This window comes from Mycolicibacterium neoaurum ATCC 25795 (assembly GCF_000691525.1).
GTDB classification, from domain to species: domain Bacteria; phylum Actinomycetota; class Actinomycetes; order Mycobacteriales; family Mycobacteriaceae; genus Mycobacterium; species Mycobacterium neoaurum.
Window position 1 is genome coordinate 114,580 of the sequence record NZ_JMDW01000009.1, and the last position, 56,277, is coordinate 170,856.

The following is a 56,277-nucleotide window of genomic DNA, read 5'->3' on the forward strand; positions in this document are numbered from 1 at the left end:
GGTCAAGGACGCCAAGGGTGATCTGCACGGGGCGGCGCGATTGATGGCAGACACCGGCATCGCGTACTACTCCGGGGACGATTCGCTGAACCTGCCCTGGCTGGCAGTGGGTGCGGCCGGGTTCATCAGCGTGTGGGGGCATGTGGCCGCCGGTCAGTTGCGCGACATGCTGGTCGCGTTCAACTCCGGCGACGTCGCCACCGCCCGCAAGATCAACACCACGCTGGCACCGCTGAACGACGCCCAGAACCGGATGGGCGGCGTGACGATGTCCAAGGAAGCGTTGCGGCTGATCGGCCTCGATGCCGGTGAGCCTCGGCTACCCCAGGTACCGGCCGAGCAATCCGAGATCGATGCGCTGGCCGCCGATATGCGCGCCGCCGGCGTCTTGCGATGAAGGGCATCGTGCGATGAACACTGTCGCCGGCGGACCGGCACCCACGACCGAGCCGACGCTGAACGCGCCGGGGCCGTTGGCGCCGGGTGGGCTGCGCATCACTGCGCTGGGCGGTATCGGCGAAATCGGCCGCAACATGACCGTTTTCGAGCATCTCGGTCGGTTACTCATCATCGACTGCGGTGTGCTGTTCCCCAACCACGACGAGCCCGGCGTCGACCTGATCCTGCCGGATCTGCGCCACGTGGAGAATCGGCTCGACGATGTCGAGGCATTGGTGCTCACGCACGCACATGAGGATCACATCGGGGCGATCCCGCATCTGCTGAAACTACGCGGCGATATTCCGGTCGTCGGTTCGAAGTTCACGCTGGCGCTGGTGGTCGAGAAGTGCCGCGAGCACCGCATCAAGCCCAAGATCATCGAGGTCGCCGAGGGGCAGCGCAGCACCCACGGGGTGTTCGAATGTCAGTACTTCGCGGTCAATCATTCGATCCCGGATGCGCTGGCCATCGCCGTGCACACCGGCGCGGGCACCATCCTGCACACCGGCGATATCAAACTCGACCAGCTCCCACCGGACGGGCGGCCCACCGATCTGCCCGGCATGTCGCGCCTCGGGGATGCCGGCGTGGATCTGTTCCTGTGTGACTCGACCAATGCCGAGCATCCCGGGGTGAGCCCGTCCGAGAGCGAGGTCGGCCCCACCCTGCACCGGCTGATCCGCGGCGCCGAGGGCCGCGTGATCGTGGCCTGCTTCGCCTCCAACGTCGATCGTGTCCAGCAGATCATCGACGCCGCAGTCGCGTTGGGCCGGCGGGTGTCCTTCGTCGGCCGGTCCATGGTGCGCAACATGGGCATCGCCCGCGAGCTCGGCTTCCTGCGGGTGGCAGATGAGGACATCCTCGATATCGCGGCCGCCGAGATGATGCCGCCCGAACGGGTCGTGCTGATCACCACCGGCACCCAGGGTGAGCCGATGGCAGCACTGTCGCGGATGTCGCGTGGCGAGCACCGCAGCATCACGCTCACCGCCGGTGATCTGGTCATCCTGTCCTCGTCGCTGATCCCCGGCAACGAGGAGGCGGTGTTCGGAGTCATCGATGCGTTGGCCAAGGTCGGAACCCGGGTGGTCACCAATGCCCAAGCGCGGGTGCACGTTTCGGGTCACGCCTACTCAGGTGAACTGCTGTTCCTCTACAACGGCGTGCGTCCGCGCAATGTGATGCCGGTGCACGGCACCTGGCGGCACCTGCGGGCCAATGCCGCGTTGGCCGTGAGCACCGGTGTACCGGCCGAGAACGTCATGTTGGCCGAGAACGGGGTGAGTGTCGACCTGGTCAACGGTGTCGCCTCCATCGCGGGCGCGGTGCCGGTGGGCAAGCGGTTCGTCGACGGTCTGGTCACCGGTGACGTGGGGGAGTCGACCCTCGGCGAAAGGTTGACCCTGTCTTCGGGTTTCGTCGCCGTCACGGTGGTGGTGCATCGCGGCACCGGGCGTGCCGCAGGGCCCGCACACCTTCATTCGAGGGGATTTTCCGAGGACCCCAAGGCGCTCGATCCGGTCGCCGAGAAGGTGGCCCAGGAGTTGGAGCGGCTTGCCGGTGATCAGGTGACCGATCCCGTTCGCATCGCTCAAGCGGTGCGGCGCACCGTCGGCAAGTGGGTGGGGGAGACCTACCGGCGCCAGCCGATGATCGTGCCGACCGTCATCGAGATCTAGTCGCTACGCACGGCCAGTGCCGTCCATTCGATCGGCGACGCGCTCAGCGGTCGACCGGTAGGACGGATGTAGATGTCCCGGTAGTAGCTCGGCCCGGCCTGCTCGATCAGTCGCCAGCCGTAGCCACGCAGCATCTCCTCCAGCTGCTCGGGAGCAAAACCGGATTTCCACAATCGTGGGACGAACCGGCGGTACACCGCATCGCTCTCGTATCTCTCGATGCCGTCGACGAAATCGGCGCGAACGTAGGTGAAGACCAGTCTGCTGCCGGCGGTCGCCTGGCGGAGTTGTGCGAACAGGTCGTGCACCGCAGCGGGGGACAGGTACTGGGTGAGCCCTTCGGCGATGTAGAGGGTGCGGCCGGTATCGCGAAAATTGTTGCTGTGCAGCGCGTTCATCAGCCGCTCGCGTTCGAGGTCCAGGCCGATCAACTGCACGGAGGCAGGCACCGCGCCGAGCGCGCGCTCGACAGTTGTTCTTTTCCGGTCGATGCTTGCTTGCTGATCGACCTCGAACACCGGCAGATCGCTGTAGCGGGCGATCCGATACGGCCGAGTGTCCAGACCGGACCCGAGGATGACGACGGCGTCGGTCTCGCTGGCCGGATCGGAAACCTTGTCATCGATATAGCGCTTGCGACAGGCGATCCCGGCCCAAAGACCCGGGCCGGACCGATCCGAGGCCGCGATCAATGCACGGCGCAGCCAGCCCGCGCGCGCCATCCTGGCCAGTGCCCGATAGCCCCGCGGCAGGAAGGAGGCCGCCAGGTCATCGTCGATCAGCCGGCGTTGCGGCGGCTCCAGCGCCTCGATGGCCGACAGCAACATCGGTCCGATGGCGGTGCGGGCGGCCGGATTCGACCGCACTAGCGCTTGTTCACGAATCCGGCATCCAGTGGCAGCGTGACACCGGTGACGTACCGGGCGGCATCGGATACCAGCCAGAGCACCGCATTGGCGATGTCATCGGCATCCAAGGTCTGCACCGGCAGCGCGTTGGACATATCCGGTCCGCGCTGCTCCTGCTGGGCCATGCCCTGCAACCAACTGCGGATGAAGTCGTTGTCGATCATGGGAGTGTCGACAGCGGCCGGATGGATGGAGTTGACCCGGATGTTGAACTGCGCCAATACGTTCGCATACACCCGCATCAGGCCGACGATGCCGTGCTTGGCGGCGGCGTAGCCGACCGATCCGGCCAGTGGCGAGCCGATGCCGACCAGTCCGGCCACCGAGGACGTCAACACGATCGACCCCCCGTTGCCGAACTTGACCATCGGTTTCATCGCGACGTCGACGGTGTTGTAGACCCCGGTGAGGTTGACGTCGATCACGTCCTGCCAGGCGTCCTCACCTGCCATGGGCGCGATGCCCGCGTTGGCGATGACGATGTCGAGTCGGTCGCCGAGCGCTTCGGTGCCGGCCCGCAGTGCCGACTTCACCGCGTCCCGGTCCCGCACATCGGCTTCGGCGGCGTAGATCCGCGCCCCCGCCTCCTCGACGAGCTTGACCGTCGCCGTCAGGTCGTCGGGGGTTGCCAACGGGTAGGGCACCGAGGCGATCTGATCGCACAGGTCCACTGCGATGATGTCAGCGCCCTCACCGGCGAGCTTGACCGCGTGCGCACGGCCCTGGCCGCGCGCCGCGCCGGTGATGAAGGCGACCTTCCCCGATAGTGATCCCATGACGCCGCCTAACCGCGGAGCTGACCCTTGGCCGGATCACCGGCAACGATCGGTGTCAGCATCTTGATATCCGGTGCACCGGCGAGGTGGTCACCTATCGCACCGAAGAGCTTCCCGATCGCCGGCGCGGTGCCGTGCTTCTGCAATGCATCGGCGTCGGCCCACTGTTCGACGAAGACGAAGGTCCCATCGGCCTCGTGCAGTGAATAGAGCTCGCAGCCCGGCTCGTCGTGCACCTCGGCGATGGCCTCGGTGCATGCCGCGCGAACGGTATCCACGGATTCAGGTTTGGCGGTCATGGTGGCGACGACGACAACAGGCATGGTGCTCCTCAACTCCGAGTGGCTTGCCGACCCACCCTACTTGGGTGTGGCCGGCGTCACCGGAACAGCGTCCTGGTCGATGGCGGTGATGGAGTCGGCACCCACGAGATACAACCGTGCGGTGGGCAGGTCGAGGAACAGCCCGACCACGGTCACCGTTCCGGCAGCCAGATGTTCGGCGACCTGCGGGTGTCGTTGCGCAGCCTGCACCTGAATGGCGACGTTGACCACGCTGAGCTGGTCGGCACCGGTGAACCCGGCGTCGGCGGCAGCGGCTGCGACCGGGTGATAGGCGCGGAACGCGGCCAGTGCCTCGGCGCCGTGGCCCAGCCACTTCTCGACAGCACCGTCGGCATCCTCGTGCATCAGATCGTGCATCGCATCGCAGCCGGAGTGGCCGCAGATGGCGATGGTGCGCACCGACAGACGACCCACCGCGTAACTGAGGGCGGACTCGACCGACAGGTCTGCCCCTACGAGATTGCCGACGTTGCGCACGTTGAGCAGCTCGCCGGGCGCGGAATCGGTGATGAGGTTGGGCAGGATCCGGGCGTCGGCGCAGGAGATCAGCATGGTGTGCGGATCATGCTGGGCGCCGGCCGATTCCATCCGGGCACGCAGCAGTGGCGCCAGGCCGTTGCTGAAGCGGTCGACACCGCCGGCGAAGTGCGGCGGCCAGATCATCCGCAGCGCGCTGATCACCCGGCGGCCCTCGGTGTCGCGGCGCGGAATCCGGGTGTGGGCGAACTCCATCCGCGCGGTACCGGTCTCGGTGACGGTGACTTCGCCGCCACGTCCGCGGCGCTGCTCGATCCATTCCTGCAGCGTGTCCAGCGCCGCATGGTCGAGGTAGTCGACGTTCAGGTCGATCGATACCTCGGCGCCGTCCGGGATCTCGGCCAGCGCGGCGGTCAGCCGCGGCAGAGCCAGGAAGCTGCACGAGCCGGTGATGGCGACGTGCCAGCGGGGCGGGCCGTCCGCACCGATGCGTCCGGTCAGGTCCTCGGTCACGATCGAGACCCGCACGATCCGCCAGGCGGCGATGGCGATGGCAAGGACCAGACCGATGAGCACCCCTTCGAGCAGGTTGAGGAACACCACGCAGACCAGCGTCACCCCGTATATCAACAGTTCACCGGTACGGCGGGCCAGATGGATGTGCGCCAGCTTCACCAGCTGGATACCGATGACGATGAGCAGGCCGGCGAGGGCGGCCATCGGGATCATTTCGACCACGTTGACCAGCAGCACCGAGAACAGCAGCAGCCACACGCCGTGCAGAGCGGCCGAGGCCCGGGTCTTGGCGCCGGCGCCGACGTTGGCGGTGCTGCGCACGATGACGCCGGTGACCGGTAGGCCGCCGAGCAGACCCGAGGACATGTTGGCGGTGCCCTGGCCGACGAGTTCGCGGTTGAAGTCGGTGCGGGCGCCGTCGTGCATCTTGTCCACGGCGGTGGCCGACAACAGACTCTCCACACTGGCGATCAGGGCGACGGTCAACACCGCGAGTGCGATGGCACTCCAGGTGCCCTGCGGCATCTCCGGCAGCCCAACCGCGTCGATGACGGATTCGTCGAGGGCGATCCGGTCGGTGACCAGGCCGGGCAGGTAGCTGACCGCGGTGGCCAAGACCACCGCGACCAGCGCGCCCGGCACGGCACGTGCCGCCGCCGGGGCATACCGCCAGGTCAGCATGACGACGATGACCAGGCCGCCGATCAGGATCTCGGTCCAGCCCGGGTGGGCCAACTGGCCTGGCAGCGAGGTGAGGTTCTCCCAGGCATTACTGCGCGGACCCCCGCCCAACAACACATGCACCTGCTGCAGGGCGATGGTGATGCCGATACCGGCCAGCATCGCGTGCACCACGATCGGCGCGATCGCCAATGCGGCGCGGGCTATGCGGCTGAGTCCAAGCAGGATCTGCACCACGCCTGCCGCAGCGGTGATGGCGCAGGTGGCCTTCCAACCGAATTGCGCCACCAGTTCGGCGACCACCACGGTCAACCCGGCCGCGGGTCCACTGACCTGCAGCGGGGATCCGCCGACCAGCGCGCAGACGATCCCGCCGACGATCGCGGCGATCAGGCCGGCCACGACCGGAGCACCGGATGCGACCGCGATACCTATGGACAATGGCAGTGCGACGAGAAAGACGACCAGCGAGGCTGGTATGTCATAGCGAAAGATATTGTGTAACAAAGGGTTAACATTGTCCTGTGATTTTGTCCGCGTCACCTCCCCGACTGTAGCGCCGCCTTCGGAATCCGTCGTCTCGTGGCTGGGTGACGATGCGCACGTTTGGTTAATCGCTGTTTGGAGCCCACTTCGCGGCCTACGAATTCCGTAGCGAGCCGGTCGCGGCGGGTTGTATGACATACCCGGTCCGAATCAGCCGCTTCGAGACCAATTTGTGACTGGTGTGGCTGATGGTGAAAGAGAGGCCTCTGCGACTAGGCTGGCAGCCATGGCCAACAAGACCGCCGCCCGGTCCCGAGCCCGTTCCAGCACGTCAAAGGGCAGTTCGGGAACCAAGTCGCGGGCAGCAAGTAAACCGGCGAAGCGTCCTGCCCCGCCTCGGCGTAAGCCTGCGCCACGCCGTTCGCCGTCGCGCTTTGCCGCTGCCGGCGCGGCCGTCGGCCGGGGAACCCGGGCCGGCTGGCTGATGGTTGCCAAGGGTGCAGGGTCCACCGCGCGTTCGGTCGGCCGGGCTCGTGACCTCGAGCCCGGCCACCGTCGCGACGGGATCGCGCTGGCGCTGCTGGGACTCGCGGTCGTCGCCGCCGCCAGCTCCTGGTTCGATGCCGCCCGACCCGTAGGCGGATGGATCGACATCGTGCTGCGCACCATCGTCGGCGGTGCCGTCGTGTTGGTGCCGATCGTGCTCGGCGTCATTGCCGTCGTCCTGATGCGCACTGAGCCGAACCTCGACGCGCGACCCCGCCTGATCCTCGGCTCGGTCATGATCGCGCTGCCGGTGTTGGGGCTGTGGCACGTGTGGGCCGGTGCGCCACTGGATTCGATCGCACGCCGCGACGCCGCGGGCTTCATCGGTTTCGTCATCGGCGGACCGCTCTCAGACGGGCTGACGGTGTGGATAGCGACGCCGCTATTGGTGATCGGCGTGCTGTTCGGGGTGTTACTGCTGACCGGCACGACGATCCGCGAGTTGCCCGACACCTTGCGGGACATGTTCAGCACACGCGGCTTCGACGACCGCTTCGACGACGAGTACGACGAAGACGACTACTACGACGATGATGCCGAGGCCGTCACCGACGACTTCTCCGATGCCTATTACGACCGTGAAGACGACCTCGGTGCTGCTGACGCCCAGCAGTGGCCGACTGCCGAGTTGCCTGCCGGGACGCCGATGGACAACTACCCACTGCCGGTCGAAGAGGCCCCCACCGCGCCGGAACCGGTCGCGGCCAAACCCCGCCGGCCCAAGCCGGAACCGAAGAAGCCGAAGAAGGACGACGACACCCTGGTGGTCGACCGGGTCGTCGAGGGGCCCTACACCCTGCCGTCGCTGGATCTGTTGATCGCCGGCGACCCGCCCAAGCTGCGCACCGCCGCCAACGATCAGATGGAAGCCGCCATCACCTCGGTGCTCGAACAGTTCAAGGTGGACGCCGCGGTCACCGGATGCACCCGCGGCCCGACGGTCACCCGTTACGAGGTGGAACTGGGCCCCGGTGTGAAGGTCGAGAAGATCACCGCATTGCACCGCAACATCGCCTACGCGGTGGCCACCGAGAGCGTGCGCATGCTGGCGCCCATCCCGGGCAAGTCCGCCGTCGGCATCGAGGTGCCCAACACCGACCGCGAGATGGTGCGACTGTCCGACGTGCTGACCGCGCCGTCCACCCGGCGCGATCACCACCCCTTGGTGATCGGCCTGGGCAAGGACATCGAGGGTGACTTCATCTCGGCCAACCTGGCCAAGATGCCGCACCTGCTGGTGGCCGGTTCCACCGGCTCGGGTAAGTCCAGCTTCGTCAACTCGATGCTGGTCTCGCTGCTGGCACGGGCCACCCCGGAGGAGGTCAGGATGATCCTGATCGACCCCAAGATGGTGGAACTGACGCCGTATGAGGGCATTCCGCACCTGATCACGCCGATCATCACCCAGCCCAAGAAGGCCGCCGCCGCGCTGGCCTGGCTGGTCGAGGAGATGGAACAGCGCTACCAGGACATGCAGGCCTCCCGGGTGCGCCACATCGACGTGTTCAACGAGAAGGTGCGCACCGGCGAGATCAGCACCCCGCTGGGCAGCGAGCGGGTCTACAAGCCCTACCCCTACATCCTGGCCATCGTCGACGAGCTCGCCGACCTGATGATGACCGCGCCGCGCGATGTCGAAGAGGCCATCGTGCGCATCACCCAGAAGGCCCGTGCCGCCGGCATCCACCTGGTGCTGGCCACCCAGCGCCCGTCCGTCGACGTGGTCACCGGTCTGATCAAGACCAACGTGCCCTCCCGGCTGGCGTTCGCCACCTCATCGCTGACCGACAGCCGCGTCATCCTGGACCAGCCGGGTGCCGAGAAGCTGATCGGTATGGGCGACGGGCTGTTCCTGCCGATGGGCGCCAACAAGCCCATTCGTATGCAGGGCGCCTTCATCAGCGATGAGGAGATCCACGCCGTCGTCGAGGCCACCAAGGCTCAGGCCGAGCCCGAGTTCGTCGAGGGCGTCACCAAGGCCAAGCCGGCCGGCGGCGAACGCGGCGATGTCGACCCCGACATCGGTGATGACATGGACGTCTTCCTGCAGGCCGTCGAGCTGGTGGTGTCCAGCCAGTTCGGCTCGACCTCGATGCTGCAGCGCAAGCTGCGGGTCGGCTTCGCCAAGGCAGGCCGCCTGATGGACCTGATGGAGACCCGCAACATCGTCGGCCCGTCCGAGGGATCCAAGGCGCGCGAGGTGCTGGTCAAGCCCGACGAGCTGGCCGGCACGCTGGCGCTGATCCGGGGCGGCTCGGACGCCGACGGCGGCGACGACGAGGACGAGGACGAGCCCGACTTCTAACGCGATTCGAGGAGCGTGAGCCGTGACCATTGCGGCTCACGCTCCACAAGTCGCTAAAGGGTGAGCAGCATGCGGGTATTGCCGAGGATGTTCGGCTTCACATAGGAGAGGTCGAGGAACTCGGCCATGCCGGTATCGAAGGACCGGCACATCTCCTCGTAGACCTCGGCGGTCACCGGGGTGCCCTCGATCTCGGTGAAACCATGCCTGCCGAAGAAGTCGGTCTCGAAGGTGAGCACGAAGATGCGCTGCAGGTGTAGTTCACGTGCCACATCGAGCAGTTGGGCGACCACCCGGTGCCCGACTCCCTTGCCGCGGACCTTGGGATGCACCGCGACGGTGCGCACCTCGCCGAGGTCGGCCCACAGCACGTGCAGGGCACCGCAGCCCACGATCTCACCGTCGGCCTCGGCGACCCAGAACTCCTGCACCGCCTCGTAGAGGTTGACCAGGTTCTTCTCCAGCAGGATCTTGCCTGCATAGATGTCCACGAGATCCTTGATCGCCGGCACATCGGAGGTACGGGCCCGGCGTACCACAAGGGCATCTGGGACTTGATCGACCGCCTCGCTCACAGCAGCGAGAGTATCGGCATGGGCAACCGATATTCTGTTTCGGTGCCGGGCCAACCAGATACCGATCCAGTGGTTCCCCGTGCGTCCGTCGCCAACGTCGCCAATCTGCTGACCGGTGTCCGATTCGTTCTCGTCCCGGTCTTCCTGGCCGCCCTCTTCGCCGGTGATGGTCATGAGACGTCCTGGCGAACAATCGCTTTCATCGTGTTCACGACGGCGGTCATCACCGACCACCTGGATGGCGCGCTGGCCCGCGCCTACGGCATGGTCACCGAATTCGGCAAGCTGGCCGATCCGATCGCCGACAAGTTGCTGATCGGCTCGGCGCTGATCGGGTTGTCGATGCTGGGCGACCTGCCCTGGTGGATAACCATCGTCATCATGGTCAGGGAGATCGGTGTCACAGTGCTGCGACTGGCGGTGCTGCGCCACGGTGTCATCCCGGCAAGCCGCGGTGGCAAGGTGAAGACACTGGTCCAGGCCGTCGCGATCGGACTGTTCATCCTGCCGATCTCCGGGCTGTGGTTGACCACCGCCACCGCGATCATGTGGCTGGCCGTTCTGCTGACGGTCTTGACGGGTGCCGACTATGTGGTGTCGGCGGTGCGCGACTCCCGGGCCCGGCCGGCCACCTGACGAGCGCGCCATCCGCCGGGGAACCAACGGGCCGCCGAGGGCGTTGACCCATGTATGACGACACTGCTGCGTGAGGTGATCGGCGACGTGCTGCGTGGCGCACGGACCGGGCAGGGGCGGACGCTGCGTGAGGTGTCCGACGCGGCCCGGGTCAGTCTCGGTTATCTGTCCGAGGTCGAGCGGGGCCGCAAGGAAGCTTCCAGCGAGCTGCTCAGCGCCATCTGCGATGCCCTGGAGATCCCGATGTCGCGGGTGCTCTTCGACGCCGGTGAGCAGCTGGCCCGCCAGGAGCATGCCGCCGGCGGCGTGACGGGCATCGACGCCGCCACCAAGGTCGTGATCCCGCAGGTTGTGTCCATGGCGGTGGCTTGATCGGGTGCTGAAACGATAGGTTGACCCCAAGACGTTGCGCACCTCCGAACTACGAAGGCGGGAAACTTCATGGCCAATCCGTTCGTCAAGGCGTGGAAGTACCTCATGGCGCTGTTCAGCTCCAAGGTCGACGAGTATGCCGATCCGAAGGTGCAGATCCAGCAGGCGATCGAGGACGCTCAACGCCAGCATCAGGCCCTGACCCAGCAGGCCGCACAGGTCATCGGCAACCAGCGTCAGTTGGAGATGCGGCTCAATCGGCAGTTGGCCGATATCGAGAAGCTGCAGGCCAACGTCCGCCAGGCGCTGACGCTCGCCGATCAGGCCACCGCGGCCGGTGACGCCGCCAAGGCCACCGAGTACACCAATGCCGCCGAGGCGTTCGCCGCTCAGCTGGTGACCGCCGAACAGAGCGTCGAGGACCTCAAGGCGCTGCACGACCAGTCGCTGCAGGCCGCCGGCCAGGCCAAGAAGGCCGTCGAGCAGAACGCGATGGTGCTGCAGCAGAAGATCGCCGAGCGCACCAAGCTGTTGAGCCAGCTGGAGCAAGCCAAGATGCAGGAGCAGGTCAGCGCCTCGCTGCGGTCCATGAGCGAGATCTCCGCACCGGGCACCACCCCGAACCTCGACGAGGTGCGCGAGAAGATCGAGCGTCGGTACGCCAATGCGATGGGTGCCACCGAGCTTGCCCAGAACTCGGTCCAGGGCCGGATGATGGAGGTCCAGCAGGCCAGCGTGCAGATGGCTGGTCACTCCCGTCTCGAGCAGATCCGCGCCTCCATGCGCGGCGAGGCATTGCCGTCGGGTGACGCCTCCGCGCCGACGGCCAATCCGGCCGCCAATCCGCCGGCTGCCGCGCCGGAAAACCCACTATCGCAATAGTTCTGGAGGAGATATGGCCGCGGGACCGCGATCGGGCCGCCGAGGGGGATGGCGCGCTGTGGCCGCGCGGGGCCTCCAGGGCGGGATAGACACCGCCGCCGAATTCTCCGGTCTGCTGGCGAGCAAGCTCGCCGCCATGTCCGACCCACGGGCCAAGCTGCTGCGCAAACGCCGATGGGCGCTGCGTCTCGGTCTGTTCTTCGGTCTCAGCAGTGGCTTCTGGATTCTGGTGACCGCGCTGCTCGCGGTCTGGAGCACGCCGGTGTGGGCGTTGATCGTCACCGGTGTGATCGCCGCGGGTGCCGCGTTCCCGGCCACCTTGTTCTTCCTGCGCTACCGCTGGTTGCGTGCCGAACCGTTGCCCGCCGGTCCCACCGCCAGGCGGATGCCGCCGTGGGGTTCGGCGGCTCGCAAGCCGATGGCCGACCTGGGGTCCTCCGAGCGCGGGCTGTACTCGTTGCTCGGGGTGCTACAGCGTAGCCGGATGCTGCCCGAGTCCGACCTGCGCGATATCGAGATCGCCGCCGGACAGACCGCGGTCACCATGGCCGCGACCGCCGACGAGGTGGTCGCCATGGAACGCACCGCTGCCGCCTCGCCGCGCTCGCGCGCGCATCTCGCGCCGACCATTGCATCGTTCACCGGGCAACTGCAGCGCGGCGCCCAACAGTACGACGAAATGGTCACTGCGGCAGCACAATTGGTGTCCTCTCTGAACGCTGGTCCGGTATCGCAATCGCCGATGGCCCAGCAGCGTTACCGTGACGAACTGGTCCATGCCACCGACCGGCTGCAGGGGTGGGCGCAGGCCTACAGCGATCTCCGCGACATCGGAGTCCGGCGCGGCGCCTGATCAGATGTCGTGCGTGCCCAGTTCGGCGGAATCCGGCCGCGGGCCGAACCGGTCGATATAGGACTGGTGTTTGGCGGCGTCGCGCTGCCGGGCCAGCGCGTCGACCAGCGCCGGGTTCAGGCCGTGCACGCGCAGCATGTGCCGACGCCAGATCTTGTTCAGCGCGTGGGAGAAGTAGATGAACGGGATCAGGATGGGGACCGTCATCGACAGGTGCACATACAGCGTGGTGGGAATGAGCCAGAACGGTGCGAGCACCAGCACCGCCGGGACCAGCACGCGCAGCATCAAGCGCCGGGTCGCACCCGGTCCGGCGAGATCGTTGCGGACCCAGTCCAGCATGGAATCGGGGAGCCGACGGCCCAGACAGTAACCGACCAGCTGGACCAGATTAGGCTTCGACCTGGTCATCGCCGCCCCGTCATCGCAGCCGGGGCCGCAGCGCCGGGATCGCCGCTCCGGCCAATCCACGCACCAGCGCCTTGGTCATGTCGAACATGTCGAAATAGTCGCGCCAGAGCGTGATCCGACCGTCGCGCACCTCGAATACGCCGCATACCCAGAACTGCAGCCGCACCGGGCCGATCATCAGGACGTCGGTGCGCTCATTGAGCACGACACCACCATCGGAAGCGGTCCGGTGGATGGCCACGTCGAACCCGAAGGCAGGCCGGTCCAGACCCCGGAACACGGCAAGGACGCGACGACTCCCGCGCACGGTCGGAAAACCGACGTTCTGGTAGACGATATCGTCGGCGATCAGCGCGGCCGCGGTGTCGAGGTCGGGCCCGCGCAGCGAGAACAGGAACTTCTCCACCGTCGCGATATCGGCCGCGTCGGTGCTGGTCTGGGATGCCTGGTCGGTCATGGAACTCAGCGTATGTGACAGGGTGTGCGGTGTGCGCGTAGCTGTGGTGGCCGGACCGGATCCCGGGCATGCCTTCCCCGCGATCGCGCTGTGCCTGCGGTTGCGCGCCGCCGGTGATGTACCTGTCCTGTTCACGGGTGCGCAGTGGCTGGACACCGCCCGGTCGGTGGGATTGCAGGCCGAGCTCTTGGCGGGTCTTGACCCCGATGACACCGATGACGACGGTGACGCGGGTGCCAAGATTCATCGTCGGGCTGCGCGGATGGCGGTGCTCAATGTGCCCGGGATACGTTCGGCCGCAATTGATCTGGTGATCTCCGATGTCATCACAGCGTGCGGCGGGATGGCCGCCGAGCTGCTCGGTGTGCCCTGGATCGAGCTGAACCCGCATCCGCTGTACCTGCCGTCGAAGGGTCTGCCGCCGATCGGCAGCGGTCTCGCGCCCGGCGTGGGCGTGCGGGGGAGACTGCGCGACACGGTGATGCGTGCGCTGACCGCGCGTTCCATCCGCGCGGGCCATCGGCACCGGGAGCAGGCCAGGACGGCTATCGGATTACCCGCCCGCGACCCGGGACCGCTCCGACGACTGATCGCGACGTTGCCCGCGCTTGAGGTGCCGCGACCGGACTGGCCGGCCGAGGCCGTCGTCGTCGGCCCTTTGCATTTCGAGCCCACCGATGCGGTGCTGGCGACTCCGCCGGGTGACGGCCCGCTGGTGATGGTGGCGCCCTCGACCGCCGTGACCGGGACCGCTGGACTTGCCGAACTGGCGTTGTCCGCCCTGCGGCCGGGCCGCGAACTACCGGCCGGGACGCGGGTGGCCATATCGCGCCTCGGCGGCCCCGATCTGGCGATGCCGGAGTGGGCCGTGGCCGGGCTGGGGCGCCAGGACGAGTTGTTGGCCCAGGCCGACGTGCTGGTCTGCGGTGGTGGTCACGGCATCGTCGCCAAGGCGCTGTTGCACGGGGTGCCGCTGGTGACCGTCCCGGGTGGCGGTGACCAATGGGAGATCGCCAATCGGGTGGTGCGGCAGGGAGCGGGACGTCTCATCCGGCCGCTGACCGCGGAGTCACTGTCTGCTGCCGTGGCCGCGGTGCTGGCTGATCCAGGGTATCGGGGTGCCGCCGAGCGGGCCAGATCCAATGCCGGCGCGGTGGCCGATCCGGTACAGGTGTGCCATGACGCGCTGGCTCCGAACCGCTGACGGTCGGTAGGTTGGCGGCGTGCGTCTCACCGAGTTCAACGATCGTGTCACCGGCCTATTCGGTGCCGCCTACGGGGCGTCGGTGCTCGTGGACCATGTCCTGAGCGCGCTGGGCGGACGGACGGCTGCCGAGGCCATCGAGGCCGGGGTGGAGCCGCGGGATGTGTGGCGGGCGCTGTGCGCGGATTTCGATGTGCCGCGCGATCAGTGGTGACCGGTCAGGCCTGCCGGTGGGCGAGCACCCTATCCAGGAATTCCACCTGATCGATACGGACCTGCGGGTCCAGGTAGATGTCGAAGTGGCCGTACGGATAGCGGCGAAGCTCACCGCGGGGGGGCGCGCTCGGCGGTGGTGACGGTCGATCCCGGCGGCGCGGTGGTATCGCTGTCACACACGCACACCAGCACCGGCATGGTCAGCCGCCGGGCCGTGCGCACCGGTCGGTAGAAGGGGAAGCGCAGCATGAGGCGCGCGGCGAACTCGTTGCGCCACAGCGATTCCGGACCGACGATGGCGGCCAGGCCCGGTTGGGCGTCCGGCGCGGTCATCGCGGCCACCGTGCCTGGTGCGCCGACGGCGGGTATCAGCAGCGGCGGACCGCCCCGCCAGGCCCGGATCTGATCTCGGATCGCGGCGATCGTGATGCGTGCCGAGGTCAATGGCGCGACCTTGGCCAGGGTGGGTAGCGCGTCGGTGAACGGGGCCTGGGAGACCACGGCCGCGATGGACGGGTCGTCGGCGGCGATGGCGAGCACGTGGCCGCCGCTGAACGAGGATCCCCACAGCACGATGCGGTTCGGGTCGATGCCGTCGAGTCCGCGGGCCCACTCGACGACGGCCCGGTAGTCCGCGTGCTGGGCGGCGATGTCGATCAGCTGGCGGGGTTGACCGGTCGACGCGCCGAAACCGCGGTAGTCGAACAGGGCGACGGCGTAGCCGGCCGCGCAGAATGCCTCGGCATAAGGGGGTAGGCCGTCGTCCCGGGTGCCTGCGAACCCGTGGGCCATCACGACGCAGGGCGTGTCGGTACCGGGTGTGTTGCCGGTATCGGGCCGGTAGAGGTAGACCGCGATGTTTTCACCGGCGAAGGGAACCCGCAGGTCCGCACGCTGAGTCATCGCACGAGAGTACCGGCCTGCGATACCCGTGCTCATGGTGCGCGGCGTGTCACCTTGCCTTCGAACACCTGTTCGCTACTGTGGTGATCATTCGGCCGGAGTCACTTGTCGGTGGTGCGTTCTAGTCTCGCAGCCAACCGACCGGAACCCCGGTCAACCGCACGACTACGGAGAGGTACTCCCATGGCGCCACAGGCTCCCGATCGCGAAAAAGCACTCGAACTGGCGATGGCCCAGATCGAGAAGAACTACGGCAAGGGTTCGGTGATGCGCCTCGGTGAAGAGGTCCGCCAGCCCATCTCGGTCATCCCCACCGGCTCCATCTCGCTGGACGTGGCGCTGGGTATCGGCGGTCTGCCGCGGGGCCGCGTCGTCGAGATCTACGGCCCGGAATCTTCGGGTAAGACCACCGTCGCGCTGCACGCGGTGGCCAACGCCCAGGCCGCCGGCGGCATCGCGGCGTTCATCGACGCCGAGCACGCGCTCGATCCCGAGTACGCCAAGAAGCTCGGGGTGGATACCGACGCCCTGCTGGTGTCCCAGCCCGATACCGGTGAGCAGGCGCTGGAGATCGCCGACATGCTGGTGCGGTCCGGGGCCATCGACCTGATCGTCATCGACTCGGTTGCCGCTCTGGTCCCGCGCGCCGAGATCGAGGGTGAGATGGGTGACAGCCATGTCGGTCTGCAGGCCCGCCTGATGAGCCAGGCGCTGCGCAAGATGACCGGCGCGCTGAACAACTCGGGCACCACCGCCATCTTCATCAACCAGTTGCGCGAGAAGATCGGTGTGATGTTCGGTTCGCCCGAGACCACGACCGGTGGTAAGGCGTTGAAGTTCTACGCCTCGGTGCGCCTGGACGTGCGTCGCATCGAGACGCTCAAGGACGGCACCGACGCCGTCGGTAACCGCACCCGCGTCAAGGTCGTCAAGAACAAGGTGTCTCCGCCGTTCAAGCAGGCGGAGTTCGACATCCTATACGGCCATGGCATCAGCCGCGAGGGCTCGCTCATCGATATGGGTGTCGAGCACGGCTTCATCCGCAAGTCCGGTTCGTGGTTCACCTACGAGGGTGAGCAGCTGGGACAGGGCAAGGAGAATGCCCGTAAGTTCTTGTTGGAGAACGTCGATGTGGCCAACGAGATCGAGAAGAAGATCAAGGAGAAGCTCGGCATCGGAGCCGTGCTGACCGATGATGACGTTCTGCCCGCCCCCGTCGACTTCTGAGAAGCCGGCCGGTCCCAAACGGGAAGAGCAGGCGCGGGACGTATGCCTTCGCCTGCTCACCGTCCGGGCCCGCACCCGGGCCGAGCTGGAAACCGCGCTCACCAAACGCGGCTACCCTGATGATGTCAGCGCTCGGGTGCTCGACCGGCTGGTCGAGGTGGGGTTGCTCGATGACGCGGCATTTGCCCAGGAGTGGGTGCGCAGCCGTCGGGCCAATTCGGGAAAAGGTAAGCGCGCGTTGGCCGCCGAGTTGCGTACCAAGGGTGTCGATGCCGAATTGATCGCCGAGACGCTCGACAGCGTCGACGCGGGGGAGTGGCGGGTCCAAGCCGAGCGCCTGGTCGCCGACAAGTTGCGTCGGGAACGCCTCGATGACGAGCTGAAGGTGACCCGCAGATTGGTCGCGATGTTGGCTCGCCGCGGGTACAACCAGGGCATGGCCTATGACGTGGTCAGCACGCAGCTCGCGCAGGAACGCCAGCGCCGGGCGGTTTAGATCAGCACGTCGAGCACCTGCGGCAGCGTTGTCACGCCGTCGGAGCCGAGGAAATGCCCGGCTCCCGGGACTACGACGGTGGTGGTGCCCAGCGACGCGGCGAGGCGGTCGGTGTGTTCGATCGGGACGTAATCATCTGCATCGGAACGGAACAACGCCAGCCGGTCGATACGTTCTGCCAGCCCGTTCACGGGGCAGCCGCCGCTGATGTAGTCGTCGAGGTTCGGTAGGGCCGGGCACGGATCGACGAAACCGGCAACCAGGACCAGCGCGCCGAGTCGCCACGGTGTGCGAAGTGCGGCCAAGTATCTCAGCACGGTGAGGCAGCCGAGACTGTGTGCCACCACGGTGGTCTGCTCGTCAGGGACGCCGATGGCGTCACCCGCGGTACGCAACCACGGGCCGGGCTCTGGCGCCTCTGGAGTGGGCATGGCCGGTACCGCGGTGGCTATCCCGAGGGTGCCGAGCTCCTCGGCCAGCCAGCCGAACCAATGATCCTGTGGGGTGGCCGAGTATCCGTGGATGATCACGGCACGCCGTGCGGTTGTCGATGTCATGCACCCGACGTTAAAGATTGACGCCAGCGTGAATGTCAAGACCGAGTCCGGAATCCGCCGACGTGCTGATCGGTGAGCTCGCCGCGGCGGCCGGTGTCAGCACCCGCGCGCTACGTCACTACGAGGACCGGGGATTGCTGGTTCCGGGCCGCACGGCCAATGGTTACCGACGGTACGGCCGCCAGGACGTCACCCGCGTGCTGCAGATCCAGCTGATGATCGGCGCCGGACTCGGCACGTCGACCATTCGGCAGTACCTCGACTGTGCCCGCACCGATGAACGGGGGACATTCCTGCACATGTGTCCCGACCTGCGGGCCGCTCTCGACGAGGTGGCGGGCCGTCTCGACGAGCGTCAGGCCCAGCTCGACGAGACCCGGTTCCGGTTGCGGATGTTGGCTGCGGGAGCGACTACCTCAGATCAAGAACCCGCCGTCGACGTTCAAGTTGATGCCGGTGATGTAGCCGGAGTCGGGGGCGGCCAGAAAAGCCACGGCGCTGGCGACATCGCCGGTCTGCCCATAATGGCCGACGGCCAGTAGCGGGGTCATCTGGTCGGCGAGCGGGCCCTCGGCGGGATTCATATCGGTCGCGATCGGCCCCGGCTGGATGTTGTTGACGGTGATACCGCGCGGCCCGAGCTCGCGGGCCAGCCCGCGGGTGAACCCCGCGACCGCGGCCTTGGACAACGCATACACCGAAAAGGCCGGTACCGGAACGCGCTCGGCATTCACACTGCCGATGTTGATGATGCGCCCGCCCGTGCCGAGGTGCGGTACGGCGGCCTTGGTGGCCACGAAAACACCGCGCACGTTGATGTCCACGATGCGGTCGAATTCCTCGAGGTCGAAGTCCTCGATGAGTGCGCCGGAGGCGACACCGGCATTGTTCACCAGGATGTCCAGACCGCCGAGTTCGGCGGCGGCGGACTCGACGGAGGCCGTGACCGCCTGCGCGTCGGCGGAATCGGCCGCAATGGCCACCACCTTGCCGCCCGTGGTGGTCAGTTCGTCGACCAGCTGTTGTGCCGGGGTCGGCGAGGAGTTGTAGGTGAAGGCGACCGACGCTCCGTCGGCGACGAGGCGGCGCACGATCTGAGCGCCGATACCGCGCGATGCGCCGGTCACCAAGGCGCGGCGGCCTGCCAGGGGTGCGTTACGTGTGTTATCGGTCATGACGTCCTCCGAGAGCTGGAACGGTTCGTGCGAACCGATCGGTTGTTGACCCTGTTGAGATAACAGTGCACACCGTGCTTCATTCCCGGCGTGATTCGGCGCGTCCGAACATGGCTACTGCAGCCCGCGTTCCAGCGCGGCCAGCAAGCGCAGCGTCGCGGGAAGATCGCGGTGGTCGTCGAGGGCGCCGCCGATGGCCTCACCGATGACAGATGCCCATACGGCGCGGATTCGGGCGAGATCTTCGGCGGCCAGTTGTGTTGTACGGAGCAGGAATTGGCGATTGTCGGCGGGATCCGGCGATCGTTCGACCAAACCCTTGCGTTCCAGGTCGCGCAGTGCCCGGCTCAGGTTGCTGCGCTGCAGGTCTGTTCCGGCGGCGACCGCGCTGGGGCCGATACCGGGGTGGTGGTCGATATACCGCAGCACTGTCACCTCGGTCGTGGAGAGGTCGAGTACGGACGGATCTGCCGTGGTGCGGGCCCGGATCGCACGGGACACCGCCATCAGGAGGTCGGCCAGGTCGGCGAGCTGCTCGGTGTGCGGGGGTCGAGCTTGCATGATCGCCACCCTACCTGATAGTTATAGATATATAACTATCATTTGATAACCAATTTGGAGATGCTGCATGACCACCTCTGTCGACACCCCGCGCGCGGACGCGGCACCACGAATCACCGTCGGCCTACTCGTCACTCTCGCGCTGTTGTCGGCGGTGGCCCCGTTCGCCACCGATCTCTATCTGCCCGCCTTCCCCGAGATGGTCGACGATCTGCATACCTCGCCGACCACCGTGCAGCTGACCCTGACCACGTTTCTGATCGGCCTGGCGCTGGGACAGTTGATCTTCGGCCCGCTCTCCGATCGCTACGGGCGGGTGAAGCCGCTGTGGATCGGTGCCGCGATCTGTGTGGGTGCCAGTGCGATTGCGGTGTTCGCGCCCACCATCGAGGTGCTCATCGCCGCCCGGCTGGCTCAGGGCTTGACGGGTGCGGCGGGCATGGTGATCGGCCGCGCCATCATCTCCGACCTGGCCACCGGCCGTGCCGCCGCCCGGGCGTTCAGCCTCATGATGATCGTCGGCGGCGTCGCTCCGATCATTGCTCCGCTGGCCGGCGGTTTCCTCGTCGGTCCGTTGGGTTGGCGCGGCGCACTGGCGATCATCCTGGTGCTGGTCGCGCTGATGCTCATCACCGCGCTCATCGTCATCCGCGAGACGCACACCGAGGAGCGTCGCACCGCGCTGCGCGCCGAGAAAGCCACCGCGGGCTCGCCATTGCGTCAGTTGCTCGGGCGTCGATACATCGGCAACGTCGTCGCATTCGGCTTCGCCTTCGCGGTGCTGATGGCTTACATCTCGGCCTCACCGTTCGTCTACCAGACGATGATGGGCCTGAGCGCCGCCCAGTACGGCGCGGTGTTCGGTGTCAATGCTCTCGGCCTGCTGCTGGTCAGCGCGCTGAGCGCCCGCCTGTCGGCCCGCACCGAACCGCATGTACTGGCCGCCGCCGGACTGGCCGTCATCACCGTCGCCGGCGTCGTCGTGCTGGCGCTGGCCTACACCGACCTCGCGGCGGGCTGGCTGGCGCTGCCGCTGTTCGCCGCCGACGCCGGCATGGGTCTGATCTTCGGCACCACGACCGCGCTGGCACTGTCGGCCGCGCCGCGGGCGGCAGGTAGCGCCTCGTCTGTGCTGGGTGCCATCCAGTTCCTGTTGGCCGCAGCCGTCTCGCCTCTGGTGAGTCTGGCCGGGGAGCACACCGCGGGCCCGCTGGGCATCGTGATGGTGTCCTGCTCGGTGATCGCCTGCGCCGGTCTGGCGCTGGCCCGCAATCACACTGCCGGACCGTCCTGATCCAACGGTTTGGCGGCCAACGGTTCCGGGCCCTTCTTGGACCGGCGCAGTCGCGCTTCCAGCCGTGTCGCGAAGGCCGAGAGGGCGAAATTCAGCCCGATCATCAGCACGGCGATGACCATCAGTGCCGGGATGTAGTTGCTGTAGGCAGAGCCGACACTCTGGGCCTGGCGCACCATCTCCACGAACGTGATCTGATAACCGATCGCGGTGTCCTTGAGCACGACGACCATCTGGGACACCAGGACCGGCAACATCGAGGTGATGGCCTGCGGGAGCTGCACACTGGCCATCGTCTGCGTCCACGTCATACCCAGCGCCGAGGCGGCCTCGGCCTGGCCGCGGGGCAGCGCGTGCACACCGGTGCGCACGATCTCGGCGATGACGGCCGCGTTGTACAACGTCAGGCCGGTGATCACCCCGGCCAGGGCCAGGTACTCCGAGGCGAACACCCCGTACATCGCGAACAGCGCGTAGGAGAACAGCATCATGATCAGCACCGGGACCGCGCGGAAGAACTCCACGAACACGCCGCAGCCCCAGCTGATGGCACGCACCGGCGAGAGCCGGCCGATCCCGAGCAGGCAGCCCAGCACCAGGGCCAGCACGATCGACACCGCAGCGGCGGTCAGCGTGCCCTCGATACCGGGCAGCACATAGGTGGTCCAGAGATCAGCGGTGAAGAACGGCTCCCACTTGGCGGCATCGAACTGCCCGGCGGCGGCGAATTTCCACCCCACCCATCCCAGTACCGCGGCGAAGACCAGGACCGTCAGCACGGCCAGGATCTGGTTGATCTTGCGCGCGCGGGGACCGGGCGCATCGAACAAAACGGACGAGCCCGTCATCAGTGCTCTCCGTTCTTCGCGCAAGCGCTCACGCGGTATCTGTTCTTCGCGCAGGCGCTCACGCGGTATCTGTTCTTCGCGCAGGCGCTCACGTGTTGTCTGTTCTTCGCGCAAGCGCTCATCACCGAAGCACCGCCCAGCGCTTGCCCAGCCACCCGAACAGCAAGCCCATCGGCAGGGTCAGGATGACGAACCCGATGGCGAAGATGCCACCGACCACCAGCAGTGCCGAGGTGTTCTCCACCATTTCCTTCATCAGCAGTGCCGCCTCGGCGACGCCGATCGCCGAGGCGATGGTGGTGTTCTTCGTCAACGCGATCAGCACCGAACCAAGTGGGATGATGACCGCTCGAAAAGCCTGCGGCAGCAGGATGATCCGGAGATTCTGCGAGAAGGTCAGGCCGAGCGAGCGCGCCGCCTCGGCCTGACCCATCGGCACGGTGTTCACCCCGGAGCGGATGGCCTCACATACGAACGCCGCGGTGTAGACCGTCATTCCGAGCACCGCCAGGCGGAAGTTGCTGTCGACGATCGACGTCGGCGACGTCGGGTCGGTCAGCGTGATGTGCAGCGTGTTGGCCAGGCCCAATGAGCAGAACACCAGGATCAGGGTCAGCGGGGTGTTGCGCACCACGTTGACGTAGCTGGTGCCCACCGCCCGCATCACCGGTACCGGTGAGAGCCGCATCGCGGCCAGCACGGTGCCCAGCACCAGTGCACCGATCCCCGCGTACACGGTCAGCTCGATGGTGACCAGGAACGCAGCGAAGATCCGGTCCTGATACTCGCTGAAAACTTCCACCCGGTGGGATCCGCTACTTCGTGACGGCGGGCGGCTGGGGTGTGGCGATACCGGCGGGGCCCAAGTTCTTCTCGAACGCCGCGGCCCACTTGCCCTCGGTCTCCATCTTGGTGATGGCGTCGTTGATCTTGGTCTGCAGCTCGGCGTCGTCCTTCTTCAGCCCGATGCCGTAGTTCTCCTCCGAGAACGGTTCGCCGACGAGCTTGAAGGTGCCCGGCTGTTGGGCGGCGTACCCGGCCAGGATCACCTCATCGGTGGTCACCGCATCGATCGCGCCGCTCTTGAGCGCCTCCACGCAGGCCGAGTAGGTGTCGTACTGCTGTAGCTGAACGCCGGGGTACTTGTCCTTGATGCGCTGGGCCGGGGTCGAGCCGGTGACCGAGCACAGCTTCTTGTTGTTCTCCAGCGATTCGGCGCCGACGATGTCGGAATTGTCCGCCCGCACCAACAGGCTCTGGCCGGTCACCAGATAGGGACCGGCGAAGCTGACCTTCTCCTTACGTGCATCCGTGATCGAGTAGGTGGCGGCGATGAAGTCGACCTGTCCGTTCTGGATCAGCGTCTCGCGCTGGCCGGACGGGGCTTCCTTCCACTCGATCTGGTCGGGGGTGTAGCCCAGCTGCTCGGCCACATAGGTCGCCACGTCGACGTCGAACCCGCTCATCGACCCGTCGGGGTTCTTCAGCCCGAGGCCCGGCTGGTCGAACTTGGTACCGATGACCACCTTGTTCTCGTCACCACCCGATCCGCCACCACAGGCGGCCAGCGTCAGCGGCAAAGCTGCGGCCAGTACGGCGGCAGCGGCCACCCGAACTCGAAATGACATCACGTGCTCCTTCGATTCAGTGATTGAGAATCTTGCCGAGGAAGTCCTTGGCACGGTCGGATTTCGGATTGCCGAAGAACTCCTCGGGCTCGGCGTCCTCGACGATCGCGCCGTCGGCCATGAAGATCACCCGCTGCGAGGCGCGCCGCGCAAAGCCCATCTCGTGGGTGACGACCAGCATCGTCATCCCCTCGGTGGCCAGATCGGTCATGACGGCCAGCACCTCGTTGATCATCTCGGGGTCCAGCGCGCTGGTCGGCTCGTCGAACAGCATCACCTTCGGATTCATCGCCAACGACCTGGCGATGGCGACCCGCTGCTGCTGCCCACCGGAGAGCTGCGCGGGGTACTTGTCGGCCTGATTGGCAATACCGACCCGATCCAGCAGCTTCATCCCCTCGGCGCGCGCCGCGTCCTTGGCGATCTTGCGCACCTTGATCGGGGCCAGCATGACGTTCTCGATGATCGTCTTGTGGGCGAACAGGTTGAACGACTGGAACACCATGCCGACGTCGGAGCGTAACTGGGCCAGCTTGCGGCCCTCGGCGGGCAACACCTCACCGTCGATGGTTATGGTCCCCGCATCGATCGGCTCAAGCCGATTGATGGTGCGGCACAAAGTGGATTTGCCCGAACCCGACGGACCGAGCACCACGACGACCTGACCGCGCGGGACGTCGAGATTGATGTCCTTGAGCACGTGGAGATCGCCGAAATGCTTGTCGACAGCCTGCATCGAGATCATCGGGACCGAAGCCGCGGTGGTCATGGGCTCTGACCCTACCCAGGGAACGCTCAGGATGGGCGGTATCGACACCCCCGTAACATGAACGTCGTGAGTTCCATGGTTGCTGCCGACGCACAGGCGGATCCTGCGGCACCGGCCGAGACCGACGTGCGCACCTATCAGGTGCGCACCTACGGCTGCCAGATGAACGTGCACGATTCCGAACGGCTGTCAGGGCTGCTCGAGGCCGCCGGTTACGCGCGCGCCGCCGAGGGCGCCGACGCCGACATCGTGGTGTTCAACACCTGCGCGGTGCGCGAGAACGCCGATAACAAGCTCTACGGCAATCTCAGTCACCTCGCGCCGCGCAAGGCGGCCGATCCGAACATGCAGATCGCGGTCGGCGGGTGTCTGGCCCAGAAGGACCGGGACACCGTCCTGAAGAAGGCCCCGTGGGTGGATGTCGTGTTCGGTACCCACAACATCGGGTCGCTGCCGGTCTTGTTGGAGCGGGCCCGACATCAGCGGGTGGCTCAGGTCGAGATCGCCGAGGCCTTGCAGGAGTTTCCGTCGGCTCTGCCCGCCGCTCGCGAATCAGCCTATGCCGCTTGGGTTTCCATCTCGGTCGGCTGCAACAACACCTGTACGTTCTGCATCGTGCCCGCGTTGCGCGGCAAGGAGGTCGATCGCCGTCCCGGTGAGATCCTGGCCGAGGTGCAGACGCTGGTCGACCAGGGTGTGCTCGAAGTCACGTTGCTCGGCCAGAACGTCAACGCATACGGCGTCTCCTACGCCGATCCGACGATCCCGCGTAACCGGGGCGCCTTCGCGGAGTTGTTGCGCGCCTGCGGAACCATCGACGGGCTGGAACGGGTGCGGTTCACCTCACCGCATCCGGCCGAGTTCACCGACGATGTGATCGAGGCGATGGCCGCCACGCCGAATGTCTGTCCGACGCTGCACATGCCGTTGCAGTCCGGATCCGACCGCATCCTCAAGGCGATGCGCCGCTCCTACCGAGCCGAGAAGTTCCTCGGCATCATCGACCGCGTCCGGTCCGCCATCCCGCATGCGGCCATCACCACCGACATCATCGTCGGGTTCCCCGGCGAGACCGAAGAGGATTTTGAGGCCACCCTCGACGTGGTGGCCCGGGCGAGGTTCGCCAGTGCCTTCACCTTCCAGTACTCCAAACGGCCAGGCACCCCCGCCGCGACGCTGCCCGACCAGCTACCCAAAGAGGTTGTCAGCCAACGGTATCAACGGCTCATCGATCTCCAGGAACAGATCTCGTGGTCGGAGAACAAGGCCCAGGTCGGGCGTGAGGTCGAGTTGTTGGTCGCCGCGGGGGAGGGCCGCAAGGACGCTGCGACCGCACGCCTGTCCGGCCGAGCACGTGACGGCCGGCTGGTGCACTTCGACGCCGGCGGCGCCGACATCCGCCCCGGCGACATCGTCACCACCACGGTGACCCGGGCTGCCCCGCACTTCCTGGTCGCCGACGGCCCGGTGCACACCCATCGCCGCACCCGTGCCGGCGATGCGCACGCCGCCGGCCTGCGGCCGGTGACCGGCGTCGGCCTGGGCATACCGGGCATCGGCGCGCCACCTGCAGCCACCTCCACCGATTGTTCGACGTCTGGATGCGCATTGTGAGTGAGAAGAACCCACCGGAGTTCGAGGACTTCAAGGATGACCTGGAAGCGGCCGAACGTCGCGTCGCCGCCGAGATCGACCCCGGTGCCCGTGCGATGGTGGTGGCGGTCTGCGTCTTCGTGCTGCTCGGCACCTTCGTGCTGCCGCACACCGGTTCGGCGCGCGGACTCGACATCCTGGTGGCCAGCGATGTCGCGCACAGCACCGGCCTGTCGTTGCCCTCACGCGTATTCGTCTGGTTGGCGCTGGTCTTCGGTGTCGGGTTCTCGATCCTGGCGCTGCTGACCCGGCGCTGGACGCTGGCCTGGATCGCACTTGCCGGCACCACCGTCGCCTGTCCGGCGGGCATGCTCGCGGTGTGGTCCCGGCAGACCGCAGGCGGTGATCTGCCCGGTCCAGGGATCGGCCTGATCATCGCCTGGATCGCGGTGCTGGTGCTGGCCTTCCACTGGGCACGCGTGGTGTGGACGCGTACCGCGGTGCATCTGAGTGCCGAGGAAGAGCGACGCGCGGCGATCGCCGCCCAGCAGCGTAAGTCGCTGCTGGACGACGAGGGCTAACGCTTCTTGGTGACGGCCTCGGCGGCCGTACCCGCCCACTCGCGCCACTGCGCGGCACTGGCCCGGGCCTTCTCGGCATCCTTGGTCTTACCGGCCGCCTCGGCCTTCTCCGCCTGGCGCTCGAACTGCTCGGCCCGTTCCCGGAACTGGTCGGCACGGGCCTTGGCCTCGGCATCGGTGTGATCGACGGTCTGCGCGTCGCGGACCTTCTTCTCCACCGCCCGCAACCGGCGTTCCAGATCCGCCGAACGCTCGCGGGGTACCTTGCCGATGGCATCCCACTTGTCGCCGATGTTGCGCAGCGCCGACAGCGCGGCCTTGGGGTCGGAGATGTCGATGCGCTCGGCCTCGGCCAGCAGCTTCTCCTTGGCGTCGGCATTGGCGCTGAACTCGGCGTCCCGCTCGGCGTGTACGGCGTTGCGGGCGGCGAAGAAGGTGTCCTGGGCGGCCTTGAAACGTGCCCACAGCGCATCGTCGACATCCTTGGCCGCACGCCCGGCCGCCTTCCACTGGGCGAGCAGATCGCGGAAGGTCGCCGCGGTGGCGGCCCAGTCGGTGGAGTCGCTGAGCTTCTCGGCCTTCTCACACAAGGCCTCCTTCGCCTGGCGCGCACCGACGCGTTCACGGTCGAGCTCGGCGAAGTGTGAACCACGGCGCCGGTTGAACGTCTCGCGCGCCGCCGAGTAGCGCTTCCACAGCGCGTCATCGGTCTTGCGGTCCAGCCCGGTGATGGTGCGCCATTCGTCAAGGATGGCGCGGAGCCGGTCGCCGGCGGCCTTCCACTGGCCGGTGGCGTTGGCGATCTCCTCGGCCTCGGCGGCCAGGGCTTCCTTGCGTGCGGTCTGCGCCGCACGGTGCTCATCGCGGCGTGCGCGTTCCTCGGCGGCGGCCCCGTCGGCGTGTTCGAGAATGCTGTTCAACCGGGCCTGCACGGAGTCGACATCGCCGAGAACCGCGGCCGTGGGCAGCGTCTCCAGTAGCGCCGTGGCGGCGGACTTGATCTTGCGGGCATCACCGCTGCCGGAGGCCAGCCGGGTTTCCAGCAGCACGACCTCGGTATTGAGGTCATCGAAGCGGCGACCGAAATGGGCGTAGGCCGCCTCGGCGTCACCGGCCTGCCAGGACCCGATGACACGCTCACCGGCCGAGGTGATCAGCACGACCGTGCCATCGTCCTCGACACGGCCGAAGCGGTGCGGGTCCACCGACGGCGGCACGACCGGTGCCGCGGCGGCCGCCGGCCGGGGATGGGGTGCGGGCCGCGGTCCGGGCCGTGGGATCGGTTTCGGTGTGGGTTTGGGTGCCGACGTGTCGGCGGTCTCGCCCGGCCCTGAATCGCTGGTTGTCATCTCTTCCTCGCACTCCCGCGCGGTTTGACCCGCGCACCTGCCGCGCGACGCGGCGCCCGATGCTTCCGCACGTTATTCAAGCAGGTCGGTCCAGTCCGTGCGCACAGCTTCGCGATGCGTGCGCGATCTGCGGTTGCGATCCGAACCGCTTTACGGGCAACCTCAGGACCCAAACCCTTCAGGAGGCCGCGTTGGACAAGGCGGATATCGCCGCACTGCTGGCGCTCGGTGCCGCCCTGTTCATCGCCATCGGCGATGTCATCCACCAGCGCTCTGCCCACGAGGTGACCGACGAGGACGTCAGCCACCTCGCGCTGTTCCTGCGACTGCTGCGCGACCGGGCCTGGTGGGTCGGCAGCCTGGTCTCGGCGGTCGGGTTCGGTTTGCAGGCCGCGGCACTGGGATTCGGATCGGTGCTTCTGGTGCAGGCGCTGTTGGTGACCTCCTTGCTCTTCGCGCTGCCCCTCAATGCGCGGGCCTACCGGCGCCGGGTGACCCGTTTCGAATGGACGTGGGCGGTGCTGCTGGCGATCTCGGTGGCGGTGATCGTGACCGTCGGGAACCCCACGGAGGGCCAGGCCCGCGCCGGGACGGAGGCCTGGCTGGCCGTCATCGCCGTGCTGGGCCCGCTGCTGGTGCTGTGTGTGGCCGGAGCGCGGATCTGGTCGGGCAAGCCGATCGGCGCGATCCTGCTTGCGGTGGTGTCGGGCGCGCTGTGGGGGATCTTCGCGATCCTCACCAAGGCGGTGGTGGACCGACTGGGCGACGGGTTCGCAGAGCTGCTGCGCACTCCGGAGCTGTATGCGTGGGCGCTGGTCGCGGTGGCGGGCACCGCCTATCAACAAGCGGCCTTCCGAGCGGGCGCGATCACGGCGTCGCTACCGACGATGACGGTGACCGAACCGGTCGTCGCGTCTGCTCTCGGCGTGGTGGTGTTGGGGGAGACCTTGCGTCCCGGAGAGGCGGGGTGGATCACCCTGGTGGCTGCGGTGGTGGTGATGGTCGTGGCGACCGCTGCGCTGGCGCGTGGCGAGGCGGGCTGGGCCGACGAGGAGGTTTCGCCCGCGCGCTAGCGTGAAGGCGTGTTGGCGGCCATTGCACTGATTCCATCCGCGCCGATCCTGGTGCCGGAGTTGGCCGGAGCGGCGGCCGAGGAGGTGGCCGATCTGCGGGCGGCCGTACTGACGGTCGGCGCCCAGCTGCCGTCACGCTGGGTCGCCGTGGCCGCGGGTCAGGGCTCTGCCGTCGTGGGCCCGCAGGCGGTCGGAACCTTCGCCGGTTACGGTGCCGACATCGTCGTGAGGTTGTCGCCGGGGTCGGACGGCGCGGTGACCGACCTGCCGCTGGCCGCGTTGATCACCGGCTGGGTGCGCGCCAACGCCGCGCCCGACGCCGTGGCCGAAGTGCACATCGTCGGACCGGACACCGATACCCGATCCCTGCGTGCGGTCCTGGACGCCACCGGTGACCCGATCGGCGTGCTGGTGGTCGCCGACGGCGCAAATACCCTGACCCCCACCGCGCCGGGTGGGTTCGATCCCGATTCGGCGCAAGGGCAGCGCCGGCTCGACGATGCGCTGGCCGCCGGTGACACCGCGAACCTGGCCGACGTGGCCGTCGGTGCGGTGGGGCGCGATGCCTATCGGGTGGTGGCCGACCTGGTCGGTGCGACACCGGTGGTGGCGCATGAGCTCTACCGCGGCGCCCCGTACGGGGTCGGCTACTTCGTCGGGACGTGGCGGCTGTGACCCCAGCGCTGCGGCCGGTCGCCGTGATCGGCCCGACCGGCACCGGGAAGTCCGCGCTCGCGCTGGCACTGGCCCACCGACTGGGTGGCGAGATCGTCAACGCCGACGCCATGCAGCTCTACCGCGGTATGGACATCGGCACCGCCAAACTGCCGCCCGAGCAGCGCGAAGGCATCGTCCACCACCAGCTCGATGTCCTCGACGTCACCGAGAACGCCTCGGTCGCGCGGTATCAGCACAGTGCGGCCGCCGATATCGAGGCCATCCTGGCGCGTGCAGCTGTGCCGGTGATCGTGGGCGGCTCGATGCTCTACATCCAGTCCCTGCTCGACCAGTGGTCGTTTCCCGATACCGATCCCACGGTGCGGGCCAAATGGGAGGCCCGGCTGGCCGAGGACGGGGTGGCCGCACTGCACGGCGAACTGGCGCGCGTCGATCCCGCCGCGGCGGCGGCAATTCTGGACACCGACGCCCGCCGCATCGTGCGGGCGCTGGAAGTCGTCGAGTTGACCGGTGAACCGTTCGCCGCGTCCGCGCCACGGATCGGCAATCCGCGGTGGGGCACCCAGATCATCGGATTGGACTGGGAGACAGGCGCGCTCGATACCCGCTTGCGCGCGCGCACCGAGGCCATGTTCGCCGACGGACTGGTCGGAGAGGTCGGCGGCCTGATCGAGCGCGGCCTGCGCGACGGGGTGACCGCCGCCCGCGCGATCGGCTACGCCCAGGTGCTCGCGGCGCTGGATGCCGGCGATGATCCCGATTTCGCCGGGGCGCGCGAAGCCACCTTCGTGGGCACCCGACGGTATGTGCGGCGGCAGCGGTCATGGTTCCGGCGTGATCATCGGGTCCGGTGGCTGGACGGTTCGCGCGATGACCTGGTCGAGGCCGCGCTGAGTATCCTGGACGGGTGATACTGGGCATCCCCTTCGTCAAGGGACACGGAACGCAGAACGACTTCGTCGTGCTGCCCGACCTGGATGCCGAACTCGAACTGCACGCCGACTGGGTGGCCACCCTGTGCGACCGGCGCCGCGGCCTCGGCGCCGACGGGGTGCTGCGGGTGACGACCGCCGCCGCGGCCCGGGCGGCCGGGGCGTTCGCCGTGCTGCCCGAGGGGGTGGCCGGCGACGACTGGTACATGGACTACCGCAACGCCGACGGCTCGATCGCCCAGATGTGCGGTAACGGGGTGCGAGTGTTCGCGCACTATCTGCGTGCCGCCGGTCTGGAGCACCGTGACGAGTTCGTGGTGGGCTCGTTGGCCGGGCCACGACCGGTGGTCGTGCGGATCGACGCCGGCGAGCGCGCGCGGGCCGAGGTCACCGTGGACATGGGCAAGGCCGTCCTGCTGGGGACCGGTTCGGCCGTGGTCGGCGGGCAGAGCTTCACCGGGCTCGGCGTGGATGTCGGCAATCCGCATCTGGCCTGCGTCAGCGATCTCAGCGCCGCGCAGCTTGCCGCCCTCGACGTGGCAGCCCCGGTGTCCTTCGATACCGGTCAGTTCCCCGAGGGTGTCAACATCGAGGTGCTCACCCGCCCTGAGTCGGGCGCGGTCAGCATGCGGGTCCATGAACGCGGAGTCGGCGAAACACGTTCCTGCGGAACAGGAACCGTTGCGGCGGCGTTGGCTGCCCTGGTGGACGGCGGCGATGACACCGGGACCTTACGGGTCCGTATCCCCGGCGGCGAGGTCACCGTCACCATCACCGAGGCCACCAGCTACCTGCATGGTCCGTCGGCCCTGGTGGCCCGCGGTGACTATGCGGGCGATTAATCACATGCGTGCAGCCCGGGCGGCATGTCACCATCGAAAGCACATATGACTGAATTTTCTCCGAACAATCCCGTACCCAGTACCGGTGAACTCGCCCTGGAAGACCGGGCGGCCCTGCGCAGGGTCGCCGGACTGTCCACCGAGCTCGCCGATATCTCCGAAGTCGAGTATCGCCAGCTGCGTCTGGAGCGCGTGGTCCTGGTGGGGGTGTGGACCGAGGGCAGCGCGGCCGATGTCGACGCGAGCATGGCCGAACTGGCCGCGCTCGCCGAGACCGCAGGCTCGGAGGTCCTCGAGGGTCTGGTGCAACGCCGCGACAAGCCCGACGCCTCGACCTATATCGGTTCCGGCAAGGCCATCGAGCTGCGTGAGATCGTCGAGGCCACCGGTGCGGACACCGTCATCTGCGACGGCGAGCTCAGCCCCGCCCAGCTCAACGCCCTGGAGAAGGCCGTCAAGGTCAAGGTGATCGACCGCACCGCCCTGATCCTGGACATCTTCGCCCAGCACGCGACGAGCCGGGAGGGCAAGGCGCAGGTGTCGCTGGCCCAGATGGAGTACATGCTGCCGCGACTGCGCGGTTGGGGTGAATCGATGTCCCGGCAGGCCGGTGGCCGGGCCGGTGGTGCCGGTGGCGGTGTGGGTACTCGCGGCCCTGGTGAGACCAAGATCGAGACCGACCGGCGCCGCATCCGCGAGCGGATGTCCAAACTGCGCCGCGAGATCAAGGATATGAAGAAGATCCGCGACACCCAGCGCGGCAGCCGTCGGCGCAGCGATGCCGCCGCACTGGCGATCGTCGGCTACACCAACGCCGGCAAGTCCAGCCTGCTCAACGCGCTCACCGGGGCCGGCGTCCTCGTCGAGAATGCGCTGTTCGCCACGCTGGAGCCGACCACCCGGCGTGGGGAGTTCGAGGATGGTCGCGCGTTCGTGCTCACCGACACCGTCGGGTTCGTCCGCCACCTGCCAACCCAGCTGGTGGAGGCGTTCCGGTCCACCCTGGAGGAGGTGGCCGACGCGGAGTTGCTCATCCACGTGGTCGACGGCTCCGATGCCACCCCGCTGGCCCAGATCCAGGCGGTGCGTACGGTGATCAACGATGTCGTCACCGAATACGGCATCGCCCCACCGCCGGAACTGTTGGTGGTCAACAAGATCGACGCGGCGGGTGATCTCGCGCTGGCACAGCTGCGGCGTGCGCTGCCGGACGCGGTGTTCGTCTCGGCGCACACCGGGGAAGGCCTGGCGCAGTTACGTACCCGGATGGCGGATCTGGTCGAGCCGACCGACGCGTTCGTCGACGTGACGTTGCCCTACGAGCGCGGCGACCTGGTGGCCCGCGTCCACGCCGAGGGGCGCATCGAATCGACGGAACACACCGACAAGGGAACCAAAATCGCTGCCCGCGTGCCGGTTCCGCTCGCGGCAGCACTCGGGGAGTTCAGTAACTGGTAGTCGACACGGGCAGGCGCACCGTTCATCGGATCCCCCGAGGTCCCGGTGATGGGCGCCTGCCCGCGGGTCAGGCGGCCGCCGCGTCGCCGGCGGGCGAGGGATCCGAATCGGTTTCGGTCGTCGTATCGTCGCGTGTCACGATCGATGTCGCGACGCCCGAATCCTCGGTCGTCGCACCATCTGGGTGCAGCACCTCGACCGTCGGTGCTCGGTCTTCGTCCTGATCGTCCAGGCCCTCGTCGCGCACATCCTCGACCAGGTCCTCGCGGGAAAGATCCTCTTGACGCTGTTCCACGTCGTCGTTGCCGCGCACATCCTCGCTGCTCGGGTCTTTGAGCAGGTCTTCGGTATCGCCGGACTCGTCGTCTGTCGTGGCGGTGTCGAGCGAGTGGGAAAGCGGCAGCACGTCCGCACCGTCGGTGTCGGGCGGCGTCGTCAGGCGGGTGCGCTGCTCGTCTGGCACGATCGCCGCCGGCGGCGCCGGTGCCGGGACGGGCTTCGGGCCGAAGGCGGCCTGGAAGCCCTCGCCGATCGCGGCCGCGACATCCTGGACGAAGGTGACCGGATTGATCCTGGGAATCAAGCGGAACGGTGCGGGCACACCGTAACTGAGGGTGCGGTCGTAACCGGTCTCGATGAGCACCCGCAAGAGCGGGGAGACGAAGTCCACGATCGGGGTGATCAGGAACCCGGTGCCGGTGAAGGCGGCGAATTCGAGGAACGGCCGCACGATCGGCAGGGTGCGGGTCGGGACGGTGACGTAGCGGGTATCGCCGTGCTCCTCCCAGTTGTCCTGATCGGCCAGTTCGACGGCCAGTTCTTCCGGGGTGTAGTCGTCGGGCAGTTCGCCGACGTCTTTCTGGTTGGGGGCCAGGTAGGTGCCGTGCACGTACCAGAAGCCCGCGATCGCGTTCAGCACGGCGAGCGCGTTGACGGGGTAGATCGGGAAGTCGGAGACGCCGTCGTACTGGAAGGCGATATCGGTGGCGCAGATGTGGTCGCAGGTGTCGGTGGGTGCGGGCAGCCCGAACGTGGCATCCAGGATGGGCACGTGCCCCAGGAAGGCCAGTCGCTCGAACAGGCCGCCGTTGGGGCGGTTCGTGTTTCCGATCATGACGAAGGACAGGTAGTTCTGGTTCTTGGGAAGTCCGGCGAGATTGCGCTTTTCCCGGCTGACGATGTTGGCGCCCTGGGAGTAGCCCATCAGGATCACCGGGGTGTTCGGCGGGTTCTGCGCCAGGGTGTCGACCAGCGTGCCGTTGAGCGTGGAGAGTCCCGCTCCGGTCGACACATCCCATTTGTCGCCGGTCAGGCCGCCCCATCCGGGTAGCGGGATGGGCCAGAACTGTGCCGGGTAGTTGATGCCTTCCAGCGTGCAGTCGTTGTCTGCGGTGCAGGACGGGTTGAACGGCGCGATGTAGTAGTCCCTGGCGTTCTCCAGATACCCGTCGATCCCGTTCGCGTCGGGGGTGCCCGTGCCGGGGACGATCAGCGCGGTGGCGGCCAGCGCGGCGGCCAGGGTCAGCGTCGAGGCGACCGACACCGCGATCGCGAGGAGCACCGTGATCACTGTTGTGATGGCGCGCCGTGCAAAGCCCATCGGTTCCCCCTCGTCGTGGTTTTCGGCCGGCTCTTCGGATCGTTGCACTCGAGCGGGCTGACGGGAGCGTAAACCGCATATTGAAAATAGAATCTCATTCTAATATCGTCGGTCCGTCCGGATTCGTGGAGGGAGTGTCCGTTGGGTTTGCGTGGTGACGCAGCGATTGTCGGGTTCCACGAGCTACCGGCGACGCGAAAGCCGACCGGGGCCGCGGAATTCACGATCGAACAATGGGCGCGGCTGGCAGCCGCGGCGGTGGCCGATGCCGGCTTGTCGGTGCAGCAGGTCGATGGGCTGGTGACCTGCGGGGTCATGGAGTCCCAGCTGTTCGTGCCGTCCACGGTCGCCGAGTACCTGGGTCTTGCGGTGAACTTCGCCGAGATCGTCGATCTCGGCGGTGCCTCGGGCGCGGCCATGGTGTGGCGCGCGGCGGCGGCCATCGAACTCGGGCTCTGCCAGGCGGTGCTGTGTGCCATCCCGGCCAACTATCTGACGCCGATGTCGGCGGAGCGTCCCTACGATCCCGGCGATGCGCTGTTCTACGGGGCCTCCAGCTTCCGGTACGGCTCGCCGCAGGCCGAGTTCGAGATCCCCTACGGCTACCTCGGCCAGAACGGGCCTTACGCACAGGTCGCCCAGATGTATTCGGCGGCATACGGATACGACGAGAAAGCGATGGCCAAGATCGTCGTCGACCAACGGGTGAACGCCAACCACACACCCGGTGCGGTGTTCCGGGACAAATCGGTGACCATCGCCGACGTCCTGGACAGCCCGATCATCGCCTCCCCGCTGCACATGCTGGAAATCGTCATGCCGTGCATGGGGGGATCGGCAGTGCTGGTCACCAATGCCGAACTGGCCCGCACAACCCGGCACCGGCCGGTCTGGATCAGGGGATTCGGCGAACGGGTGCCGTACAAATCCCCGGTCTATGCCGCCGACCCGCTCCAGACACCCATGGTGAAGGTCGCCGAATCCGCCTTCGGGATGGCCGGTCTGTCCCCGGCAGACATGGACATGGTGTCGATATACGACTGCTACACCATCACCGCGCTGTTGACGTTGGAGGACGCGGGCTTCTGCGCCAAAGGCGCGGGTATGCAGTTCGTCACCGACCACGACCTGACCTTCCGCGGTGACTTCCCCATGAACACCGCAGGCGGCCAGCTCGGCTACGGCCAGCCAGGAAATGCCGGTGGTATGCACCATGTCTGCGATGCCACGCGCCAGCTCATGGGACGTGCCGGGGAAACTCAGGTCGCCGACTGTCACCGTGCCTTCGTCTCGGGCAACGGTGGAGTGCTCAGCGAGCAAGAAGCTCTCGTCCTGGAGGGGGACTGATGACCGACCCGATGGTGCGGCCGCTACCGCTGCCCACGCCTACCTCGGCACCGTACTGGGACGGTCTGCGGCGGCACGAGGTGTGGGTGCAGTACTCACCGTCATCGGATGCCTACGTGTTCTATCCGCGCATACTGGCACCCGGCACCCTGGCCGACGATCTGCAATGGCGTCAGATCTCCGGTGACGCGACCCTGGTCAGCTTCGCCGTCGCGCGGCGTCCGGTCGCCCCGCAATTCGCCGATGCCGTTCCGCACCTGCTCGGTGTGGTGCAGTGGACCGAGGGGCCGCGACTGGCCACCGAGATCGTCGGCGTCGATCCGGCTCGGCTGCGGATCGGTATGGCGATGACACCGGTCTTCACCGAACCCGACGGCGCAGATATCACCCTCTTGCATTACACCGCGGCCGAATAGGGGAGACATGGCGCTGGCCCTCACCGACGAACAGGTACAGCTGACCGAGGCGATGGCGGGTTTCGCCCGCAGGCACGGTGGACTGGAACTGACACGATCGCAGTTCGATGCCCTGGCGGCCGGGGGACGTCCGGCGTTCTGGACGGCCCTGGTGTCACACGCTCTGCATGCTGTCCAGTTACCCGAGCAGGGTGGCGGTTTCGCCGATGCCGCCTGCGTCGTCGACGCCGCGGGCTATGGCCTGCTGCCCGGGCCGCTGCTGCCCACGATGATCGCCGCTGCCATCACCGCCGACCTGCCGGAACAACCGGCGGTGCGAGCCGTGCGCGAAGCTCTTGCGGCGGGTGGCCCGATGGCGGTGATGTTGCCGACAGACGGCGTGCTGCGAGCCGAACCAGACGGCGCAGGGTGGCGGCTGACCGGCACGGCCGGACCGCAACTCGGTATCGCCGCCGCCGAACACGTGATCGTCGCTGCCGATACCGATGCAGCGCAACGACTCTGGTTCCTGATCGGGGTCTCGGCCGAGGGAGTCTCGGTGCAGGCAGACACTCCGACCGATCTGACCCGAGATGTGGGCACCCTGTCGTGCGCCGCTGCGCCCGTGACGGCCGACGCCGTGCTGGCCGGTGTCGACCCGATGCGGGCGCGGTGCCATGTGATCGGCCTGATGGCCGCCGAGGCGGCAGGAATCGCACGCTGGTGTGTGGACACTGTGGTCGCCTATCTCAAGGTGCGTGAACAGTTCGGCCGTCCGATCGGTGCGTTCCAGGCCTTGCAGCACAAGGCGGCCCGGTTGTTCATCGACAGTGAATTGGCTGCGGCCGCCGCATGGGATGCGGTGCGCGGCGCCGAACAGCCGATCGACCAGCACCAGACCGCTGCCGCCGGTGCCGCGATCGCGGCGATCGGCAAGCTGCCGGATCTGGTCGTCGATGCGCTGACGATGTTCGGGGCCATCGGGTACACCTGGGAGCATGACCTGCATCTGTATTGGAAGCGGTCGATCAGCCTGGCCGCCGCCGCGGGCAGTGTTGCCGAGTGGGCCGAGCTGCTCGGGGAACCCGACCGGCAGCCAAGGGATTTCGGCATCGAACTGGCCGGTGTGGAAGAGCGGTTCCGGGCCCAGATCGCTGCGCTGATCGACGCGGCGGCGCAGCTGGACAACGAGGCGCCGGGCCGGCAGAACCCCGAGTACGCGGAGTTCTGGACCGGTCCGCGCCGAACCGCGCTGGCCGATGCCGGAGTCGTGGCGCCGTATCTGCCCGCGCCGTGGGGGCTGGACGCGACACCGGCCCAACAGCTCGTCATCGACGAAGAATTCGACCGGCGGCCCGCCCTTGTCCGGCCATCACTGGGAATCGCGCAATGGATACTGCCGACGGTTATCGCCGAAGGCACCGACGCCCAGCGGGAGCGCTTCGCGGTGCCGACGCTGCGCGGTGAGATCGGGTGGTGCCAGCTGTTCTCCGAACCCGGTGCCGGGTCGGATCTGGCGGCCCTGACGACCAGGGCGACCAAGGTCGAGGGCGGCTGGCGGATCGACGGGCAGAAGGTGTGGACCTCCTCGGCGCAACGCGCGGATTGGGGTGCGTTGCTGGCCAGGACGGACCCCGAGGCCGCCAAACATCGGGGCATCGGTTACTTCCTGGTCGATATGAGCACTCCGGGCATCACCATTCGGCCGCTGCGAACAGCCAGCGGTGACGAGCATTTCAACGAGGTGTTCTTCGACGACGTCTTCGTGCCCGACGACATGCTGGTCGGCGAGCCGACCGCGGGATGGTCACATGCGTTGGCCACGATGGCCAACGAACGGGTGGCCATCGGTGCCTACGCCAAACAGGACAAGGAGCGCGAGCTGCGGGCACTGGCCCGCAGTGCCGGACCCGGGGGCGTCGCGGTCCGCCAGGCGTTGGGCAGGGTGCGGGCCACCACCAATGCCATCGGCGCGCTGGCGGTGCGCGACACCTTGCGCAGGCTTGCCGGACACGGGCCGGGCCCGGCGTCGAGCGTCGGCAAAGTCGGCACCGCACTGCTGGTGCGCCAGGTGACCGCCGATGCGTTGGCCTTCAGCGGTCGTGCCGCCATGGTCGGTGGAGCCGACCATCCCGCGGTGGCCGATACGTTGATAATGCCCGCCGAGGTCATCGGCGGTGGCACCGTCGAGATCCAGCTCAATATCATCGCCACCATGATCCTCGGGCTACCGCGCGCATGACCGCGGCCGACACCGAACTACCCGACTACAAGCGGGCTCGCCGTGCCCAGATAGTGGATGCCGCACTGGATCTTCTGAAGTCGCAGGACTACGAGCAGATCCAGATGCGCGATGTCGCCGACCATGCCGGGGTCGCGCTGGGCACCCTTTACCGATACTTCACGTCCAAGGAAAATGTCTATGCCGCGGTGTTGATGCAATGGGCGCAACCGGTTTTCGCTGCTGCCGAAGCGGACCTTCCTGCCACCGAACAGCAGGTCCGCGAGAAGATGCGCGGCATCATCAGCAGCTTCGAACGTCGGCCGGCGTTCTTCAAGGTCTGCATGCTGCTGCAGAACACCACCGACGCCAACGCCCGCGACCTGATGGATCGATTCGCGTCCGTTGCCCAGCGCACCCTTGCCACGGACTTCGCGTCGATGGGGGAACAGGAATCGGCCGACACCGCGATCATGGCCTGGGGCATCATCTCCACCATGCTGTCCGCGTCCATCCTGCGCGACCTGCCGATGGCCGACACCTACCGCGTTGTCGACGCGTTCGTCGATCTGATCGGTCCGCGGCTGCCCAGCGGGGCGAGCGAAGCGACGGTGGCGGGCCGGGACTGACGAACCACCGGTGGCTCGTGCGCGCGCACCGGAGGAAGCGGCTGCTCATAGCGTTGCACCTCGACGAGCACATGGGCGCCGGTACATCCGTGCGCCAGCGACGAGGTGCCGACATCCTCGGTGAGCACATTCGGATTGCCGTGCACGCACAGCGAATCCGGGTCGGTGGGGTCCAGCGGGTCGTACCAGGCCCCGGTCGCGAGTTGGACCACTTTCGGACGGACACCGGCATCGATGACCACGCCGGCCAGGCAGGCGCCGCGATCGTTGAACACCCGCACCACATCACCGTCGGCGAGGCCCCGCTCGGCCGCATCGGTTGGGTGGATCCGGATCGGTTCGCGGTCGGCCACTTTCGAGCCGCGGCTGACCGCCCCGATATCGAGCTGACTGTGTAATCGACTGCTCGGCTGGTTGGCCAGCAGATGCAACGGGTAGTCGGCCGCACGTCGACCGCCCAGCCACTCGGTCGGCTCGAACCAGGCCGGGTGTCCGGCGCAATCGGCGTAGCCGAACCCGTCGATATCGGCCGAGAAGATCTCGATCCGCCCGCTGGGCGTGTGTAGCGGATGGGTCCGCGGATCGGCACGGTAGTCAGCCAACAGGGTCAGCCCGGACTCGGTGGGCAACCTGAGCTGACCGTCGGACCAGAACTGGTCGAACGTGGGCACCGCGAAATCCACTCCGGCCGACCATGTCTCGTACATGTGCCGCAGCCACTGCCGCGCGGTCCTGCCCTCGGTGAACTGCTCGCCGACCCCGAGCCGCTCGGCCAGTTCGGCGAAGGTCGTGTAGTCGTCCCGCGACTGCGCGTAGGGCTCGGCGAGTGCCGGCATCGCGACCAGCAGCGGGTCGTTCTTGGATCCCGAGTAGTCGTCACGCTCATAGGCGGTGGTGGAGGGCACGACGATATCGGCGTGCTTGGCCATCGCCGTCCAATACGGGTCGTGGACGACGATGGTGTCGGGCCGGGCAAGCGCGCGCCGTAACCGACCGATGTTCTGGTGATGGTGGAACGGATTGCCGCCGGCCCAGTACACCAGTCGGATATCGGGATAGCTGAGCCGACGGCCGTTGTAGTCGAAGGCCTCACCAGGGTGCAGCAGCATATCGCTGACCGCCGCCACCGGGATGAATGTGTGCACCCGGTTCGCCCCCTGCGGCAACACCGGCAGCGGATGGCGCAACGGTGGCAGTCCCGGTTCGTTCATCGAACCGTACCCGTGTCCGAAACCCGCTCCGGGCACGCCGATCTGGCCCAGCATGGACGCCAGTGTCAGACCCATCCAGGGCGCCTGTTCACCGTGTCGGATGCGTTGCAGTGACCAGCTGACGGTGACCAGCGTGCGCCCGGCGGCCATCCGGCGCGCCAGCGTGGTGATATCGGCGGCGGACAGTCCGCTGATCTCGGCCGCCCACGCCGGCGTCTTGGGCACGCCGTCATCGGTCCCCAAGAGATAACGCTCGAATCGGTCGTACCCGGTGCAGTACTCGTCGAGGAAGCCGCGGTCGGCCAGCCCCTCGGTGGCCAGCACATGCGCCAATCCCAGCATCACGGCAACGTCGGTTCCCGGCACGGGCGCATGCCATTCACACTCACCGTCGACGTCATCGCGCAGCGGTGAGAACGACACGATACGACCGCCGCGATGGCGCAACCGGCGCAGTGCGTCACGGGCCGGATGCGCCGACGTGCCACCGTGATTGATTCCGGTGTTCTTGCACGCCAACCCGCCGAAGGCCACCAGCAGATCCGTGTGCTCGACGATGACATCCCAGGACGTCGAGCGTTTGAACAGGTCGTCATGGGTGCCCACGACGCGGGGCATGATCACGCCGGTGGCGCCCAGGCTGTACGAGTGCCGCGACGAGGTGTATCCGCCGAGCAGTTTGAGGAACCGGTGCACCTGGCTCTGGGCGTGGTGGAAGCGTCCTGCGCTGGCCCACCCATAGGAACCGCCGTAGATGGCCTCGTTGCCGTGGGTGTCGATGACCCGTCGCAGTTCATCGGCGAGCAGTTCGGTGAGTTCTGGCCAACTGACCGCGACGAACTCGTCGGCGCCGCGGCGGTCGCTGGGCCCGGGTCCGTCGCGCAGCCAGCCTGCCCGCACCGCCGGTCCGGTGATGCGAGAACGGTGTCGCAGCGAGCCCGGCAGGTTGCCCAGCAGGGGAGAAGGGTCGGCGTCACCGGCGGCGGGCGTCACCGCGGTGATATCGCCATCGGCCACATCGGCGGAGAAGACGCCCCAGTGGGCGAGGCTGCTACGCGGCACCGGCTCATCGTAGGGCGATCCCCGCCACGTTCGACCGACCAGCGACGTTCGACCAACCATCCGGTTGGTATATGTTGGTCGTCACCCAACCGATAACCAGTACCGGAGGTCACAGATGGGCGCCGTCAAATACGACCGCACGTTGTTCGAGCCCGAGCACGAATTGTTCCGTGAGTCGTACCGTGCCTTCCTGGAGCGCCATGCCGCGCCCTTCCGGGAGGAATGGGAGAAGGCGAAGATCGTCGACAGAGAGGTATGGCGCGAGGCCGGTAAGCAGGGCTTTCTCGGCATGGCGGTACCCGAGGAGTACGGCGGCGGTGGCAATCCGGACTTCCGCTACAACGTCGTCATCACCGAGGAGACCAGCGCGGGCCGACACAGCGGCCTCGGGTTCACCCTGCAGAACGATGTCATCGCGCCGTACCTGATCGAGCTGACCACCGAGGAACAGAAGCAACGCTGGCTGCCCGGGTTCTGCAGCGGCGAATTGATCACGGCGATCGCAATGACCGAACCGGGCACCGGCAGCGACCTGCAGGGAATCAAGGCCCGCGCCGTCCGGGATGGCGACCACTACGTCCTCAACGGTTCGAAGACCTTCATCACCAACGGTATCCACGCGGATCTCGTGATCGTGGTGGCCTGCACCGACCCCGACAAGGGTGCGCAGGGCTTCTCGCTGCTGGTCGTCGAGCGCGGTATGGAGGGCTTCGAGCGGGGCAGGCATCTGGACAAGATCGGTCTGGAGGCCCAGGACACCGCCGAGCTCTCGTTCACCGATGTCCGGGTGCCGGTCGAGAACCTTCTCGGCCAGGAGGGCATGGGCTTCCTCTATCTGATGCAGAACCTGCCTCAGGAGCGCATCAGTATCGCGGTCATGGCGGCCGCGGCGATGGAGTCCGCGCTGGAGGAGACCCTGCAGTACGCCAAGGAGCGCAAGGCCTTCGGTAAGCCGATCGGGAGCTTCCAGAACAGCCGGTTCCTGCTTGCCGAGTTGGCCACCGAGGCCACCGCGATCCGGGTCATGGTCGATGAGTTCATCAAGCTGCACCTCGATCGGAAGCTGACCGTGGAGCAGGCCGCGATGGCCAAGTGGTTCAGCACCGAAGCGCAGGTTCGGCTGGTGGATCGGTGTCTGCAACTGCACGGCGGCTATGGCTACATGCGCGAATATCCGATCGCCCGGGCGTTCCTGGACTCGCGGATCCAGACTATTTACGGCGGCACCACCGAAATCATGAAGGAGATCATCGGTCGCAGTCTGGGGGTCTAGCTGGTCCGACACGCCGTCGCCGCAGGTGGCGATATCCCACGAGTTCGCCGACAACTGTCGCAGAGTTGACGAACACGATACTTTCGTGGGGTTTTGCACGACTTCCGGGAGGACCGAATGACCAGGCAGCGAACCCGACTCGGCAGCTTTGCCGGGCGGGCGGCAGCAGTGCTGGTAAGTGCCGGGCTGATGGCCGCGACGGTGCTGCTGGCACCGCAGGTGTCGGCGACACCGGAAGGCGATGCCGATGCGGCGATCACCGCCGCGTGGGAGACCGCCGGCGGCGGCGCGGAGGGACCCCTCGGTCCCAAGGACGGCGGCGTGTACCCGGCGGGGCCGGGCTTCGGCCAGAACTTCGCCGGCGGCAAGATCTTCTTCACCCCGCAGACCGGCGCCCACATCATGTCCGGGGCCATCCTTGAGAAGTACGAATCTCTGGGTGGTCCCACCGGTGACCTGGGCTTCCCGACCATCGACGAGGGTCCCGGCCGGGCGGCCGACAGCCGCAACGTGACGTTCAACGCGCCGGACAACCCGGTGATCTTCTGGACCCCGGCCACCGGTGCGCGGGTGGTGCGCGGTGCCATCAACAGCGCCTGGGACGCCTTGGGCGGATCGGCAGGTGTGCTCGGTGTGCCTGCCGACGACGAGACCACCGACGGTGATGTCGTCTCGCAGAAGTTCACCGGCGGCCAGATTTCCTGGGACCGCAAGACGCGAGCGTTCACGACGACCCCGCCCGAGCTGGCCGGCCAGCTCGGCGCGGTTCAGGTGCCCTCCGATGCAGCATCGGCCATCGCCGCGGCACGACGTGCCGCCGGCGGTGAGCTCGGCCCACTCGGCGCCGAAGAGGGTGCCCAGTACGCGATCGGCGCCGACGGCGTCGGCCAGAACTATGCGGGCGGCAAGATCTTCTACAGCCCGGCCACCGGCGCCAACGTGGTGACCGGCCAGATCCTGGCCAAGTACGAGAGCGTGGGCGGGCCGACCGGTGATCTCGGTTTCCCGACCGCCAGCGAGGCAGACGGCGGACTGGCGCCGCAGAGCGCGGTGGTGCCGTTCGCCGCCGAGGACAAGCCGGTCATCTTCTGGACCCCCGACTTCGGTGCGGTGATCGTCCGCGGCGCCATGAACGCCGCCTGGCAGAAACTTGGTGGCGCGACCGGTGAACTCGGCGCACCCAAGAGCGATCAGACCGACAACGGCGGTGTGATCAACCAACAGTTCAATGGCGGATCCATCTCCTGGGACAAGGCGGCGAACCGGTTCAGCACCGAGCCCGCGGGATTGCAATCGCAGCTGGCGGGCCTGCAGGTCCCCGGGGCGGATTCCCCGCAGGCGCAGGCCGACGGACCGCAGGCGAACGGCGGCAGCGACAGCGGCGACAAGTGGTACACCTGGCGTTGGTGGTGGTTGCTCGGGCTGATCCCGCTGGTGGGTCTGATCGCGGTGATCGCCATGGCGGTGCTGCGCAACCGTCGATCCGGTGATGAGGACCGGTTCGACGACGATTTCGACGACGACCCGTATGACCGTGCCTATTACGGCTACGGCCAGCGCGATGACCAATCCGATGACCCACGCGCCGACCAAACCGATGACCGGGGGGTCGATCGTGAGGGTGGCTACGGCCCGCCGCCGCAGGATCCGTGGGCATCGCTACCGCCGGTCGGTGCAGCGGGCTCCTACACCGTCGATGCGATCGATGGCGGGGCCGGTGAGTACGGTGCCGACGAGTACGGTGCCGACGAGTACGACACCGATGCGGATGCCGATCGTGGAACCGATGCCGACCGGCCGGAGGTGCAGTTCGACGATGACGAGGACGACGTCGATACGGCGCCGACCCGGATCGAGACGCTGACACCGCAGCCCGCCGAGTCCGTCTTTGCCGAGGCGGACTTCGCGGAGCCGGATATCGACGAGTCCGAGTTCGCAGAGTCGGACTTTGCAGAGTCGGACTCTGCACAGTCGGACTTTGCGCAGTCGGAGTTCGCAGAGTCGGAGTTTGCACGGCCCGGGTTGGGTGCCTCGGCCTTCGACGCCGAGCCGACTCCGCCCGCCCCAGAACCCGAGGTGACCGGTGGACGGCACGCCGCGGCCGGCGGGGACGATGACGACGATGACGCCGGTTGGACCTCCATGCGATTGGCCACCACGGATCGCTACCGTGCGCCGGAGGGATATCCGATCAAGGCCGATACCAAGACCGGTCTCTACTGGGCGCCCGGCAGCCGCGGTTACCGCGATACCGAAGCCGAGATCTGGTTCTCCAGTGAGGAATTCGCGCGCGCGAACGGATTCGTCCGCGCTGACTGATCAGACGCTGTCTGATCAGCCGTCGACTGATCAGACGCCGACTGATCAGACGCCGTCTGATCAGACCTTGCGGATGACGGTGACGACCTTGCCGAGCACCACGGCATCGTTACCGTCGATCGGTTCGAACGCCGGGTTGTGCGGCATCAGCCATACCTGACCCTTGGTCCGCTTGAAGGTCTTGACCGTGGCCTCGCCGTCGATCATCGCCGCGACGATATCGCCGTTGTCGGCCACGTTCTGCTGGCGCACGACCACCCAGTCGCCGTCGCAGATGGCAGCGTCGACCATCGATTCGCCGACCACCTTGAGCAGGAACAGGGAACCCTCGCCGACCAGTTCCTTCGGAAGCGGGAACACATCCTCGACGGCCTCCTCGGCCAGAATCGGTCCGCCGGCCGCGATTCGGCCGAGCACCGGCACGAAGGTCGGTTCCGGTAGTGCATCGGAGCCTGCGACGTCGGTGGCGACGATCGGGGTGACCGTCTCGTCGGCACCACGCACATCCACCGCGCGTGGACGATTGGGGTCGCGGCGTAGATAGCCCTTCCGCTCCAGGGTGCGCAGCTGATGGGCGACCGAGGAGGTGGAGGTGAGCCCCACCGCATCCCCGATCTCCCGGATGCTCGGTGGATAACCGCGGGTGGTCACCGACGAACGGATGACCTCCAGGATGGTGCGCTGACGCTCGGTCAGGCCGGAGCGTGCCTCAGGGGTGTCGCTGCTGTCGCTCATGTCGCCGAATGTAGTCGCAGCCGTCCCGATAATCAAACATGTGTTCGAGGCGTGTCGCTGCCGGGTGCGGCCCGATCAGCTGGGCTCACTCATCGGTCACCGTCAGCGTCACGTCGATGTTGCCGCGGGTGGCATTCGAGTAGGGGCACACCCGGTGTGCGGCCTCGGCGAGTTCGGTGGCGGTGTCGTGGTCGACGTTGGGCAGCACGATCTCAAGTTCGACCGCAAGGCCGAACGCGCCGTCATCGGCCGCACCGAGCGTCACCCTCGCGCCGACGGCGGAGTCGGTGACATCGGCCTTGCGCTCGCGGGCGACGAGCCGCAGGGCGGAGTGGAAGCACGCCGCGTAGCCGACGGCGAACAGCTGTTCGGGATTGGTGCCCGTGCCGGAGCCGCCCATCTCCTTGGGAATGCTCAGGGCGACATCGACTTTCCCGTCGGACGTGCGGCCGTGTCCGTCGCGCCCCTCGCCGGTGGCCAGCGCTTCGGCGGTGTAGAGCTTCTTCATCGGTGGTGTCCTTTCGTCGTATTCGGTCAATGCGGGGAGCTGAGTTGGTCGACGAGAACCCGGAGGGCGTCGCGCAGTGCGCCGATCTGCTCGGGGCCGGCATCGGTGGATGCCAGTAGGCGTTGTGGGACGCAGGCGGCGCGTTCCTCGAGCGCGCGCCCGGCGGTGGTCAGGGCGACCTCCACGCGCCGTTCGTCGGTGCTGCTGCGGTGGCGCATCACCAGGCCGGCGGCCTCCAGGCGTTTGATCAACGGTGAGAGCGTGCCGGAGTCCAGGTGCAACCGTCGGCCGAGTTCCCCGACAGTGCGGGAGTCGTCCTCCCAGAGTGCGAGCAGCACCAGGTACTGCGGGTAGGTCAGGCCCAGTTCATCCAGCAGCGGCCGGTAGGCCGCGGTCATCAGGCGGGAAGCCGAGTACAGCGCGAAACACAGCTGTTCGTCGAGGCGTGCGGCCGGCATGGAGATCACTGTAGAGCACAATTGAATTGTGCACAACCTAAATAGGGGGATTCGACGGTGCCCATTCGGTGCTGACGACTTGTCGGTGGGTGTCGATATCGTTCGCTAACAGTTCGATCACACGTTCTATCGTTCGAACAGATGATCGACTACAGTTCGAACAAAGAAGCGAACACACCTCAAGGAGGCAGGCACATGACGATTCTGGAAGCACGTAGCGATGTGCGTGAGCGCCGGACGTCCGGCCCCACCCGGCGGCAGGAAGTCCTGCGGCGCAGCCCCGCGGAGGCCGAGGTGTGGCCGCTACCCAGGGATGTCGTGGTGCGGCGGCGTCGGCAGCCGCAGGATCGTCGTCCCGGCGGCGCACCACTCGGTCATCGCGGTACCGGCGTGCTGATGTCACGGGCTTCCCACCGCCGGCCGATCACCCCGGCCGCGACCGTCCTGTTGGCCCTGCTGGCCGGCGCATTCACGCTGTGGCTGGGATTCGTCGCCAACCTCGGCGGCGCGGCAGCCGAGCAACCCGTCGAGATGCCCACCCGGCTGTCGGTCGTGGAGGTGCAGACCGGTGAGACGCTGCAGAGCATCGCGGCGCGCGTCGCGCCCGATGTGCCCGCCGACTCCGTCGTCGAGCGGATCCGCGAGCTCAACAAGCTGGACTCCAGTGCCGTGCGGACCGGGCAGACCCTCATCGCGCCGATCGGCTGAGATCGTGCGCACCGGCACGGGGTCGCACCGCATCCGCACCATGCAGGTACGCTCGGAAGCGTCAAATCTGGTGCAGCTGTGGTGCGGCGAAGGAGCGGTGATGCACTGTCCGTTCTGTCGTCACCCGGATTCGCGCGTCGTCGACTCCCGTGAGACCGATGAGGGACAGGCGATCCGGCGGCGCCGGTCCTGCCCCGAATGTGGCAGGCGCTTCACCACGGTCGAGACCGCGGTGCTGGCAGTCGTGAAGCGCAGCGGGGTCACCGAACCGTTCAGCAGGGAAAAAGTGATCAAGGGTGTGCGAAGAGCATGCCAGGGCCGCCAGGTCGACGACGATGCCCTGAACCTGCTCGCCCAACAGGTGGAAGACGCCGTTCGGGCCGCCGGCTCTCCGGAAATCCCCAGCAACGAGGTCGGGCTAGCCATCCTCGGCCCGCTGCGCGACCTCGACGAGGTTGCCTACCTACGCTTCGCCTCGGTGTATCGATCGTTCTCCTCTGCTGACGATTTCGAACGCGAAATCGAGGCCCTGCGTGCCCACCGGCGTGTCAACACCGCCGGCTGACGTTCACCCGAGCCGGCGCGTTCCGTCGTCGATCACCCGACCGGCCACTTTCACCCATCCGGTGGGATCCCACCAGGTTCGGATCTGCGAACCCTCGCCCTGGACGATCAACAGATCGCGGCTCAGATGGTCGGTCATCCGGACCGCCGCCGAACCGGTCGCCTCGTCCTCCGGGATTCCCAGGTGCGGCGCGAACATCCGGGAACGCAACGTCCCCGCCTCGCGATCGAGCCACGCCCACAGGTAATGCTCCACATCGCCGACGTAGTCGGTGGGATCGGCGTCCTGCACCTGCTCGACCGACTCGAATTCGTAGATCGCCAGCTCCGGTGCCCACTCCGAACGGGCGCTGATGGCGGTGAACTCATCGTCGATGTAATCGACCTGCACCAGTCCGGCAGGAACCTGCAGCGTCCGCACCGCCATACCGCGATCCCTCAGCCACCACGAGGCTCCGACGGTCGGGTGCCCGGCGAACGGTATCTCGGCGGCCGGGGTGAAGATCCGAACATGAGCGCTTGCCGCGCCCGCGTCGGGGATGTCGACGAATATCGTTTCGCTGTAACCCAACTCGGTAGCGATCCGTTGGCGGTCGGCCGGATCCACCGTCGCGGCATCGATCACACCGAGCGGATTGCCGAATCGTCCGTCCGCATCGGTAAACACCCGTAACACATCGACATCGACGGCCATGAGCTGATTCTAGGCGCGACTCCGCGTCAGGTGGCGCTGCGTTCGTCGGCGCCCATCGCATCGAGCACGGCGACCCGGGTGTCCAGCGTGCCGGTGATGGTGCGTTCGCGAATCCCCGTGCGCAACAATGCGCGCAACATCTCGTGATCGTGCACCGATGGGGCGGTGGTGTTGATGAATCGCTCGACGAGCTCGACGAAGCGCTCGGGATCGTCGTGGAAGGGGAAATGTCCGGACTTGTCGAAGATGTGCAGTTCCGAGCCGGGCATGGCGGCATGTGCCAGGTGGGCATGGCTGACCGGGATGACCGAATCCTGTTTCCCCCATATCAATTGCACGGGAACAGATTCGGTCAGATAACAGCGGTCGAGCATGGTGACCACCTGACCGCGCCAGTCCACGACCGCGCGCAGAGTCCTGGCGAACGCCGATGACGCGGTGGGCTCGGGCAGGTCGGCCAGCACCCGCAACATGTCCGGGAGATCGCGTCCCACACCGGTCGAGCCGAACACCGTCCCGCCGACACGGCCGATGGCCTGCAGGGCGGGCAGCACCAAGGGCACGCGCAGCAGTGCCAACGATTCGCTGACCCCCGGCAACGCCGCGATGCGCAGGGCGATGTTGACATCCTTGGTGACACCGCCCGCGCCCACGAGCACCAGCCGATCCACGAACTGCGGGAACTGATACGCGAACTGCATGGCCACCCCGCCGCCCAGCGAGTGCCCGACGACCGTCACCCGATCGATATCGAGCACGCTGAGCAGATCGCGCATCCCGTTGGCATAGGCGGCCACCGAATAGTCCGCACGCGGTTTGTCCGATTGCCCGTGGCCGAGCAGGTCCGGCGCGATCACGGTGAACCGGCGCGCCAGCATGGTCTGGACCGTGTGCCAGGTGGTGGAGTTGTCGCCGATGCCGTGGATGAGCAGGACTGCGGGACCGGATCCGGCGATCCGGTATGCCCGCCGGTAACCGTGGATGGTCTGGAACTTCAGATTCGGGGTCACCTCACGCACGCTGCGCAGAGTGGTTGTGCGATCGGCCATCTGCGCCACTCCTCGCTGGTGAGAGGCTTCAGGTACGGTCCCCGCCGTCGGGGAAACTATCCGGGAAGCCACCCCGTTTGTTGTCGTCCTGCTGGGCCAGGAACCGTTCGAACTCCGCACCCAGCTCATCGCCGCTGGGCAGGTCCTCGTCGCGGGCGAGCAGCGAACGATTTTCTTGTGCGGCAACGAATGCATCGTACTGATGCTCGAGCGCGGCCACCACCTGAGCGACCTCCGAACTGGCTTCGACCTGTTCGTTGATCTTGGTGTGCACCTCGATGGCGGCCTCGCCGAGTGCGGTCAGCGGGATATCCAGCGAACCGGCTCGGGCCGCCTCGGCCAACAGCGTCTCGGCGGCCGGGGGATAGGCGGTCTGAGCCAGATAGTGCGGCACATGAACGGTGAAACCGAGCGCGTCGTGGCCGTGCTGGCCCATCCGCAGCTCCAGCAAGCTGGACACGCTGGCGGGAACCTGCACCTCGCCCACCCACGGCGTGTGACCGGCGATCAGCTCCGAGTTCGGCGAGTGCGCGGTCAACGTCACGGGCCGGGTGTGCGGCACCGCCATCGGGATGGTGCCCAGTCCGATGGTCTGCCGGACGCCGAGACGTTCGGCGAGCAACCGCACCGCAGTCACGAAACGCTCCCACCGCAGGTCCGGCTCCATCCCGGCCAACAGTAGGAACGGCGTGCCGGCAGCGTCGCGCAGCGCATACAGGTTCAATTCAGGCTGGTCGTACGCGCTGAAATGATCGGTCTTGAACGTCATCAGCGGTCGCCGGGACCGGTAGTCGAGCAGCTCGTCTACGGCGAAGGACGCCACCAGCTCGGTATCGAGGGTGTTCTTCAGATGCTCGGCTGCGAGCCGGATGGCATGGCCGGCGTCGGAGAATCCCTCCAACGCATGAATCAGAACCGGTCCACTGCCATCGACGGCAGACAGCTGTGGTGCGGGGAACTCCAGCTCGTACATCCCATTCTGCTCGGGCTGGTAGTGCTGCTCGTGGGAATCGGACATCAGGTTCACCTCCTGTTCACTAGTGTCTCGCATGTCGCCGGACCACCGCATTACGGGTACCCCCGACATTCGTTCAACACCGCACAGGTGGCGGTCCCTTCCCGGTCAGTTCCGGAACTGGTCGAGCGCGCGCAGCTTGTTCATCACATCGAGCGCGGCCACCTTGTAGGCCTCCGAGAATGTGGGGTAGTTGAACACCGCATCGACGAGATATTCGATGCTGCCACCACAGCCCATGACCGCCTGACCGATGTGCACCATCTCGGTGGCGTTGGTCCCGAAGATGTGCACGCCCAGCAGACGTAGATCCTCGGTCGACACCAGCAGTTTGAGCATGCCGTAGGAGTCGCCGGCGATCTGTCCGCGGGCCAGCTCCCGGTACCGCGACACTCCGACCTCGTAGGGCACCGAATCCTTGGTCAGGTCCACCTCGGTGGCACCGACATAGGAGACCTCGGGAATCGAATAGATGCCGATGGGCTGCAACTCGGTCATCGCGTGGCACGGCTCGCCGAAGGCGTGATAAGCCGCCAGCCTGCCCTGATCCATCGATGTCGCGGCCAGCGCCGGGAAGCCGATCACGTCGCCGACGGCGTAGATGTGGTCGACCTTGGTCTGATAGTTGTCGTCGACGAAGATCCGGCCGCGGTTGTCGGCCTCCAGGCCGGCGTTGGGCAGGTCCAGCTCGTCGGTCTGCCCCTGCCTTCCGGCCGAGTACATCACGGTCTGGGCCGGGATCTGCTTACCGCTGGCCAGGGTGGTGACGGTGCCCGAAGGCCCGACATCCACCGCGGTGACCTCTTCGCCGAACCGGAACGTCACCGCGAGATCGCGCAGGTGGAACTTCAACGACTCGATGATCTCCGGATCACAGAATTCCAGCATGTTCGAACGCTTTTCGACCACCGTGACCTTGGTGCCCAGGGCGGCGAACATCGAGGCGTACTCGATGCCGATCACACCCGCACCCACGACGACCATCGATGTCGGGATGGTCTTGAGGTCCAGAATCCCGTCGGAGTCCAGCACCCGCTCCGCGTCGAAATCGACACCGGCGGGCCGGGCGGGTTTGGTGCCTGCGGCTATCACGATGTTGCGACCCCTGACGGTGACGCGTTCGGCCCGGCTCGGGTCCTCGACGTGAACGGTGTGGGCATCGAGGAACCGTGCGAGCCCCACGTAGAGCTCCACGCGGTTGCGCATGAGCTGCGAGCGGACCACGTCGATCTCCTTGCCGATGACATGCTGGGTGCGCGCCAGCAGATCGGCGGGGGTGATCTTCTCCTTGACCCGGTAGCTGGCCCCGTAGAGCTCGCGCTGGTTCATGCCGGTCAGATAGATGACGGCTTCGCGCAGGGTCTTGCTCGGGATGGTCCCGGTGTTGACACAGACCCCACCGAGCATTCGGCCACGTTCGATCACCGCCACCGACTTGCCCAGTTTGGCCGCGGCGATGGCCGCCTTCTGGCCGCCCGGCCCGGAACCGATGACGACGAGGTCGTACTCCTGCGTGGAACCCATGGGTGCAGTCCTACGCGCGCGGTGGGGTGCGCGCATTCCGGGGACGGCAAAATCCGTGTGAACATTTGCGGGTGTGGGCGGTTCTCTCGATCGCGGGAACTTCCTGGCAATGTCGTTCGTCTCTATTGCTGACGGAGTTTCCGACCACACAGAGAGCACAATGCGACGCGCCAAGCGCAAACCCCGAAGACCCCGCCGCCGGCCCGTTGAGACCGGCACCGAGAAGTTCGTTGTCGCCGAGGAGGCGACATGCTGACCGCACTCGGAATTCTGCTCGGCATCGTGGTGGTATCTGCCATCACCGCCCTGACCGGCTATTTCGTGGCTCAGGAGTTCGCCTACATGGCGGTCGACCGGTCGCGTCTGAAGGCCAGCGCCCAAGCCGGTGACACCGGCGCCGCGCGCGCACTGCAGGTCACCCGCCGCACCTCGTTCATGTTGTCCGGCGCCCAGCTGGGTATCACCGTCACCGGCCTGCTGGTGGGTTATGTCGCCGAACCGCTCATCGGTAAGGGGCTGGGGGAGCTGCTCGGCGGCATCGGAGTGCCGCTGGCGCTGGGCATCGCCATCGGCACGGTGCTGGCCATGGTGTTCTCCACCGTGGTGCAGATGGTCTTCGGTGAGCTGTTCCCGAAGAACCTGGCGATCGCCCGGCCTGAACCCGTGGCCCGCTGGCTGGCGTTGTCCACCAATATCTACCTGGCTGTGTTCGGCTGGTTGATCAAATTGTTCGACGCATCGTCGAACCTGCTGCTGCGCGCACTGCGCATCGAACCGGTGCACGATGTCGAGCACTCGGCGACCGCCCGCGACCTCGAACACATCGTCGCCGACTCGCGCGAGGCGGGGGACATCCCCGAGGAGCTGTCCACCCTGCTGGACCGGATCCTGGACTTTCCGACCCGTACCGCCGAGCACGCGATGATCCCGCGGGCCCGGGTGGATGTGGTCGGTGCCGACGATCTGGTGGGCGCGGTGCTGACGAAGATGGCCACCGGTCACACCCGGTACCCGGTGATCGGCGGAACGCCGGACGATCTGGTCGGCGTCGTCCATCTGCACGACCTGCTGGAAGCCCCCGATCCATCGGCCACCGCCGGGGCGAATTGCCGACCGGCGGTGATCCTGCCGGAGACCATGCCGTTGCCGTCGGCATTGCGCACCCTCAGCGAGGCAGGCGACGAGATGGCGCTCGTGATAGACGAATACGGCGGTTTCGCCGGTGTGCTCACCATCGAGGATCTCGCGGAGGAATTGGTCGGTGAGATCGACGACGAACACGACAAGGACTCGGCCGATGATGATGTGGTGCCCACCGATGGTGGTTGGTTGGTGCGCGGGGACGTCGCACTCGACGAGCTGAGCCGAGTGGTCGGCCACGACCTGCCCGAGGGTGACTACGAGACACTGGCCGGGTTGCTGATCGCCGAGTTCGGTGGTCTGCCCGGTGTCGGGGATGCCGTTTCGGTCGACCTCGGCGTCGAGCCCGCCGAATTGATCGCCGATCATCCGCCGTTGCAGCACCGCCTCGACGCCACCGTCCAGGCCGTCGAAAAGCATGTGCCGGCAAGGGTTTTGGTGAGCCTGGCCGACGTTCCTGCCGAGACCGTGCAGGAGGGCGATGATGAGTAACCCGTGGGTGGTCGCTCTGGTGACCGCGTCGCTGATCGCGGCCAGCGCATTCTTCGTAGCCGTCGAGTTCGCCTTGATCGCGGCACGGCGCCACCGTCTGGAAGATGCCGCGCCGCATAGCCGCTCGGCCCGCGCAGCGCTGCGTTCGGCCTCCGAGTTGTCGGTTCTGTTGGCCGGGTCGCAACTGGGTATCACGATCTGCACCCTGGCGCTGGGCGCCATCACGAAACCCGCCGTGCACCATTGGTTGACCCCGGCGATCGCGGGCTGGGGTGCGCCGTCATGGCTGGCTGATGTCGGCGGGTTCGTGCTTGCGCTGATCATCGTGACGTTCCTGCACCTGGTCGTCGGCGAGATGGCCCCGAAGTCCTGGGCCATCGCCCATCCCGAACGGTCGGCGACCATGTTGGCGTTGCCGATGCGGGCGTTCATGTGGGTGACCCGCCCCGTGATCGGCACGCTGAACCGCCTGGCCAACTGGTGCCTGCGCAAGGTCGGGGTCGAACCCGTCGATCAGGTTGCCACCGGTCAGGATCCCGACGCGCTGCGGCATCTCGTCGAGCACTCGGCCACCGTGGGCACCTTGGACGAGCGCTATCACGGGCATCTGGTGAGCGCATTGGAGCTGGAGGCGCTGACCGTCGGGGACATGCTGCGCACCGGTGCCGAGCCCAGCAGCGTCCGCTCCGCGGCCGGCACGGCGGATATCCAGGCGGAGTCACTGCGCACCGGTCACCTCCGACTTCTGGTCCGCGACAACGGAACCGTGCTGGGGGTCGTGCACGTGCGCGATACCGTGCAGGCCGACCCCGGCACGACAGCCGCCGACCTGATGCGTCCGGCTCTGGAATTGACGGTCGATGTGCCCGCCTACGCAGCGCTGCGGACCATGCGTGAGACCCGCAACCATCTGGTGGTGGTGACCGATGCCGAGGGCAGCGTCCTGGGCCTCATCACGCTGACCGATGTGCTCAAGCGACTACTGCCCACCGCCGACGCGGTGAGCTGAGTTATCCACAGTGCCGGGTTGATCCACAGCGAACCTATGGCGGTCGCCCGGTCGGGGGCAGTCGTCGGAGCATGCCGTGACGATCATCGGTATGACACAACAACCTCGCGGATTCGACATCGGTCGGCCCGCATCGCTGATCGCCGCGCTGCCCGCGGTCCTGGGCTTCGTCCCGGAACATTCGCTGACGATCGTCACCCTCGACGGCGGTGAGATGGGCTGCGTCATGCGGGTTGACCTGACGCCCGGTCTGGTCGGCAACACCGCCGCGTTGGCCGAGGTGGTGGCCGGCTCGGGTCATGACGGGGCGGTCGCCGTGATCGTCGATGCAGACGGAGCCGACCACGAGGCGCTCGCCGACGACCTCGCCGGGTCGATGTCGGAGGAGGGAGTCGACCTGCTGGCGGTGCTCGCCGTGGATCGGATCACCGCCGACGGTCGGTGGTACTGCGTGTGTGGATGCGGTGCGCAGGGCGTCATCGACGACCCGGACTGTTCTCCGCTGGCGGCCGAGGCAGTGCTGGGTGGGCGTCGGCTCTATCGGCGCCGTGACGAGCTACAGGCCGTGGTCAGCACGACCGATCCCGAGCGCGGCGCAGGTCTGGCACAGGCACTGCGATCGGCTCGGCGGGGCCAGCTCAGTGCCGCAGCGGCTCGGCGGGCGATCGAATCGGCCATGACTCTTGCCCGCCGAGTGGCCGCGGGCCAAGAACCCGCCGATGCCGACATCATCGTCGTGGTCGGTGCGCTACGGGATCCACGTGTTCGAGACACGCTCTACGCCTTGGCGGTCGGCGATTCCGCTGCCGCTGCCGAGACGCTGTGGGCGACGCTGGCGCGCTTGGTCCCGGTGCCGTGGCGGCAGGAGGTGCTGACGCTGCTCGCATTCTCGGCGTATGCCCGCGGTGACGGGCCGCTGGCAGGGATCGCGCTGGAGGCGGCCGTCGGTATCGACCCGACGCACCGGATGGCGACCATGCTCGACTGTGCGTTGCAGTCCGGCATGCGGCCCGAGCAGATCCGGGAGCTGGCGTTGTCCGGCTACCGGATCGCCGGGCAACTGGGCGTGCGGTTGCCGCCGCGGCTGACCTACGGGCGCCGAGCGGGCTAGACCTTTTCGACCTTCACCGCGTGCGCCATGTGATGGGGCAGCTCGACGTCCTGGTGTCCTGGCATCAGGATCAGAACGCCCTGATCGCCGGGATCGTCGCCGACCTGCACGGTCACGCGCGCATTGGGGACCACACCGGCATCCTTGAGCCTGCCGATCAGCTCGACATCGCCCTGGACGTGTTCGGTCAGCTGGCGCACCACCACCGCGACCGGGGAGCCGGCCGGCAGTTCGGTCAGGCGGACCAGATTCGCATCCCCGTCGGAATCGGCCCCGCCGAAGCCGAGTTCGGACAGCCCTGGAATCGGATTACCGAAGGGAGAGGTCGTCGGGTTGTCCAGCACCTGCACCAGACGGCGCTCGACATCCTCGCTCATCACGTGCTCCCAGCGGCATGCCTCGGCATGCACTTCCTCCCAGGGGAGTCCGATCACGTCGACGAGCAGCCGCTCGGCAAGGCGGTGTTTGCGCATCACGGAGACGG

The 56,277-nt window shown here is 67.1% G+C and carries 55 protein-coding genes and 2 pseudogenes (2 of these 57 cut by a window edge); 31 read left to right on the top strand and 26 right to left on the bottom strand.

What is annotated here, in order from left to right; translation table 11 throughout:
- On the top strand, positions 1–397 hold the final stretch of the coding sequence (dapA, locus tag IC40_RS0112455; protein WP_234411616.1) for a 4-hydroxy-tetrahydrodipicolinate synthase. Its footprint begins 452 nt before the window's first position; 397 of the gene's 849 nt are visible here — the last part of the coding sequence; its start codon lies beyond the left edge, outside the window; it ends in the stop codon at positions 395–397.
- 13 nt (positions 398–410) lie between these two features.
- Positions 411–2,120, top strand: a complete 1,710-nt coding sequence (locus IC40_RS0112460; protein WP_042509688.1) for a ribonuclease J — start codon at positions 411–413, stop codon at positions 2,118–2,120.
- On the opposite strand, the gene IC40_RS0112465 is transcribed toward IC40_RS0112460, so the two are convergent.
- From IC40_RS0112465 to IC40_RS0112480, 4 genes are read right to left on the bottom strand one after another with little or no spacing between them, the layout of a single operon-like run.
- On the bottom strand, positions 2,117–2,986 hold the full coding sequence (locus IC40_RS0112465; RefSeq protein WP_030135045.1) for an SAM-dependent methyltransferase: 870 nt from the start codon (positions 2,984–2,986) through the stop codon (positions 2,117–2,119). The two genes, IC40_RS0112460 and IC40_RS0112465, sit on opposite strands and share 4 nt — an antisense overlap.
- Positions 2,986–3,804 (bottom strand): mycofactocin-coupled SDR family oxidoreductase, encoded by an 819-nt coding sequence (locus tag IC40_RS0112470; protein ID WP_030135046.1) that lies wholly within the window; start codon positions 3,802–3,804, stop codon positions 2,986–2,988. Before IC40_RS0112470 ends, IC40_RS0112465 begins: the two co-directional genes overlap by 1 nt.
- 8 nt (positions 3,805–3,812) lie before the next feature.
- Positions 3,813–4,127: a putative quinol monooxygenase gene (locus IC40_RS0112475; RefSeq protein WP_030135047.1), complete on the bottom strand. Its 315-nt coding sequence runs from the start codon at positions 4,125–4,127 to the stop codon at positions 3,813–3,815.
- Between the two features lie 36 nt (positions 4,128–4,163).
- Positions 4,164–6,329: a SulP family inorganic anion transporter gene (locus IC40_RS0112480; protein ID WP_036469928.1), complete on the bottom strand. Its 2,166-nt coding sequence runs from the start codon at positions 6,327–6,329 to the stop codon at positions 4,164–4,166.
- A 265-nt stretch (positions 6,330–6,594) separates the two neighbouring features.
- Here IC40_RS0112480 and IC40_RS0112485 point away from each other — a divergent pair, with 265 nt between their 5' ends.
- Positions 6,595–9,159 carry an FtsK/SpoIIIE family DNA translocase gene (locus IC40_RS0112485; protein WP_191293376.1) on the top strand — a complete coding sequence of 855 codons (2,565 nt, stop codon included), beginning with the start codon at positions 6,595–6,597 and terminating at the stop codon, positions 9,157–9,159.
- A 53-nt stretch (positions 9,160–9,212) separates the two neighbouring features.
- Here the strand turns inward: IC40_RS0112485 and IC40_RS0112490 are convergent, their stop codons facing one another.
- Positions 9,213–9,734: an amino-acid N-acetyltransferase gene (locus tag IC40_RS0112490; RefSeq protein ID WP_030135050.1), complete on the bottom strand. Its 522-nt coding sequence runs from the start codon at positions 9,732–9,734 to the stop codon at positions 9,213–9,215.
- Positions 9,735–9,776: 42 nt separating this feature from the next.
- On the opposite strand from IC40_RS0112490, the gene pgsA reads away from it, so the two are divergent.
- The 4 genes from pgsA (at position 9,777) to pspM (ending at position 12,477) form a co-directional block, all read left to right on the top strand.
- Positions 9,777–10,370 (top strand): CDP-diacylglycerol--glycerol-3-phosphate 3-phosphatidyltransferase, encoded by a 594-nt coding sequence (gene pgsA, locus IC40_RS0112495; protein WP_030135051.1) that lies wholly within the window; start codon positions 9,777–9,779, stop codon positions 10,368–10,370.
- Between the two features lie 54 nt (positions 10,371–10,424).
- The gene (clgR, locus tag IC40_RS0112500) at positions 10,425–10,742 is read left to right on the top strand and encodes a transcriptional regulator ClgR (RefSeq protein ID WP_030135052.1); all 318 of its coding nucleotides are present in this window, start codon (positions 10,425–10,427) and stop codon (positions 10,740–10,742) included.
- Positions 10,743–10,811: 69 nt separating this feature from the next.
- Positions 10,812–11,624 (top strand): phage shock protein PspA, encoded by an 813-nt coding sequence (gene pspA, locus IC40_RS0112505; RefSeq protein ID WP_030135053.1) that lies wholly within the window; start codon positions 10,812–10,814, stop codon positions 11,622–11,624.
- A gap of 13 nt (positions 11,625–11,637) precedes the next feature.
- A complete protein-coding gene (gene pspM / locus IC40_RS0112510) occupies positions 11,638–12,477 on the top strand; it encodes a phage shock envelope stress response protein PspM (protein WP_030135054.1) in 840 nt (279 codons plus the stop codon).
- Here pspM and IC40_RS0112515 read toward each other — a convergent pair whose 3' ends face one another.
- On the bottom strand, positions 12,478–12,888 hold the full coding sequence (locus IC40_RS0112515) for a DUF5313 domain-containing protein (protein ID WP_030135055.1): 411 nt from the start codon (positions 12,886–12,888) through the stop codon (positions 12,478–12,480).
- A 10-nt stretch (positions 12,889–12,898) separates the two neighbouring features.
- On the bottom strand, positions 12,899–13,345 hold the full coding sequence (locus tag IC40_RS0112520) for a limonene-1,2-epoxide hydrolase family protein (protein ID WP_030135056.1): 447 nt from the start codon (positions 13,343–13,345) through the stop codon (positions 12,899–12,901).
- Between the two features lie 31 nt (positions 13,346–13,376).
- Here IC40_RS0112520 and IC40_RS0112525 point away from each other — a divergent pair, with 31 nt between their 5' ends.
- Together IC40_RS0112525 and IC40_RS0112530 are read left to right on the top strand one after the other, a co-directional pair.
- Positions 13,377–14,549, top strand: a complete 1,173-nt coding sequence (locus IC40_RS0112525) for a glycosyltransferase (RefSeq protein ID WP_030135057.1) — start codon at positions 13,377–13,379, stop codon at positions 14,547–14,549.
- A gap of 19 nt (positions 14,550–14,568) precedes the next feature.
- Positions 14,569–14,763 carry a DUF3046 domain-containing protein gene (locus IC40_RS0112530; protein ID WP_030135058.1) on the top strand — a complete coding sequence of 65 codons (195 nt, stop codon included), beginning with the start codon at positions 14,569–14,571 and terminating at the stop codon, positions 14,761–14,763.
- A 4-nt stretch (positions 14,764–14,767) separates the two neighbouring features.
- Here IC40_RS0112530 and IC40_RS26510 read toward each other — a convergent pair.
- Positions 14,768–15,668 (bottom strand): annotated as a pseudogene (locus IC40_RS26510) (alpha/beta hydrolase).
- 183 nt (positions 15,669–15,851) lie between these two features.
- Here IC40_RS26510 and recA point away from each other — a divergent pair.
- Together recA and recX are read left to right on the top strand one after the other, a co-directional pair.
- Positions 15,852–16,895 carry a recombinase RecA gene (gene recA, locus IC40_RS0112540; RefSeq protein ID WP_030135059.1) on the top strand — a complete coding sequence of 348 codons (1,044 nt, stop codon included), beginning with the start codon at positions 15,852–15,854 and terminating at the stop codon, positions 16,893–16,895.
- A complete protein-coding gene (gene recX, locus IC40_RS0112545; RefSeq protein ID WP_030135060.1) occupies positions 16,864–17,391 on the top strand; it encodes a recombination regulator RecX in 528 nt (175 codons plus the stop codon). Before recA ends, recX begins: the two co-directional genes overlap by 32 nt.
- Here the strand turns inward: recX and IC40_RS0112550 are convergent.
- Positions 17,388–17,948, bottom strand: a complete 561-nt coding sequence (locus tag IC40_RS0112550; RefSeq protein ID WP_030135061.1) for an RBBP9/YdeN family alpha/beta hydrolase — start codon at positions 17,946–17,948, stop codon at positions 17,388–17,390. The two genes, recX and IC40_RS0112550, sit on opposite strands and share 4 nt — an antisense overlap.
- Positions 17,949–17,980: 32 nt before the next feature.
- Here IC40_RS0112550 and IC40_RS28245 point away from each other — a divergent pair.
- Positions 17,981–18,199: pseudogene (locus tag IC40_RS28245) on the top strand (MerR family transcriptional regulator); the annotation flags it as partial.
- A gap of 165 nt (positions 18,200–18,364) precedes the next feature.
- On the opposite strand, the gene IC40_RS0112560 reads toward IC40_RS28245, so the two are convergent.
- Complete coding sequence (locus IC40_RS0112560; RefSeq protein WP_030135063.1) at positions 18,365–19,123, bottom strand: 3-oxoacyl-ACP reductase family protein; 759 nt, start codon at positions 19,121–19,123, stop codon at positions 18,365–18,367.
- Positions 19,124–19,237: 114 nt separating this feature from the next.
- The gene (locus tag IC40_RS0112565) at positions 19,238–19,684 is read right to left on the bottom strand and encodes a MarR family winged helix-turn-helix transcriptional regulator (protein ID WP_030135064.1); all 447 of its coding nucleotides are present in this window, start codon (positions 19,682–19,684) and stop codon (positions 19,238–19,240) included.
- Positions 19,685–19,751: 67 nt separating this feature from the next.
- On the opposite strand from IC40_RS0112565, the gene IC40_RS0112570 reads away from it, so the two are divergent.
- On the top strand, positions 19,752–20,978 hold the full coding sequence (locus tag IC40_RS0112570; protein ID WP_030135065.1) for a multidrug effflux MFS transporter: 1,227 nt from the start codon (positions 19,752–19,754) through the stop codon (positions 20,976–20,978).
- Here IC40_RS0112570 and IC40_RS0112575 read toward each other — a convergent pair.
- The 4 genes from IC40_RS0112575 to IC40_RS0112590 form a co-directional block, all read right to left on the bottom strand.
- Positions 20,957–21,826 (bottom strand): amino acid ABC transporter permease, encoded by an 870-nt coding sequence (locus IC40_RS0112575; RefSeq protein ID WP_030135066.1) that lies wholly within the window; start codon positions 21,824–21,826, stop codon positions 20,957–20,959. The two genes, IC40_RS0112570 and IC40_RS0112575, sit on opposite strands and share 22 nt — an antisense overlap.
- 121 nt (positions 21,827–21,947) lie before the next feature.
- Positions 21,948–22,628 carry an amino acid ABC transporter permease gene (locus IC40_RS0112580; RefSeq protein WP_030135067.1) on the bottom strand — a complete coding sequence of 227 codons (681 nt, stop codon included), beginning with the start codon at positions 22,626–22,628 and terminating at the stop codon, positions 21,948–21,950.
- Positions 22,629–22,641: 13 nt separating this feature from the next.
- A complete protein-coding gene (locus IC40_RS0112585; protein ID WP_030135068.1) occupies positions 22,642–23,454 on the bottom strand; it encodes a glutamate ABC transporter substrate-binding protein in 813 nt (270 codons plus the stop codon).
- A 16-nt stretch (positions 23,455–23,470) separates the two neighbouring features.
- On the bottom strand, positions 23,471–24,199 hold the full coding sequence (locus IC40_RS0112590) for an amino acid ABC transporter ATP-binding protein (protein ID WP_036461747.1): 729 nt from the start codon (positions 24,197–24,199) through the stop codon (positions 23,471–23,473).
- Positions 24,200–24,298: 99 nt separating this feature from the next.
- Between IC40_RS0112590 and miaB the strand changes: the two genes are divergently transcribed.
- Both miaB and IC40_RS0112600 read left to right on the top strand, forming a co-directional pair.
- Positions 24,299–25,837, top strand: coding sequence for a tRNA (N6-isopentenyl adenosine(37)-C2)-methylthiotransferase MiaB (gene miaB / locus IC40_RS0112595; protein ID WP_030135070.1), 1,539 nt, complete (start codon positions 24,299–24,301; stop codon positions 25,835–25,837).
- Positions 25,825–26,397, top strand: coding sequence for an Rv2732c family membrane protein (locus tag IC40_RS0112600; protein ID WP_030135071.1), 573 nt, complete (start codon positions 25,825–25,827; stop codon positions 26,395–26,397). The genes miaB and IC40_RS0112600 overlap by 13 nt, the downstream gene beginning before the upstream one ends.
- Here the strand turns inward: IC40_RS0112600 and IC40_RS0112605 are convergent.
- Entirely contained in the window at positions 26,394–27,746 is a 1,353-nt protein-coding gene (locus IC40_RS0112605) for a DUF349 domain-containing protein (protein WP_030135072.1), read from the bottom strand. The two genes, IC40_RS0112600 and IC40_RS0112605, sit on opposite strands and share 4 nt — an antisense overlap.
- Positions 27,747–27,937: 191 nt before the next feature.
- Here IC40_RS0112605 and IC40_RS0112610 point away from each other — a divergent pair, with 191 nt between their 5' ends.
- The 5 genes from IC40_RS0112610 to hflX are packed head-to-tail and all read left to right on the top strand — an operon-like array spanning position 27,938 to position 32,729.
- Positions 27,938–28,819 (top strand): DMT family transporter, encoded by an 882-nt coding sequence (locus IC40_RS0112610; protein ID WP_030135073.1) that lies wholly within the window; start codon positions 27,938–27,940, stop codon positions 28,817–28,819.
- Between the two features lie 9 nt (positions 28,820–28,828).
- Positions 28,829–29,494: a class III extradiol ring-cleavage dioxygenase family protein gene (locus IC40_RS0112615; protein WP_030135074.1), complete on the top strand. Its 666-nt coding sequence runs from the start codon at positions 28,829–28,831 to the stop codon at positions 29,492–29,494.
- Positions 29,495–29,502: 8 nt separating this feature from the next.
- Positions 29,503–30,408, top strand: coding sequence for a tRNA (adenosine(37)-N6)-dimethylallyltransferase MiaA (gene miaA, locus IC40_RS0112620; protein ID WP_030135075.1), 906 nt, complete (start codon positions 29,503–29,505; stop codon positions 30,406–30,408).
- Between the two features lie 8 nt (positions 30,409–30,416).
- Positions 30,417–31,271 carry a diaminopimelate epimerase gene (dapF, locus tag IC40_RS0112625; RefSeq protein ID WP_030135076.1) on the top strand — a complete coding sequence of 285 codons (855 nt, stop codon included), beginning with the start codon at positions 30,417–30,419 and terminating at the stop codon, positions 31,269–31,271.
- A gap of 45 nt (positions 31,272–31,316) precedes the next feature.
- Positions 31,317–32,729 carry a GTPase HflX gene (gene hflX, locus IC40_RS0112630; RefSeq protein ID WP_030135077.1) on the top strand — a complete coding sequence of 471 codons (1,413 nt, stop codon included), beginning with the start codon at positions 31,317–31,319 and terminating at the stop codon, positions 32,727–32,729.
- A 67-nt stretch (positions 32,730–32,796) separates the two neighbouring features.
- On the opposite strand, the gene IC40_RS0112635 is transcribed toward hflX, so the two are convergent.
- Positions 32,797–34,329 (bottom strand): PE-PPE domain-containing protein, encoded by a 1,533-nt coding sequence (locus IC40_RS0112635; RefSeq protein WP_081843428.1) that lies wholly within the window; start codon positions 34,327–34,329, stop codon positions 32,797–32,799.
- A 141-nt stretch (positions 34,330–34,470) separates the two neighbouring features.
- Between IC40_RS0112635 and IC40_RS0112640 the strand changes: the two genes are divergently transcribed.
- The 4 genes from IC40_RS0112640 to IC40_RS0112655 are packed head-to-tail and all read left to right on the top strand — an operon-like array spanning position 34,471 to position 38,921.
- Entirely contained in the window at positions 34,471–35,676 is a 1,206-nt protein-coding gene (locus IC40_RS0112640; RefSeq protein WP_030135079.1) for a thiolase family protein, read from the top strand.
- Positions 35,676–36,092 carry a Zn-ribbon domain-containing OB-fold protein gene (locus IC40_RS0112645; RefSeq protein WP_030135080.1) on the top strand — a complete coding sequence of 139 codons (417 nt, stop codon included), beginning with the start codon at positions 35,676–35,678 and terminating at the stop codon, positions 36,090–36,092. The genes IC40_RS0112640 and IC40_RS0112645 overlap by 1 nt, the downstream gene beginning before the upstream one ends.
- A 7-nt stretch (positions 36,093–36,099) precedes the next feature.
- Positions 36,100–38,313, top strand: a complete 2,214-nt coding sequence (locus IC40_RS0112650; RefSeq protein WP_030135081.1) for an acyl-CoA dehydrogenase family protein — start codon at positions 36,100–36,102, stop codon at positions 38,311–38,313.
- A complete protein-coding gene (locus IC40_RS0112655) occupies positions 38,310–38,921 on the top strand; it encodes a TetR/AcrR family transcriptional regulator (RefSeq protein ID WP_036461645.1) in 612 nt (203 codons plus the stop codon). The genes IC40_RS0112650 and IC40_RS0112655 overlap by 4 nt, the downstream gene beginning before the upstream one ends.
- Here the strand turns inward: IC40_RS0112655 and IC40_RS0112660 are convergent.
- Positions 38,834–41,194 carry a molybdopterin-dependent oxidoreductase gene (locus IC40_RS0112660; RefSeq protein ID WP_030135083.1) on the bottom strand — a complete coding sequence of 787 codons (2,361 nt, stop codon included), beginning with the start codon at positions 41,192–41,194 and terminating at the stop codon, positions 38,834–38,836. The genes IC40_RS0112655 and IC40_RS0112660 overlap by 88 nt on opposite strands.
- 115 nt (positions 41,195–41,309) lie before the next feature.
- On the opposite strand from IC40_RS0112660, the gene IC40_RS0112665 reads away from it, so the two are divergent.
- Both IC40_RS0112665 and IC40_RS0112670 read left to right on the top strand, forming a co-directional pair.
- A complete protein-coding gene (locus IC40_RS0112665; protein ID WP_030135084.1) occupies positions 41,310–42,467 on the top strand; it encodes an acyl-CoA dehydrogenase family protein in 1,158 nt (385 codons plus the stop codon).
- A gap of 117 nt (positions 42,468–42,584) precedes the next feature.
- Positions 42,585–44,786: an LGFP repeat-containing protein gene (locus IC40_RS0112670; protein WP_030135085.1), complete on the top strand. Its 2,202-nt coding sequence runs from the start codon at positions 42,585–42,587 to the stop codon at positions 44,784–44,786.
- Between the two features lie 60 nt (positions 44,787–44,846).
- Here IC40_RS0112670 and lexA read toward each other — a convergent pair whose 3' ends face one another.
- The 3 genes from lexA to IC40_RS0112685 all read right to left on the bottom strand — a co-directional run bounded on the left by lexA (position 44,847) and on the right by IC40_RS0112685 (position 46,487).
- Entirely contained in the window at positions 44,847–45,521 is a 675-nt protein-coding gene (lexA, locus tag IC40_RS0112675; RefSeq protein ID WP_030135086.1) for a transcriptional repressor LexA, read from the bottom strand.
- An 85-nt stretch (positions 45,522–45,606) separates the two neighbouring features.
- On the bottom strand, positions 45,607–46,029 hold the full coding sequence (locus tag IC40_RS0112680; RefSeq protein WP_030135087.1) for an organic hydroperoxide resistance protein: 423 nt from the start codon (positions 46,027–46,029) through the stop codon (positions 45,607–45,609).
- 26 nt (positions 46,030–46,055) lie between these two features.
- Positions 46,056–46,487 (bottom strand): MarR family winged helix-turn-helix transcriptional regulator, encoded by a 432-nt coding sequence (locus IC40_RS0112685; protein ID WP_030135088.1) that lies wholly within the window; start codon positions 46,485–46,487, stop codon positions 46,056–46,058.
- A 195-nt stretch (positions 46,488–46,682) separates the two neighbouring features.
- Between IC40_RS0112685 and IC40_RS0112690 the strand changes: the two genes are divergently transcribed.
- Both IC40_RS0112690 and nrdR read left to right on the top strand, forming a co-directional pair.
- Positions 46,683–47,195, top strand: a complete 513-nt coding sequence (locus IC40_RS0112690) for a LysM peptidoglycan-binding domain-containing protein (protein ID WP_030135089.1) — start codon at positions 46,683–46,685, stop codon at positions 47,193–47,195.
- A 100-nt stretch (positions 47,196–47,295) separates the two neighbouring features.
- Positions 47,296–47,760: a transcriptional regulator NrdR gene (gene nrdR, locus IC40_RS0112695; RefSeq protein ID WP_023985646.1), complete on the top strand. Its 465-nt coding sequence runs from the start codon at positions 47,296–47,298 to the stop codon at positions 47,758–47,760.
- 3 nt (positions 47,761–47,763) lie between these two features.
- Here nrdR and IC40_RS0112700 read toward each other — a convergent pair whose 3' ends face one another.
- The 4 genes from IC40_RS0112700 to sthA all read right to left on the bottom strand — a co-directional run bounded on the left by IC40_RS0112700 (position 47,764) and on the right by sthA (position 52,041).
- Positions 47,764–48,453, bottom strand: a complete 690-nt coding sequence (locus IC40_RS0112700; protein WP_030135090.1) for a PhzF family protein — start codon at positions 48,451–48,453, stop codon at positions 47,764–47,766.
- Between the two features lie 26 nt (positions 48,454–48,479).
- Positions 48,480–49,502, bottom strand: coding sequence for an alpha/beta fold hydrolase (locus IC40_RS0112705; protein WP_030135091.1), 1,023 nt, complete (start codon positions 49,500–49,502; stop codon positions 48,480–48,482).
- Between the two features lie 28 nt (positions 49,503–49,530).
- Entirely contained in the window at positions 49,531–50,520 is a 990-nt protein-coding gene (locus IC40_RS0112710) for a proteasome assembly chaperone family protein (RefSeq protein WP_030135092.1), read from the bottom strand.
- 105 nt (positions 50,521–50,625) lie between these two features.
- A complete protein-coding gene (sthA, locus tag IC40_RS0112715; protein ID WP_030135093.1) occupies positions 50,626–52,041 on the bottom strand; it encodes a Si-specific NAD(P)(+) transhydrogenase in 1,416 nt (471 codons plus the stop codon).
- Between the two features lie 249 nt (positions 52,042–52,290).
- On the opposite strand from sthA, the gene IC40_RS0112720 reads away from it, so the two are divergent.
- The 3 genes from IC40_RS0112720 (at position 52,291) to IC40_RS0112730 (ending at position 55,793) form a co-directional block, all read left to right on the top strand.
- Positions 52,291–53,673, top strand: a complete 1,383-nt coding sequence (locus tag IC40_RS0112720) for a hemolysin family protein (protein WP_030135094.1) — start codon at positions 52,291–52,293, stop codon at positions 53,671–53,673.
- Positions 53,666–54,682: a hemolysin family protein gene (locus IC40_RS0112725; RefSeq protein ID WP_030135095.1), complete on the top strand. Its 1,017-nt coding sequence runs from the start codon at positions 53,666–53,668 to the stop codon at positions 54,680–54,682. The genes IC40_RS0112720 and IC40_RS0112725 overlap by 8 nt, the downstream gene beginning before the upstream one ends.
- 91 nt (positions 54,683–54,773) lie before the next feature.
- Positions 54,774–55,793, top strand: coding sequence for a DUF4192 domain-containing protein (locus IC40_RS0112730; protein ID WP_030135096.1), 1,020 nt, complete (start codon positions 54,774–54,776; stop codon positions 55,791–55,793).
- Here IC40_RS0112730 and IC40_RS0112735 read toward each other — a convergent pair.
- Positions 55,790–56,277 carry the 3' portion of an iron-dependent transcriptional repressor DtxR gene (locus tag IC40_RS0112735; protein ID WP_030135097.1) on the bottom strand. Its footprint extends 214 nt past the window's final position, so only the last 488 of its 702 coding nucleotides appear in the window; its start codon lies beyond the right edge, outside the window; it ends in the stop codon at positions 55,790–55,792. The genes IC40_RS0112730 and IC40_RS0112735 overlap by 4 nt on opposite strands.

Coding starts and splice junctions, on each gene's coding strand:
- lexA (WP_030135086.1), bottom strand. CDS start 45,521: ATGAGCGACAGCAGCGACACCCCTGAGGCACGCTCCGGCCTGACCGAG.
- IC40_RS0112645 (WP_030135080.1), top strand. CDS start 35,676: ATGACCGACCCGATGGTGCGGCCGCTACCGCTGCCCACGCCTACCTCG.
- IC40_RS0112560 (WP_030135063.1), bottom strand. CDS start 19,123: ATGACCGATAACACACGTAACGCACCCCTGGCAGGCCGCCGCGCCTTG.
- clgR (WP_030135052.1), top strand. CDS start 10,425: ATGACGACACTGCTGCGTGAGGTGATCGGCGACGTGCTGCGTGGCGCA.
- hflX (WP_030135077.1), top strand. CDS start 31,317: ATGACTGAATTTTCTCCGAACAATCCCGTACCCAGTACCGGTGAACTC.
- IC40_RS0112670 (WP_030135085.1), top strand. CDS start 42,585: ATGACCAGGCAGCGAACCCGACTCGGCAGCTTTGCCGGGCGGGCGGCA.
- IC40_RS0112605 (WP_030135072.1), bottom strand. CDS start 27,746: ATGACAACCAGCGATTCAGGGCCGGGCGAGACCGCCGACACGTCGGCA.
- IC40_RS0112475 (WP_030135047.1), bottom strand. CDS start 4,127: ATGCCTGTTGTCGTCGTCGCCACCATGACCGCCAAACCTGAATCCGTG.
- miaB (WP_030135070.1), top strand. CDS start 24,299: ATGGTTGCTGCCGACGCACAGGCGGATCCTGCGGCACCGGCCGAGACC.
- IC40_RS0112725 (WP_030135095.1), top strand. CDS start 53,666: ATGAGTAACCCGTGGGTGGTCGCTCTGGTGACCGCGTCGCTGATCGCG.
- IC40_RS0112585 (WP_030135068.1), bottom strand. CDS start 23,454: ATGTCATTTCGAGTTCGGGTGGCCGCTGCCGCCGTACTGGCCGCAGCT.
- IC40_RS0112730 (WP_030135096.1), top strand. CDS start 54,774: ATGACACAACAACCTCGCGGATTCGACATCGGTCGGCCCGCATCGCTG.
- IC40_RS0112575 (WP_030135066.1), bottom strand. CDS start 21,826: ATGACGGGCTCGTCCGTTTTGTTCGATGCGCCCGGTCCCCGCGCGCGC.
- IC40_RS0112600 (WP_030135071.1), top strand. CDS start 25,825: ATGCGCATTGTGAGTGAGAAGAACCCACCGGAGTTCGAGGACTTCAAG.
- pspA (WP_030135053.1), top strand. CDS start 10,812: ATGGCCAATCCGTTCGTCAAGGCGTGGAAGTACCTCATGGCGCTGTTC.
- IC40_RS0112685 (WP_030135088.1), bottom strand. CDS start 46,487: ATGCCGGCCGCACGCCTCGACGAACAGCTGTGTTTCGCGCTGTACTCG.
- recX (WP_030135060.1), top strand. CDS start 16,864: ATGACGTTCTGCCCGCCCCCGTCGACTTCTGAGAAGCCGGCCGGTCCC.
- IC40_RS0112485 (WP_191293376.1), top strand. CDS start 6,595: ATGGCCAACAAGACCGCCGCCCGGTCCCGAGCCCGTTCCAGCACGTCA.
- IC40_RS0112460 (WP_042509688.1), top strand. CDS start 411: ATGAACACTGTCGCCGGCGGACCGGCACCCACGACCGAGCCGACGCTG.
- IC40_RS0112470 (WP_030135046.1), bottom strand. CDS start 3,804: ATGGGATCACTATCGGGGAAGGTCGCCTTCATCACCGGCGCGGCGCGC.
- IC40_RS0112705 (WP_030135091.1), bottom strand. CDS start 49,502: ATGGCCGATCGCACAACCACTCTGCGCAGCGTGCGTGAGGTGACCCCG.
- IC40_RS0112650 (WP_030135081.1), top strand. CDS start 36,100: ATGGCGCTGGCCCTCACCGACGAACAGGTACAGCTGACCGAGGCGATG.
- IC40_RS0112635 (WP_081843428.1), bottom strand. CDS start 34,329: ATGGGCTTTGCACGGCGCGCCATCACAACAGTGATCACGGTGCTCCTC.
- IC40_RS0112520 (WP_030135056.1), bottom strand. CDS start 13,345: ATGACCGACCAGGCATCCCAGACCAGCACCGACGCGGCCGATATCGCG.
- IC40_RS0112720 (WP_030135094.1), top strand. CDS start 52,291: ATGCTGACCGCACTCGGAATTCTGCTCGGCATCGTGGTGGTATCTGCC.
- IC40_RS0112665 (WP_030135084.1), top strand. CDS start 41,310: ATGGGCGCCGTCAAATACGACCGCACGTTGTTCGAGCCCGAGCACGAA.
- IC40_RS0112570 (WP_030135065.1), top strand. CDS start 19,752: ATGACCACCTCTGTCGACACCCCGCGCGCGGACGCGGCACCACGAATC.
- sthA (WP_030135093.1), bottom strand. CDS start 52,041: ATGGGTTCCACGCAGGAGTACGACCTCGTCGTCATCGGTTCCGGGCCG.
- IC40_RS0112565 (WP_030135064.1), bottom strand. CDS start 19,684: ATGCAAGCTCGACCCCCGCACACCGAGCAGCTCGCCGACCTGGCCGAC.
- IC40_RS0112590 (WP_036461747.1), bottom strand. CDS start 24,199: ATGATCTCGATGCAGGCTGTCGACAAGCATTTCGGCGATCTCCACGTG.
- IC40_RS0112680 (WP_030135087.1), bottom strand. CDS start 46,029: ATGAAGAAGCTCTACACCGCCGAAGCGCTGGCCACCGGCGAGGGGCGC.
- recA (WP_030135059.1), top strand. CDS start 15,852: ATGGCGCCACAGGCTCCCGATCGCGAAAAAGCACTCGAACTGGCGATG.
- nrdR (WP_023985646.1), top strand. CDS start 47,296: ATGCACTGTCCGTTCTGTCGTCACCCGGATTCGCGCGTCGTCGACTCC.
- IC40_RS0112690 (WP_030135089.1), top strand. CDS start 46,683: ATGACGATTCTGGAAGCACGTAGCGATGTGCGTGAGCGCCGGACGTCC.
- IC40_RS0112700 (WP_030135090.1), bottom strand. CDS start 48,453: ATGGCCGTCGATGTCGATGTGTTACGGGTGTTTACCGATGCGGACGGA.
- IC40_RS0112550 (WP_030135061.1), bottom strand. CDS start 17,948: ATGACATCGACAACCGCACGGCGTGCCGTGATCATCCACGGATACTCG.
- IC40_RS0112655 (WP_036461645.1), top strand. CDS start 38,310: ATGACCGCGGCCGACACCGAACTACCCGACTACAAGCGGGCTCGCCGT.
- IC40_RS0112710 (WP_030135092.1), bottom strand. CDS start 50,520: ATGTCCGATTCCCACGAGCAGCACTACCAGCCCGAGCAGAATGGGATG.
- IC40_RS0112515 (WP_030135055.1), bottom strand. CDS start 12,888: ATGACCAGGTCGAAGCCTAATCTGGTCCAGCTGGTCGGTTACTGTCTG.
- pspM (WP_030135054.1), top strand. CDS start 11,638: ATGGCCGCGGGACCGCGATCGGGCCGCCGAGGGGGATGGCGCGCTGTG.